Origin of the sequence: Sinomonas halotolerans (assembly GCF_039615075.1) — a bacterium.
GTDB classification, from domain to species: Bacteria; Actinomycetota; Actinomycetes; order Actinomycetales; family Micrococcaceae; genus Sinomonas; species Sinomonas halotolerans.
Window position 1 is genome coordinate 422,132 of record NZ_JBDFRB010000001.1, and the last position, 42,541, is coordinate 464,672.

Consider the following 42,541-nt stretch of genomic DNA (forward strand, 5'->3'; position numbering starts at 1 on the left):
CCCGGGCGGTAGCCCCCCCCGCCCCCACGCGGGGGGCGGGCCGCCTGCGGGGGGCCGGGCGCCCGCCCGCCGTCGTGCTTCAGCGGGTGACCCGCCGGAAGTGCGTCAGAGGTTCGACTCCGGGAGGTGCACCGGGTAGACCTCGCGGAGGAGGTGGGCGGTCTCGGACGGCGTCTTGCCGACCTTGACGCCGGCGGCCTCGAGGGCCTCCTTCTTCGCCTGGGCCGTGCCGGAGGAGCCGGAGACGATGGCGCCGGCGTGGCCCATCGTCTTGCCCTCGGGAGCGGTGAAGCCCGCGACGTAGCCGACGACCGGCTTCGTGACGTTGTTCTTGATGAACTCGGCCGCGCGCTCCTCGGCGTCGCCGCCGATCTCGCCGATCATGACGATCGCCTTCGTGTCCGGGTCCGCCTCGAACGCCGCAAGGGCGTCGATGTGGGTGGTACCGATGACGGGGTCGCCGCCGATGCCGATCGCGGTGGAGAAGCCGAGGTCACGGAGCTCGTACATCATCTGGTAGGTCAGGGTGCCGGACTTGGACACGAGGCCCACGCCGCCCTTGCCGGTGATGTTGGCCGGGGTGATGCCCACGAGGGCCTCGCCCGGGGTGATGATGCCGGGGCAGTTCGGGCCGATGATGCGGGTGGTCTGGTTGCCGTCGGCGTCCTTCTTGGACTGCGCGAGCGCCCAGAACTCGGCCGAGTCCTGGACCGGGACACCCTCGGTGATGACCACGACGAGGCCGATCTCGGCCTCGATGGCCTCGACCACGGCGTCCTTCGTGAAGGCCGGCGGGACGAACACGATCGACGTGTCCGCGCCGGTCTCGGCCATGGCCTCCTTGACGGAGCCGAAGACGGGGAGCTCGATCTCCGCGCCGTGCTGGTCCTGGTGCTTGACCGTGGTGCCGGCCTTGCGGGCGTTCACGCCGCCGACGATGTTGGTGCCGGCCGCGAGCATGCGGGCGGTGTGCTTGGAGCCCTCGCCGCCGGTGATGCCCTGGACGATGACCTTGTTGTCCTTGTTGAGGAAGATCGACATTTCTCTCGTCCCTTAGTTAGCAGCGTTCGCGAGCTCGGCAGCCTTGTCGGCGCCCTGGTCCATGTTCTCGGCGAGGGTCACCAGCGGGTGGTTGGCCTCGTGGAGGATGCGGCGGCCCTCGTCGACGTTGTTGCCGTCGAGGCGCACGACGAGCGGCTTGTTGGCCGAGTCGCCGAGCTTGTCCAGCGCGCCGACGATGCCGTTCGCCACGGCGTCGCATGCCGTGATGCCGCCGAAGACGTTCACGAAGACGCTCTTGACCTGGTCGTCGCCGAGGATGATCGAGAGGCCGTTCGCCATGACCTCGGCCGAGGCGCCGCCGCCGATGTCGAGGAAGTTGGCCGGCTTGACGTTGCCGTGGCGCTCGCCCGCGTAGGCCACGACGTCGAGCGTGGACATGACGAGCCCGGCGCCGTTGCCGATGATGCCGACCTCGCCGTCGAGCTTGACGTAGTTGAGGTCGAGGGCCTTGGCCTTGGCCTCGAGCGGGTCCTCGGAGTCCTTGTCGACGAGCTCCTCGTGCTCGGCGTGGCGGAAGCCGGCGTTCTCGTCGATCGAGACCTTGCCGTCGAGGGCGACGATGTCGCCGGCGCCGGTCTTGACGAGCGGGTTGACCTCGACGAGCGTGGCGTCCTCACCCTTGAAGACGTCCCACAGCTTCACGAGCACTGCGGCGACCTTCTCGCGCAGCTCCGGCGCGAAGCCGGCCTTCTCTACGATCTCTGCGGCCTTCTCGGCGTCGATGCCGACTGCCGGGTCCACGGGGACCTTCGCGAGGGCGTCGGGCCGCTCGACGGCGAGCTGCTCGATCTCCATGCCGCCCTCGACCGAGCACATGGCCAGGTAGTTGCGGTTGGAGCGGTCGAGGAGCACGGAGAAGTAGTACTCCTCTGCGATGTCCGCGCCCTGCGCGATCATGACCTTCTTGACCGTGTGGCCCTTGATGTCCATGCCGAGGATGTTCGAGGCGTGCTCGAAGGCCTCGTCAGCGGACTTCGCGACCTTGACACCGCCGGCCTTGCCGCGGCCGCCGATCTTCACCTGTGCCTTGACGACGGTCACGCCGCCGATCTTCTCGGCTGCAGCCTTGGCTTCCTCGGGGGTGTGCGCAACGATTCCGGCCAGCACGGGAACGCCGTGTGCCTCGAACAGATCGCGCGCCTGGTATTCAAACAGGTCCACGGTTCAGTGTCCTCTACGTCGAAGTAGTTCTGACTCGGAACACCCGTGGTTCGCCGGGAGGGAGCTTCCCTCCGGCGGGCCCAGTGCTCCAAGGGGCAACTCTAGTCCCTCGACCCCGGGGGCGGCGCCGGGCATGACGCTTTAGTGACGAAGCGCACAGCTCTACGAACCGTAGAAAAACCCCGGAATTCCGGGGTTCTCCGGCCCTCACCCCACCTTCGTGAGGGGCGCGTAGCGCAGGAGGAGCCGCTTCTCGCCGATGTCGAACCGCACCTTCGCCACGGTCTTGTCCCCCGCGCCCTCGACGCCGATGACGGTGCCCTCGCCGAACGCTGTGTGGTTCACCGTGTCCCCGGGCTCGACGGCGATCACCTCCTTCTGCGGCTGGACGCGGTTCGCCTTCTGGGCGGGAGAGATGGTCGCGAACTGGGCGTTCCGGCTCGTCCCGGAGCCCCACGACGACCCGCCGTAGCGGGAGTCGCCGCCGAACCGGGAGAACCGGTCGCCTGCGGTGCCCACCGCCGGCGGCCGCTTGGAGCCCTCGCGCTTCCAGTCGATGAGTTCGGCGGGGATCTCCCCGAGGAACTGGCTCGCCGGGTAGTACTCGCTCTGCCCCCAGAGGCTGCGCACCTCGGAGCGGGTGACGTAGAGCCGCTTGCGGGCACGGGTGAGGCCCACGTAGGCGAGCCGCCGCTCCTCGGCGAGCTCGTCGGGGTCCGTCGCCGAGCGGCGGTGCGGGAACACCCCGTGCTCCATGCCGGTGAGGAACACGACCGGGAACTCGAGGCCCTTGGCCGTGTGCAGGGTCATGAGGGTCACGACACCCTGCCGCTTCGCCTCCGCGACTGCAGCGTCCACCTCGGCCTGGGACGCGCCGTCGGGCGTGTCCGGGATCTGGTCGGCGTCCGCCACGAGGGAGACCTGCTCGAGGAACGCCTCGAGGCTCCCCTCGGGGTTCTCCCGTTCGTATTCGCGCACGACGGCGACGAGCTCGGCGAGGTTCTCGACCCTCGACTCGTCCTGGGGGTCCGTCGAAGTGCGCAGGGCTGCGAGGTAGCCCGTCTGCTCGAGCACGGCCTCGAGCGACGCGGCCGCACCGGATCCCTCCGCGACCGCCGTGAGGTCATCGAGCAGCTTGACGAAGGTCCGCACTGCATTGACTGAGCGGGTGGCCATGCCGGGGGCCTCGTCGGCTCGGCGCATGGCCGCCATGAACGGGATCCGGTCGCGCTCCGCGAGCGCGGCGATGGTCCCCTCGGCCCGCTCCCCGATCCCGCGCTTGGGCTCGTTGAGGATGCGCCGGAGGTTGACGTCGTCGTCCGGGTTGACCAGGACGCGAAGGTAGGCGAGCGCGTCCTTGACCTCCTTGCGCTCGTAGAAGCGCGTCCCGCCCACCACCTTGTAGGGCAGGCCCACGCGCATGAGGATCTCCTCGAGGCTGCGGGACTGCGCGTTGGTGCGGTAGAAGACGGCGACGTCGCCGGGCCGGAACGCGCCGGCGTCCGTGAGCCGGTCGATCTCGCCCGCGATGAAGCGGGCCTCCTCGTGCTCGTTCTCGCCGGCGTAGCCGATGATCCGCTCGCCGTCCCCCTCCGCAGTCCACAGCCGCTTCTCGGGGCGGTTGGGGTTGCGGGCGATCACCGCGTTCGCGGCGGAGAGGATGGTCTGTGTGGAGCGGTAGTTCTGCTCGAGCTTGATGGTGCGGGCGTCCGGGTAGTCCTTCTCGAACTCGACGATGTTGCGGATGTCCGCCCCGCGGAACGCGTAGATCGACTGGTCCGAGTCGCCCACCACGGTGAGCTCGGCCGGCTCCACGCCTGCGCCGGCCTCGGAGCCGTCTCCCGCGCCCACGATCTCCCGGACGAGCGCGTACTGGGCATGGTTGGTGTCCTGGTACTCGTCCACCAGCACGTGCCGGAAGCGGCGGCGATAGTTCTCGGCGACGGCGGGAAAGGCCCGGAACATGTACACCGTCTGGGCGATGAGGTCGTCGAAGTCCATCGCGTTCGCCTGGCGCAGGCGCTCGGCGTAGCCCTTGTACACCTCGGCCACGCCGGCTTCGAAGGGATCGTTGAAGTTGGCGCGCGCGGCGAAGTCCTCGGCGTCGATCAGCTCGTTCTTGAGCGCGGAGATCTTGTGCTGGACAGCCTTCGGCGCCACCTTCTTGGGATCGAGCTCGAGCCCCTTGTGCACGAGCGTGATGAGGCGCAGCGAGTCCGCAGAGTCGTAGATGGAGAAGTTCGAGTTCAGCCCGACGCTCGAGGCCTCCCTGCGCAGGATCCGGACGCACGAGGAGTGGAACGTGGAGATCCACATCCGCTGGGCCCGGTCCCCCACGAGCGCCTCGATGCGCTCGCGCATCTCTGCAGCGGCCTTGTTGGTGAAGGTGATGGCGAGGATCTCGCCGTGGTGCGCGCGGCGCGTGGCCAGCAGGTACGCGATCCGGTGGCTGAGCACGCGGGTCTTGCCGGATCCGGCGCCCGCGACGATGAGCAGCGGGCTGCCCGCGTGGGTTACGGCCTCGAGCTGCTGCGGGTTGAGCCCCTCGAGCAGGTGCGCGGCCTCGGCCTCCGCCTCGCGGCGGGCGTCCTCGGCGGGATCGGAGGCGGGGAGCCAGCCGGCGGGCAGCTCCTCCGGGGCGCCCTCCTCGTCGGGCGCAGGGGGCAGCTCCTCGGGATCCGGCTCGTGCGCGCCACCGGGCATGCCTGCCTTGGGCACGTGTGCATAGGGGTCGAAGAGCATGTCCATGGTCCTTCCATTTTAGGCCCGGCTCCCGACACTCCTCCTCCGGCAGCCCAGGCGCGCCTCCCTCACTCGGCCGCCCGGGCCTCCCCACCCGCATCCGTCCCCAGCCGGGCCTCACAGCTGTGAGGGGGCCCGCTCCAGCCCCTTCCCCTGTGGGCGCGAATGCCATATGATTCGAACATATTTTCGAATAGGCTGCTGGTTCATATCGACCACCGACCTGAATCGACGAGTGGCCTGAATCAACCCTGCGGCACCCGGCTGAAGGCGGGATGAGGACCCTGAGAGGAGGCGCGGCAATGCAGACGGAGCTGACCGCGCCCGAGGCCAACATGTTCGCCCCGCGGCACGGCAGCGGGTTCCGCGGCCGACTCTGGGCCACAGATCCCTCGCTCATGTCCCTTGAGGAGGCCGCCGCGATCGTCGCCGAGACCCCGCATCTGATGGCGTGGGCGTCGGCGGTCCAGGCTGCGGCGGTGGAGAGGGTCCGGGAGGGAATGTCCGAGGTGCCGGCGGCCACCCGGGAAGGCCAGCCGGAGAGGCTTGACGGAAACGTCGCCCACGCCCTCACAGTGACCGAGGTGGCGCTGCTCCAGGGAACGTCCGAGGCTGCGGCTGCGCGGCTCGTGAACACGGCGAGGGAACTGAGCAGTACCCACGTGGCGGTGATGGACGCCCTCGAATCCGGCGACATCACGGACCAGCATGCCCGCACCATCGTGGACCAGGCCGCGTCCCTTCCGGAATCTGCACGCGAGGCCTTCGGGATCGCGGCACTCGCGGCGGCGCGCACCCGAGCCGGCAGGCTCCGGACGCCGGGGGAATTCCGCCGCACCGCCCGGGACCTGAGGGAGAAGATGCACCCGGAGTCCATTCAGGTCCGGAAGCGCGCCGCCGCGCAGGAACGCGGCGTGTGGCTGCGTCCCGAGGATGACGGCATGGTCTCGCTGAGCGCCCTCCTGCCAGCCGAGACGGGCATGGCCTTCTACCGGCGCATCGATGCGCAGGCCCCGTCCGCGCACCGGGCCCCGGGGGAGCACCGTACGCTCCCCCAGCTCCGGGCGGACACGCTTGCACATCTGGGGCTGGGCGCGGCACTGCCGGGCGGTTCTGCGGACGGCTCCGCGGACAGTCCCGCGGACGGTTCTGCGCAGAGCCCCGCGGACGGTTCTGCGGACGGTCCCGCCGTCCCCGAAGACATGCTCGCATCTGTGCGGGCAGAGGTCGTGGTCCATGTGCCGGCTTCGGTGGTCCTCGGGTCCGATGAGGGCACCGCGTACCTCGACGGCTACGGGGTCGTCGACGCGGGCACGGCACGCCGGCTCGCCGCAGAGGCCCCCACATGGCACAGGATTTTCGACGACGTTGACGGCGCGCCGCTGCGGATCGGCCGCACCGCCTACCGTCCACCCGAGCCGCTGCGGCGGTTCCTCCGCTACAGGGACGGTACCTGCCGTTTCCCCGGGTGTACCCGGCCTGCAGAGTCGTCCGACATCGACCACACGAAGGAGTGGCAGGACGGCGGGGGCACCGACGCTGACAACCTCGCGCACCTGTGCGCCCGGCACCACGCGCTCAAGTCATTGGCGCTCATACAGGCGCGGCAGGAAGCGGCCCGCACCGCATCTGGCGGACAGTACGACGAGCCGACCGGAACGATCGTCTTCACCACCATGCTCACCTACGAACGGACCACCACCCCTGCCGATCGGGACCGGATGCTCGGTCAGAGGGACATGCCCGCGCAGCCATTCCCGCTGCTCCCCGGGGAGCCGGTGTCCGACGGGACCCCAGACGGGCGCGCACCTTGCCCAAGGCCACTCGATCGCGAGCAGCCACTCGATCGCGAGCAGCCACACGTTGAGGGGCAGCCCGAAGCGCCCTTCTGAAGCAGCACGCCCGGGTTCGGGGCGCGGTCAGTCCCCGCTGCCGTCCTTGCGGACGCCGTAGTGGTGGCCTTCGCTGTCGGTCTCGACTTCGATGCCGGCCAGCTCGTCCGCTTCCTTGGCATCCTCGGGATTGCTGCCGTAACGCTCGGGCTCGGACAGGTCCCTGCGGTTCGCGGGGCCGTAGACACCGCGCAGGCGGCTCATGGCCCGCATGAAGGCCTGGACACGGGTCTCGGGCTTGCCCGGCTCATGCCGTTCCATGCTTCCCTCCTCCATCTCTGGCCTCCTCCAAGTCCTGGCGCGCGTGCACGTCCTGGCGCGCGCCGGCGCCCTCAGGGCGTCTCGCGGCGCGTGGCCCGAACCGTCTCCGCGCTCGCGAACACCGCGTCCATGAGGGCCAGGACGCGGTTGCGGGACGCGAGCTGCTCGGTCAGGCAGGATTCGAGCTGCTCCGCGAGCCGCTCCCCGAGCCAGGCGCGTGCGTAAACGACGGCGGACTCGTAGACGGCGATGGCGGCATACTGGACTTCCAGCGCGATGGACAGGACCGCGAGGTCCGCGATCTCAGCGTCGGTCTTGCGCAGGAGCGCATGCGCCTCGCGGTCCAGACCGTCCGCGGCGTGGCAGACGGGCACGGCCACGTTGCGCCCCAGCTCGGCGAACACATCCTCGAGAACTGCGGCGTGGCGCCGAGCCTCCTCTGCGAGATCCAGGACCAGCGCGTTGACCTCGCGCCGCTGGGCACGCTGCTCGAGGGTCCCGAGCGTCACGATCCCGCGGCGGCTCGTCCCGCGCACTATGCCAAGGCGGTACACGAAGAGCTCGTGCGCCTCTGAGAAATGCTCGAACATGGCAGTCCTCGCCTCCCTGCTGGCGGGCGCTGCCGGACCACGGTGACGATCATCGTGCGGCGCGTCCGCCGCTCATGGTCCCTCCATTGTCCCGCGGCCGCCCGGCCCGGACAATGGAGCAGCCCCGGCAGGACAGCCTGCGGCCTCTACTCCTCGGCGCTGCGGTGCTGCTCTGCGAGGTCGGCCGGATCGGCCTCCACGACGATGTCCTCGGAATCGATGAGCCCGTCCTCCTCGTCCCAGACCGGCACATCCGGTTCGACGACGAAGTCCTCCGAGGGGTCCTCTTCGCGGCGCGCCTGCCCGTCATCGTCGATGGCTGCCATGTCCGTCCTCCTTCGCCGTCGCCTCACGCGCGGGTTGTCCGGCCGCGGGAGCCGATCCAGGCCCGGACCTGCGTCCAAGACATCGCTCCCGGCGCGCGTGGGTCCAGCACAGCACCGCCGCTGCGGAGGGTCAAGAGCCCCGGGGTGCTGCCGGCGGCCAACCCGCCTGACTCCCAGCCAGCCGGCCTGCCCGCCCCGCGCGGCCGACGCCAGCCAGCCCGCCACCCGCCGGCGCGTGGCGCGGTCCCCTCAGGTGAGGCGCGCGGAGGCGAGGGCGGCGATGATCTCGTGGACCGCCGTCGCGCCTCCCGCGGCGAACCACGTCAGCCCGTTCACCTCGACTGTCTCGGTGGCGCCGCCGGCGGCCGTGAGGATCGCCTTGCCCGGGAGCCAGTCCCACTGGGGGCACGAATGCTGGAACCAGGCGCCGATCTCGCCGCTCGCGACGCGCGCGAGGTCGCACGAGCCCGAGCCGAGGATGCGGATGGACGCGGAGCCCACCGCGGCGGCATGCCATGGCATCGCGGAGAGGGGCTGCTCGAGCCAGCGCGGCTGGATGGAGGTCGCCACGCCTGTCGCGGCGAGACGGTCCGTGCCCGGCCCCGCGAGCGGGGCCCCGTTGAGGGTCGCGGGCGTGTCCACCCCGCCGATCCAGAGCTTGTCCTCCTGGGGCTGGAAGATGGCGCCCAGGAGCGGGTTCGGATCCGGCTCGTCCGGCGCTGCCTCGCCCCGCAGCGCAATGGCCGAGCACCAGTAGCTCGAGCCGGTGAAGAAGTTCAGCGTCCCGTCCACGGGATCGATCACCCACGTGCGGCCCGAGGACGAGGGCACGGACGCGCCCTCCTCGCCGAACACCCCGTCGTCGGGACGGCAGCGCCGGAGCTGCTCGAGGACATACGCCTCCGCGGCCTTGTCCGCAGCCGTGACGATGTCAGAGACGGAGGTCTTGCGCTCCGCAGTCAGGCCATCCTTGCGCATCGCGAGGGCAAGGCCGCCAGCCGTTCGCACGAGCTGCTCGGCCAGCTCAGCGTCGGTGAGGGAGGGATCGAGGTCGGGCAGGTCCAGGGATGCGGGTGTCTCAGCCACCCCCTCAGCGTACCCGGGCGGCCCGCTCCTCCGGCGCCTTCCCCCAGGCGGCTGCACCCTGACGCAGCGGGATAATGGGGGCATGTCCAAGACCCCCGCCCAGCGCGCCCGCAAGCACGGAGACAGGGCCGCCCAGGCCCCCGGCCACCGCGGAGGGCAGCCGGGCCGGCCCCTCAACCCCACCACTGCGCGGACTCCCGAGCAGGCCGAGTGCAACGCGAAGCTCATCATCATCGCGGGACTCGTGGCGAGCGTGTTCATGTTCTGGTACCTGCACCTGCTCACGCTCCAGCAGATGACCCAGCTCTCGGGCGGTCTCGCGATGCCTGACTCGCTCGTGGGGGGCTTCTCACCCGACTACGTGGCCCAGCTGCGCTCGGCCATGGACGCCGACGCACTCGGGCAGCTGTCCTACGTGCACAGGACGGCCGGGACGATCTTCCCCCTCGTGGCCGGCTTCACCTTCCTCCTCGTCTTCGGCACCTGGCTCCGCGGTGCGGTGCTGCGGTGGGCGGCGTTCGGGCTCGTGGCGCTGTTCGTCGTGGTGCGCCTGTGGGGCAACGTTGCCGTGGACGGCGCCCTCGCAACCGGCGACGGCGGGCAGTCGGTCCTCGCGGCCGTTCTCGTCGTGGCGGGGTGGGTGCTCTTGGTCCTCATGCTCGCGGGTGCGGGGGCTGCTGTCCTCGCCGCGCGACGGCGGCGCCGGGCCTGAACCGGGGCCGGACCCCGAGCCGGTAGGCAATCACCGCGCCCGCGAGCGCGATTCCGGCCGTGATGGGGTAGCCCATCGCCCGCTCGAGGGTGCCCGGCTCGGGCACCTCCATGTGCAGGACCCCGCCGAGCGCCGTCGCTGCCGCAGCCACCCCTCCGCACAGGAGCACGGGCCACCCCGCCGCCGTCCGCCGCAGCCAGAGGACCCCCAGGACCACGAGCGCGAGCGAGCCTCCGCCGAAGTACCCCACCGCGCCCGTCAGGTGCAGGCCCTGCGCCACGTCCTGGGGGACGAGGCCCACCACGGCCACGCCCACGCCGGCGATCCCGAGCAGGACCCGAACCGCGAGCACACCCGCCCACGGGACGGCCGCCGCAGGGTGCCCGCCGCGCACCGCGGCGAGGATCGAGCGGATGCTGCCGGGCGGCGTCGTGCGCCTTCCCCCAGCGGCTGCGGCAGGGCGGGCGGACTCGGGCGCGGGGGAGGCACGCGCGGCGGGCCCACGCGCGCGGGCGGATGCCGCATGGAGGCTGCGGGGGGCGAGCGCGGCTGCGAGCCGGCGGTCGGCGAGCGCGGCCGGGGCATCTGCCGCCACGCGGAGCACCGCCGAGGTGATGAGCAGGGCCGCGATGACCATGCCCGCGCCCTGCAGCACGAACGAGATGTTCATGAGCAGGTGCAGCGGCGAGCACACGTCCCGCGCCCCGTGCGGGGCACACGTGGTCTGGCCGAGGTCGCTGATGAACCCGAGCCGTCGGCTGTACGGGGCCGGACCGGCCCACCACGCGATCGCGGCGGCCTCCGCGGCGAAGAACTGGAGGACGCTCACGGCGGACCACGCGCCGAGGTAGTGGCGCACGCCGTCCACGATCCCGGCAGCGGACGGCCGCCCCCCGGGCGCGCTGGCTCCGCCCGCCGCGCCGCCTCCTCTTGGCGCTTCGTCTCCTCTGGCCGCGTCGTCTCCTCTGGCTGCCATGCCGCCCAGCCTAGCCACGGGGTCCGACACTCCACGGCACGCCGGGCCCCGTGGCGGCGCCACGGTGGGCGGACGGGCGCGCAGGAGCACCCCGCGGATTCGGTATGCTGGAGCGTGCCCGCGTTGCGCGGGCGGGCCCCCGTAGCTCAGTAGGATAGAGCGGCCCTCTCCTAAAGGGCAGGCCATCGGTTCGATTCCGGTCGGGGGCACTTGTCGTATCCGGTGCCTGATCTGCGCACGTACCTTCGCGGGACGTGGGCCCTGCAGCGCCGCCTCACCGACCGCGCAAGCGGCACGGTGGGCACCTTCACCGGCACAGTCGCGTTCACGGACACGCCCGACGGCGGGCTCCTGCAGCGCGAGTCCGGCACCATGCGCTGGGGCTCGCATGAGGGCCCAGCCGCGCGCGAGTACGTCTGGTCGCAGACAGACGAGCCCTCCGCTATGGAGGTCTCCTTCCCCGACGGCCGCCCCTTCCATCGCGCGGACCTGGGCACCGGCTCGGCCGGCGCCGCCCATTGGTGCTCGCCGGACGACTACCGGGTCACCTACGAAGCCCTCGGGCCCGACTCCCTGCGCTGGGTCTGGGACGTCCACGGGCCCGCCAAGGACCTCCTGCTCGAGAGCGAGCTGCACCGCCGCTGAGGCTTCAGCGGGCCGGCCGGGGTCGGGCCCCTGCCACGCGGGGTCAGGCCCCTGCGACCCTCGGCGCCCTCAGGACCGGGAGGATGTGGTCGGTCAGGAGCGGTGCGAGGTCCGCCGCAGCATCGGCGGCGGGATCGATCCACCGGAGCTCGGCGATCTCGGCGGCAGGGTGCACTTCGTCCGGGTCATGCGCCCCGGGGGCACGGAACACCGTGGCCTCGATGTCAGTGCCCGCCTCGTTCGCGGCCCGTGCAACCCATACGCCCATGAGCGTGAGCTCCGAGGCGGGGACGCCGATCCCGACCTCCTCGGCGAGCTCGCGGCTCGCTGCATCGGCGGCGCTCTCGCCGGGCTCGGGCTTGCCGCCGGGGTGCATGAAGCGGTCCGTGCCCCGCTTCCGGACGGTCAGGAGTCGGCCGCCCGGCGAGAAGACGCAGACGGCGGAGACCACGATGCGGGAGGGCATGGTCCGAGCCTAGCTCGTGGGGAGCACGTAGGTCAGTCGAGGGTGTAGTCCCCCGCCACGGCGGAGGCCTCGGCGAACTGGGTGCTGTAGAGCTCGGCGTAGCGGCCGCCGGCGGCCAGCAGCTCGGAGTGGGTGCCCCGCTCCACGATCCGGCCGGCCTCCACCACCAGGATCTGGTCCGCCGCCCGAACGGTCGAGAGCCGGTGGGCGATCACGAGGGCGGTCCGGCCCTCGAGGGCCTCGGCGAGCGCTGCCTGGACGGCGGCCTCGTTGGTCGAGTCCAGCGCCGCCGTCGCCTCGTCGAGGATGACCACGCGGGGGGCCGCGAGCAGGAGCCGGGCGATGGTGAGCCTCTGCCGCTCGCCTCCGGAGAGCCGGTACCCGCGCTCGCCCACCACCGTCTCGAGCCCGTCCGGGAGCGAGCGCGCCATGGGCTCGAGGCGGGCCCTTCGCAGCACCTCCCACAGCTCGTCCTCGCTCGCGCCGGGCCGCGCCAGGCGGAGGTTCTCGGCGATCGAGGCGTGGAAGAGGTGGCCGTCCTGCGTCACCATGCCGACGGTGCCGCGCATCGAGGCGAACGTCGCGTCCCGCACGTCGACACCGCCGATCCGCACAGCACCGGAGTCCACGTCGTAGAGCCTCGCGACGAGCTGCGCCATGGTGGACTTGCCGGCCCCTGAGGAGCCGACGAGCGCGACCGTCTGCCCGGGCTCGATCCGGAAGCCCACCCCGTGGAGGACCTCCTCGCCGCCGCGGGAGTCGAGCACGGCGACTTCCTCGAGCGAGGCGAGCGAGACCTTCTCGGCGGAAGGGTAGGCGAAGCGGACGGAATCGAATTCGACCGCGACCGGGCCGGCGGGGAGCTCGCGCGCGCCGTCCTTCTCGCGGATGAGCGGCACGAGGTCCAGGACCTCGAAGACCCGCTCGAAGCTCACGAGCGCGCTCATGATCTCCACGCGTGCATTGGAGAGGTTGGTGATGGGCGCGTAGAGGCGCGTGAGCAGCAGCGCCAGCACGACGACGTCGCCCGCCGCGAGCTGCCCGTCCAGCGCGAGCGAGCCGCCCACCCCGTAGACGAGCGCGAGGGCGAGGGCGGAGACGAGGGTGAGCGCGGTGATGAAGGCGTGGGTGAGCATCGAGGACCGGATGCCGATGTCCCGCACGCGGCGGGCGCGGACGGCGAACTCCCTCGACTCCTCGTCGGGCCGGCCGAAGAGCTTGATGAGGGTGGCCCCGGGAGCGGAGAACCGCTCGGTCATCTGCGTGCTCATCGCGGAGTTGTGGGCGGCGGCCTCGCGGCGGAGGCCGGCCACGCGCGTGCCCATGCGGCGCGCGGGCAGGAGGAAGACGGGGAGCAGCACGAGGGCCAGGGCGGTGACGAGCCACGAGGTCTGCACCATCACCGCGACCGTGAGGATCAGCGCCACCGAGTTGCTCACCACGCCGGAGAGCGTCCCCGCGAACGCCGCCTGCGCGCCGATCACGTCATTGTTGAGGCGGCTCACGAGCGCGCCGGTGCGGGTGCGGGTGAAGAAGGCGATCGGCATCTTCTGGACATGGTCGAAGACGGCTCGGCGCAGGTCGAGGATCACGCCCTCGCCGATGGTCGCCGAGAGCCAGCGTGTGAGCATGCCGAAGGCGGCGTCAGCGAGCGCGACGCCGGCAATGAGCACCGCGAGCCAGGTCACCGTGGCGGGCGGTTCCGCCGCGACGATCGCGTCCACCACCCGGCCCGCGAGGACGGGCGTCGCGACGGCGAGGAAGGCCGTGATGACGGAGGATGCCACGAAGGCCGCGAGGCGCGCACGGTGCGGGCGCGCGAAGGCGAGGACGCGCCGGAGGGTCACCCGGTTGAACGGGTTCTGCCCGTCCTTGGCCTGGGAGATCTGGTGCAGCGAGCTCCACGCTGCGCTGTACATGCTGCTCATGTGTGCTGTGCCGCCTTCCGCCCCACGTGAAAGACCCGCCGGCTCGCGATTGGGGGGTGCGCGAGCCGGCGGGCCGGGCACCAGCATAAGACACCTTCTTCGAGCGCGTAAAATCGACCCAGTTGGCCTGTGGGGGGGCCCGACGTGGAGAGGGGGATCCTTGCCAGTCTCAGCTCTGGACTTCCGCCATTGGATGCAGGAGCTCGCACCGGGCTCGAGCGCCGCGGACGTCTGCCGCCAGTCCGGCGTCAAGCGCAGCACGCTCGCGCAGCAGCTCGTCCGGGGGAAGGTCGCGGAGACCACGGTGGTCGCGATCGCGCGTGCGTTCGGGCAGAACCCGGTCCTCGGCCTCGCGCGCTTCGAGCCGTACCAGGACCTCGCCGCAAGCACCGCACCGCCCACCGATGCCGAGCTCTTGAGCCAGGTGCCCACCGCCCGATTCCTCCAGGAGCTCCTCATGCGCGGTGGCGACACCTCGGCGCCGGCGGCCGTGCAGGGCGAGTGCCTGCCCGGCGCTGGCGAGCCCACGGTCCGGCAGTGGGTCGATGCAATCGACGACGGCGAGCTGCGGCACCGCGTGAGCGAGGCCGCAGGCATCCTCCCCCAGAACCTCTCGGCGCAGCTGCGTGCGAACCGCCTGAGCCCCGAGCTCGCTGTGAGCACCGCGCGGCAGGCCGGGGTCGGCCTCCGCAATGGCCTCGTGGTGACGGGCCTCGTGACGCCCGGCGAGGCCGGGTGGGACCCTTCCGCATGCGAGGACGCCATGCACCGGCTCAAGGATGCGGACCTCGCGCTCATGGCCGCGGACCGGCTCGCGGCGCTGGGCCGTGCTCTCCGCCGCGACGACCGAGACGCGCACGCCACGCGGCGAGTATGGGAGCACCTCGGATGACCTGGCTCGCCTGGACCACGTTCGCCGTGGCGCTGCTGCTCGCTGCCGTCCGGATCCCCGCCGCCCGGCGCGGCGAGAACCGGCTCATGCTCGTGCTCTTCCTGCTGTTCGCCGCCGCGATCCTGCTGAGCATCAAAGGCCCCTATCTGGCCATCGACGCCGTGATCGGCGGGATCAACCTCACCAACCTCGTGCTGCGGTTCATCATCTATGCCGTGTGCCTGCTCCTCGCCGTGCGGATCGCGCGGGCCTTCGGCGCCTACAGGGCCGAGCGCGCACTCTTGGGCCCGTTCGGATTGGCCGCCCTCGGCCTCGTGGGCGCTGGGACAGTCGCGTCGTTCCTGCTCATGGACCAGGCCGCCTCGAGCGTGGGCCTCCGCGCCCTCGACGGGGACCCCTGGCTGGACGTCTACGGGGCGTTGGGACGGCTCTACCCGACCTTCACCGGGATCGTGCTCCTTCCGGCGCTCGTGGGAGCTGCCCGGACCCGCGGACGGGCGGTGCTGCGCACCGCTGCCGCGCTGCTCGCCGGCGGCTATGCGCTCCTGGCCCTGACCAACACCTTCATCCTCATGCCGCCAGGCTGGACGCCCGTCATGCAGACCATGAACTACGGCACCCTCCTGCTGCTCTTCGGCGGGCTGGGGGTCATCTGGCTCGCGAGCCTGCAGGACCGGCGGGCCCGCACGGCGAAAGCCTGACTAGGCGGCGCCGGGGCGGGCGCGCCGCCTTGCGTGCCCCCGCCCAAGGTGAACGTTGCGTAAAAAATCCACTCGGCGGAGGAACTGGGTTCACATTTTCATTAGTCCGTGCCAGAATCATGATTGTGTGAACGTCACCTGTTCAGGGGGACAGGATGGTTCTCATTGGGGGGATGAGTGGCGGCGGCCCGGGGGGGCCGCCTCCACTCAGCCATTTAAGGCGCCGGATCCCTCCGAGGAGCCCAGACCCCGCCGGAATCTCAGCGTGACGAGCTCGAACGGCCGCAGCCGCAGGTCCATGGCCCCGGCGGCGACGGCGGGACGCCCGCCCTCCGAAAGGGACCGCTCGAGAAGGTCCACCTGCTCGACCCCGGAGCACGGGAACCCGGCCGCGACGCGCGCCACCGCCCTCGCCCCGAGGGCCTCGTAGAGACGCACCACCACGTCCCCGGAGCCGTCGTCCGCGAGCTTGACCGCCTCCACCACTGCCGCGTGGTTGTCCACGACGACGATGGGCTCGACAGGGCGTCCGCCCCGAACCGTGCGCTCGGGCAGGTTGACGCGGTAGCCCTCGCGGACCGCCTCGGCGATCCCCGCCCCGGGCGAGACCGTGACCGCGAAGGAGTGCACCCCGGCGTCGGCCCCCGGATCCGGGTACTGCGGCGACTTCAGGAGCGAGAGCCGGACGGTCGTCGTCGTGCCCCCGTCGGCGCGGACCGCATGGGTGACCTCGTGCCCGTAGACGGAGTCGTTGGCGATCGCGACCCCGTACGGCCCCTCCCCCACGTGGATCCAGCGGTGCGCGCACACCTCGAACCGCGCGGCGTCCCACGAGGTGTTCGTGTGGACAGGGCGCAGGACGTGCCCGAACTGCGTCTCGGAGGCGCTGTGCGCCGCGCGCAGGTCAAGCGGGAAGCCGAGCTTGAGCAGCTTCTGCCGCTCGTGCCAGTCCACCTCCGTCTCGATCCGCAGCGAAGCGGCGCCGGGCGCGAGGACGATCCGCTGGCGCACCCGCGAGGCGCCGATGGCGCGCTCGACCGTCAGGGCCGCTGCACCCCCCGCTTCGGCTGCGCCGCCGCCGGCGGCGATGCCGACGCTCGCCTCCCCGGCGCCCTCGACCGTGTTCCGGTAGAACCCGTCCAGGTCCCACGCGTCCCATTCGTTGGGCGTGTCCCGGTGCAGCTCGAGCCGGTTCCCGCCGTCCCCCGGCGCCACCGCCTCGCGCCCCGTGGCCGCGTCCACGAGGGAGACGAGGAGGCCGCGCCCGTCCACCTCGGCGCGGAGCACTCCGTTGTCCAGCACCCAGCGGCGCCCGCCCTCGGCAGTGCGCTCCGCCCTCGCCTCCGCGTTCGCCCGGCCCGCGGGAGGCACGACGGCGCCCGCGGCCAGGGCGGGCACGCCACCGCGGCTGTGGGGTGCGGCATTGAGGAGGAAATCGGTCTCGCCGGGGCCGACGAGCGCTGCGGCGGCGTCCGCGATGAGCCGCTCGGCGTCGTGCTCGATCCCCGCGTGCACCGCCTCCGTCTCGCGGTGCACCCACGCGATCGAGCTGCCCGGGAGGATGTCGTGGAACTGGTGCAGGAGCGTGAGCCGCCACAGGCGGCGCAGCTCCTGCACCGGGTAGGGCGCCCCCTGGCGGACGGCCGCCGCCGTGCACCAGAGCTCGGCCTCCCGCAGCACATGCTCGGCACGCCGGTTCCCCCGCTTGGTCCGGGCCTGGGCCGTGAAGGTGCCCCGGTGCTTCTCGAGGTACATCTCCCCCACCCACACCGGAGCCGAGGAGTACTCGGCCTCGGCCTCGGCGAAGAACCGGCGCGGGCTGGCGATCTCCAGCCGGGGCGAGCCCTCGAGGTCCGCCCAGCGTCGCGCGGCGGCCATCATCTCCCGCGTGGGCCCGCCGCCGCCGTCGCCGTAGCCGAACGGGATGAGGGACACCGAGGCGCGGCCGTGCTCGCTGAAGTTCCGCTCGGCGTGGGCGAGGTGCGAGGCGCGCAGATCGGAGTTGTACATGTCCGCGGGCGGGAAGTGGGTGAAGACGCGGGTCCCGTCGATCCCCTCCCACCAGAAGGTGTGGTGCGGGAAGCGGTCGGTCTGGTTCCACGAGATCTTCTGGGTGAGGAACCAGCGGTTCCCCGCCGCCCGCACGATCTGCGGGAGGGCCGCGGAGTACCCGAACGAGTCGGGCAGCCACGTCTCCTCGCAGTCCACTCCGAGCTCCTCGAGGAAGAACCGCTTCCCCTCCGCGAACTGGCGTGCCATCGCCTCCCCGCCGGGCATGTTGGTGTCCGACTCGACCCACATCCCGCCCACCGGGATGAACCGCCCCTCGGCCACGCGCTCCTTGATCCGCTCGAACAGCGCGGGGTACTCGGCCTGGACCCACGCGAACTGCTGCGCCGAGGAGCACGCGAACATGAAGTCGGGGTCCTCGTCCATGAGGGCGATCGCGTTCGAGAAGGTGCGGGCGCACTTGCGCACAGTCTCCCGGAGGGGCCACAGCCACGCGGTGTCGAGGTGGGCGTGGCCGACGCCGACGAGCCGGTGCGCGCTCGCCGGCGCCGGGTCGGCGAGCACGCCCGCGAGGGCCTCCCTCCCGGCGGGAGCGGTGCCGGCGACATCGTGCGGGTCGACGGCGTCCGCCATGTCCTCGAGCGCGCGTAGGATGCGGTGGCGGCGGGGACGGTCCTCGGGAAGCTCGCGCATGAGCCCGACCAGGCAGGTGACGTCCTGGACGAGCTCCCACACCGCGAGGTCCCTCTCGGCGAGCACCATGGGCCCGAGGCGGTAGCACGGCTCGCTCCCCGCCGTCTCGGGGTCCCCTAGCGGCGTGGGGGCGAACGTCCAGCCCCGGACGAGGTCCGGGTTCGCGGCCGCCTCGACCCAGAAGTCCACGTGCGGGCCCCCGCCGAGGGCACGGAGCGGGACGTGGTGGTTGCGGGCGTTGAGCGCCTTGACGGTCGTGCCGTCACCGCGCCACACGAGACCCTCGCACTGGAAGCCCGGCTCCTCGTGGATGAATCCGAGGTCGACGACAGCCTCCACGTCCGTGCCGGGCCCACCCCAGCCGTCGGGCACCTCGCCCGCGAGGCGCAGCCAGGTCGTGCCCCACGGGCGGCCCCAGGCCTCGCCCTCGGCCGCTCGCACGAACTCCTGCGCGAAGGCCTCCCGCGCCGGGACGGGCTCGCCCGGGGCGTCCCAGCGCGAGGCGCGCAGCGGCGTCGTGCGCCGGTGGACGGCGGGCACGAGCCGCTCGCGCAGGAGCCGGTCGATCCGGGCCTCGGTGATGCGGCGGTCGTCGTGCACGCTGCCCCCTCAGGTGATGCGGGAATGCCCCGCGTAGACGTTGAAGCTCGTCCCACGGCTGAAGCCCACGAGGGTCACGCCGGAGGTCTCTGCGAGGTCCGCGGCGAGGGACGAGGGCGCACTCACCGCCGCGAGCACGGGGATCCCGGCCATGGCCGCCTTCTGGACGAGCTCGAACGAGGCCCGGCCGGAGACCTGGAGCACCGTCCCGCGCAGCGGCAGCCGGCCCTCGCGCAGCGCCCATCCCACGACCTTGTCCACGGCGTTGTGCCGGCCCACGTCCTCCCGCAGGCACACGAGCTCGGCGTCCGCGCCGTCCTCCGTGACCCGGAACAGGCCCGCCGCGTGGACGCCGCCGGTCTTCGAGAAGAGGGCCTGGCCCTCGCGGAGGCGGTCGGGAAGGGAGGCGACGAGCTCGGGCGTGAGCCGCACGTCGTCGTCGGCCGGGCTGTGGTGCCCGGACCGGCGCACCGACTCGATCGAGTCGGTGCCGCAGATGCCGCACGAGCTCGAGGTGTACACGTTCCGGCCGGTCTCGGGGAGCGCGACGCCGGGGTGGAGCTGCGCCTCGACGACGTTGAAGGTCTGCCGCCCGTCCTCGTCCTCGCCCGCGCAGAACCGCTCGGCGAGGATCTGGCCCTTTTCCCACACGACGCCCTCGGAGACGAGGAATCCGGCCACGAGGTCGAAGTCGTCCCCGGGCGTGCGCATGGTCACGCTGTAGGACATCGCGCCGCCCGCAGCCGCGCCGGCCCCTCCGCCCAGGCGGATCTCGAGGGGCTCCTCGACCACGAGCACGTCCTCCCGGGTGCGGACGGGGTGCTCGCTGCCCAGGACGTGCTTGACGACCTTGCGGCGCTGCGTCAGCCGGCCCATGGCCCTCCTAGCTCAGCTGCCCGGCGAGCGCTTCGGCGCCTTCCGGGGTGTGGCGCTCGAACCGGACAGTGATGGCCTTGAAGCCCGGGGTGTTCGACTCCCGCGCCACGAGATCGCGGTGCACGAGTCCGTTCGCCTCGGGGAAGTAGGCGGCCGCGCAGCCCCTCGCCGTCGGGTAGGCGACGAGCCGGAAGCGCTCCGCCCGGCGCTTCTCGCCCCGGAACACGCTCACGACGTCGACGAGCTCCCGGTCCTCGAAGCCGAGCTCCGCGAGATCCTCGGGGTGGACGAGGATGACCCGGCGGCCGTCGCGGATCCCCCGGTAGCGGTCGTCGAGCCCGTAGAACGTGGTGTTGTACTGGTCGTGGCTGCGCACCGTCTGGAGGATGAGGTGGCCCTCCGGCGCCTCGAGGTACTCGAGGGGGGCCACGGTGAACCGGCCCTTGCCGATGTCGGTCGCGAAGGTGCGCGTGTCCCGCGGCGGGTTCGGCAGGACGAACCCGTTCTTGGTGCGGATCCGGGTGTTGAAGTCCTCGAAGCCCGGGAGCACACGGGAGATGTGGTCGCGGACCACGTCGTAGTCCTCGGCCATGGCCCGCCAGTCCACCGGGTGGTCGTCGCCCAGCGCCGCCACGGCCATGCGTGCGACGATGACCGGCTCGGCCAGGAGGTGCTCCGAGATCGGCTCGAGGCGGCCCTGGGTCGCGTGGACCATCGACATCGAGTCCTCGACGGAGAGGAACTGGCGGCCCTTGGGATGCTTGTCGTCCCGGTCGGTGCGCCCGAGCGTGGGGAGGATGAGCGAGGTCTTCCCGTGCACCACGTGCGAGCGGTTGGGCTTGGTCGAGATGTGGACCGTGAGCCCAGCGCGGCGCATCCCCGCTTCGAGGGCGAGCGTGTCCGAGTTGGCCTGTGCGAAGTTGCCGCCAAGGGCGACGAAGACGTCCACGTCGTCGTTCTCGAAAGCGTGCAGCGTCTCGGTCGAGTCGAAGCCGTGCTCGCGCGGCGAGTGGATGCCGAACTCCTTGTCCAGGGCCGCGAGGAGCCATTCCTTGGGCTTCTCCCAGATGCCCATGGTGCGGTCGCCCTGGACGTTGGAGTGCCCGCGCACGGGGCACGCGCCGGCACCCGGCTTGCCGAAGTTGCCCTGGAGCAGGAGGAGGTTGATGATCTCGCGGATCGTGTCCACGGAGTGCGGCTGCTGCGTCAGGCCGAGCGCCCAGCACATGATGGTGGCCTTCGACTTCGCCATGAGGTCCGCGATCGTCGCGATCTCGAGGCGGGACAGTCCCGTGGCGCGCTCGGTCTCCTCCCAGTCGATCGTGGCGCGCGCGGCCTCGTAGGCCTCGAAGCCCTCCGTCTGGGCCTCGATGAAGGCGCGGTCGACGACGGTGCCCGGCGCGCGCTTCTCCTCCTCCAGGAGGAGGTGGCCGAGTGCCTGGAAGAGCGCGAGGTCGCCGCCGACCCTGATCTGCAGGAAGTGGTCCGAGATGGTCGATCCCTCGCCCACGTAGCCGGACACCGTCTGCGGGTCCTTGAAGTGCAGGAGGCCCGCCTCGGGGAGCGGGTTGACGGCGACGACCCGGCCGCCGTTGTCGCGGCACTCCTTGAGGGCGGAGAGCATGCGCGGGTGGTTCGTGCCCGGATTCTGCCCCACGACGAACACGAGCTCGGCGTGGTGGATGTCGTCGAGGGAGACGGTTCCCTTGCCGATCCCGATGGTGGGGTTGAGCGCCGAGCCGGAGGACTCGTGGCACATGTTCGAGCAGTCCGGGAGGTTGTTGGTGCCAAGGCTGCGCGCAAACAGCTGGTACATGAACGCGGTCTCGTTCGCGGTGCGCCCGGACGTGTAGAAGACGCAGCGGTCCGGGGTCGTCGCGCGGATGTGCTCCCCGACAAGCTCGAACGCCTCGCTCCAGGAGATGCGGTGGTAGCGGTCGTCCCCGGGACGGAGCACCACGGGCTCGGTGATGCGGCCCTGCTTGGACAGCCAGTAGTCGGTCTTGTCCTCGAGCTCGGCGATGGGGTGCGCCTCCCACCATTCGGGGGTCACGGCGGAGACAGATGCCTCTTCGGCAACGGCCTTGGCACCGTTCTCGCAGAACTCTGCGGTCTTGCGCCTGCCGTCGGATTCGGGCCACGCGCAGCCGGGGCAGTCGAAACCGCCGCGCTGGTTGATCCGCAGGAGGGAGCGGGCGGTGCGGAGTGGCCCCGCCTGCTCCAGGCTGCGCTGCAGAGCGACCGTGACAGCCTTGATGCCGGCGGCCGAAGTCTCGGGTGCCTCGACGTGCAGGGAATCCTCGTTGATGTCCGTGACCGGGGACTTGTGCGTCATGGACCCATCGTGCTCCCCCTCACACCGAAAACGCGAACTGCGGCCCAGTATGTGGTCAGCAATGTGGCGAGCATCACACGTCGAGCGCGCTCCAGTCCACCGGATCCTTGGATCCGCTGGATCCGCGCGAGCCGCCCCTGCTCTGGCCCCGGCCCTTGCGGGCGCCTCCCGCCCCGGGCTCCACGAGGGGACGCCCCCACGGCAGCGGCAGGCAGGCAACCGGCTCGCCGAGCTCCACACCGTGGGGCGGGACCACCATGAGCCCGTCCGCCGCGGCCAGGCCGCGCAGCATCCCCGAGCCGGTCCCGGAGCGCGGCGAGGCCATCCCGTAGACCCGCCGGAACGGCACAATGCGCGTGCGGCGGGGGTCCGCCTCGAACGCCTCACCGCTCGGAAGCTCGACCGCGGTGAGCGGCTCGCGCCCCGACAGCGCCGCCAGCAGCGGCTCCCCTACAGCCACGAGGCCGACGATCGCGGCAAGGGGGTTGCCCGGGAGCCCGAGCACGAACCGCCCGTCGGGCAGCTCGGCGAGCACCGTGGGGTGGCCGGGCCGCATTGCGACCCCGTCCACGAGGATCCGCCCGCCCATGTCCGCCACGATGCCGCGGAGGTGGTCGCTCCCGCCCCGGCCCGTTCCGCCCGTGGTGACCACGACGTCCGCCGGCGCGCCCACCGCAGCGCCATGCCCGGCGTCGTCCGCCCCGGCGCTCTCCGGCCCCTGCGGCACGTCGGCGAGCGCGGCGGCCCACTCACCGGCGTCGTCGCCGATCCGATCGTGGCCGGCGAGGATGCCGCCGTAGGCCGCGAGCAGCGGCGGGACGAGGTGGCTGAACACGTCGCGCACGAGCCCCGGCCCCGGCAGCCCCGACTCGACGACTTCCCCGCCCGTGCGCACGAGCCGCACGAGCGGCCGGCCGGTCACCGTGAGTCCGTCGTAGCCGGCCAGCGCGGCGAGCGCGACGTGTGCGGGCGTGAGCACGGTCCCGGCGGGGACGAGGACCTCGCCGGCACGTGCCTCCTCCCCCGCGGGGCGGATGTCCGCGCCACCGCGGGGCGAGCCGGGGGGCGCGCCGGCGGCGAGGCGGAGGTGCGGGAGGCCATCCTCGTCCGGGGCCACCTCGCCGTGCTCGCGGCGCAGGACCGCGGAGGTGCCGGGCGGAAGGTCGCCGCCGGTCACGATCGTGCTGGCCTCGTGCGCGGCGAGCCGCTCGCCCGTCTCCGCGAGCACCCACGGCCCCGTGCCCCTCACGGCCCATCCGTCCATGGCGCTCGAGGCGTAATGGGGCATGTCGCGCAGCGCGGTGACGTCCTCGGCCAGGGTGCGGCCCACCGAAGCGGCGAGCGGCACGTCCGACGGCGGGATGGGGCCGGCCGCGCGGGCCGCGGTCTCGCGGGCCTCGGTCCAGGTCAGGTGGAGCGCGTGGTGGTCAGCCTCGGGCGCGTCGCCGGGGGTCATCCCTCGGTGCCGGCGGCGCGCCGGGCCCGGGTGATGCGGAGCGCGGCGCTGACCGCCGCGCCCGAGGCCTCTCCAGGCTCGGCCTGGCCGCGGCCCACGGCGAGGCCGGCGGCGTATGCGGCGAGGAACGTGGTCAGGGGCGCGGCGGGTCGAAGCACTGTGTGCGCGGCGACGCCGGCGAGGCCCAGGACGGCGTCGACGTCCACTTCGAGGCCCGAGAGCCCGAGCCCTTCGGCGAGCTCGTCGCACCACGCATGCAGGACCGCATCCTGCTCGGGCCCATCTGTGGGCCGCTGGCCCGGAGTCGACGGCTCGCTCATGCTCGGATCCTCCCCGTGTGCCGCGGCACCCGGTGCGTCCGGGCGCCTGATGCCCCAGCGCGCCGCGGCCTCCCAGGTGTCGACGTCGTCGGCCAGGCCCGGCGGGAGCTGCAGGGGCAGCAGGTCCAGCCTAGCAACGAGGTGCCTGAGCGGGCGGTCTGCGAGGCCTCCCTGCGCGGCGAGCGCTTCGAGGGCGCGGGCGAGCTCGTCGCTGCGGTAGAGCGCCAGGAGGGGCTGGAGGCGGCCGGTCTCGTCCTGCGCGGCGATCCCCGCGCACGCCGGCTCGCCGGCGGCCGCCACGGCAAGAGGGGCGAACGCCTCGGCGGCGCGCGGCAGGTCCGCAGCCAGGACGGCCGTCCAGGGTGCTCTCGTGCCCGCACGGCCGGCCAGCGCCCGGACCCCCGAGCCCACCGCCGCGAGCGGGCCCCCGAAGCGCGGCTCTTCGAGGGTGTACAGCACCGTGGGCCCTGGGTCCTCGTGCGCCGGGGCCTCCGCTGGGTCGGGAGCGGGGCCCACGACGACGACCGTCCCCGCCGCGCTGACGGCCCGCAGAGCACGCTCGAGGAGGGTCTGGCCCCCGATCCGCAGCAAGGGCTTGGGGAAGCCGCCGAGCCGGGAGGCCCTGCCGCCGGCGACCACGACGGCGTCGAACAGCGGCGCGGCGTCGAACAGCGGCACAGTGTCGAACGGTGGCACAGGGTCGAACGGTGGCAGAGTGGCGTTCAGGCTGCAGACTCCGGGGCGAGGAACGGGCTCCACTGCTCAGCGGGCTTCTCGAGCTCCTTGATCTGCCACACCGTGCCCACGGGGGGCGCGGGTGTGAAACGGAGCTTCCAGCCCATCTCGGCCGGCGTGTGGTCGCCCTTGACGTTGTTGCACCGCAGGCAGCAGGCCACGAGGTTCTCCCATGAGTCGGAACCGCCGCGCGAGCGTGGGAGCACGTGGTCCACGGTGTGCGCCGGCTTCCCGCAGTACGCGCAGGTGTGCGCGTCCCGGCGGAGCACTCCCCGCCGCGTCACCGCGCTTGCGTGCGTGCGGCGCGGGCGGATGTACCTGTTGAGCAGGATCACGGACGGACGGCTCAGCACGTCTCGCGGGCCGACGACTGGTTCGCCGTCTTCCGCCACGATGCTCGCCTTCCCGGCGAGCACGAGCACGAGCGCCCTGCGGAAGGTGACCACCGCGAGCGGTTCATAACCGGCATTCAGAACGAGTGTGCGCATGCGCGTTCCTCTTAACGGCCGCATCCGGTCAGGGGCAACAGGGCCGGCTGCCCTGTGCTTGGCCGGACTGATCGACTCTCCCAGCGTACTGAACGCGTCAACCGTCTTGCCCGGTTCGGGGCGCCCGGCGCCGAGGTGTCCGCCAACGTTCACGCGAAGGCAACCTCCCCCGGAACCCCATCCGGACCGGCTCCCGGAAGCCTCCGCCTTGGGAATTGCCGCCCTTGGGAAGCGCCGCCCGTGGAAGCGCCGCCTCCGGACAGCGCCAGACGCAGAACGCCCCCTCCCAGACGGGAGGGGGCGTTCTGAGCCTGGCCGGGCCGTTCGCTGCCGGAGCCGGGTCTGGTGTCAGCGGGTTCAGCCGCCCACGCGGATGAACACGGGGCCGGAGCCCACGTTGACCGAGAACAGGGAGGTGGTGCCGCCGTTCCAGCCGCCGTGGACGGCCTGGCCGTTGCCGACGTAGACAGCGATGTGGGCCAGACCCATGCCGCCGTCCTCGTAGTACGCGAGGTCGCCGGGCTGGGCCTCCGCGGCGCTCACCGTGCGGCCGAGCGAGAGGTAGCCGGCGGGCCAGCCGTGGTAGTTGATGCCGACGGCCGCGAGCGAGTTCGTGACCAGCATGGTGCAGTCCTGGGCCACGCCGAGCTGGGCGTAGGCGGCGGCCGCGATCGACGCGCCCATGCCGCTCTTGACAGCCGGGGCGGGTGCCACGGGCTCGACCGGAGCCGAGGAGGCGACGGCGAGCGTCGTCTCGGCGGCAGCCTCGACCGGTGCGGCCTCCACGGGTGCGGCCTCCTCGACGACCGGGGCGGGCTCCTCGATCACGGGCGCGGCGACGGACTCGACGACCGGGCGCTCGAACGTGAGGTCCGCGGTGGCCTCGGCCGAGACGGCGGCCTGGACGGCCTGCGTCGTCTCGAGGGCGACCGGCGCCGAAGCCTCCCGCTGGACGGGCGCCTCGGCGGCGTTGGCGGCGACGCCGCTGGTGAGGACGAGGCCTCCCGCGGCGGCGATGACGGCAGCCTGGCGGCCCACGCCGCCGGCGTTGTCCGAAACGGCCTTGGCGATGACGGAGAGCGAGGACGGGGCCTCGGCGCGATGGCGGGCGATGCCTGCACGAGTGGTCATGTGGTTCTCTCTTTCGTGTCCCCCGGGCCGCAGGGGGTGGCGCGGCACAGGGCGGGGCGCTGCGGCGTTCAGGGGGACCGCAGGACCCGAAGCGGTTGGTCTCAGGAAAGGGTGTAGAACACCGAGGAGCCGGTCGCGTTGACCGCGTGGAGGAGGGTTCCCTGCGAGGGGTTGAGGGCGCTGACCATCATCCCGTTGCCGACGTAGATGCCGACGTGGGCCCCGCCGTTCTGGACCACGAGGTCGCCGGGGGCCGGCGTCGCGGTCGGCGTCATGATGGACCAGGCCTGGACGCGCGGGATGCTGATTCCGGCCTGGGCGTAGACCCACTGGGTGAAGCCGGAGCAGTCCCAGCCGGCCGGGCTGTTGCCGCCCCAGACGTACGGGCTTCCGATGCCCGTGTAGGCGATCGCGGCGAGGGTCGAGCCGGCAGCGCTCGAGGCGTCGATGACGGCGACGTCCGACGACTGCGCCGCAAGCGTGGGCTCGGGCTCCTCGACGGTCTCGACGACGGGCGCGGCGACCGAGGCGACGGCAGGGCGCTCGAAGTCGACCTTCGCCTCCTGCGGGGCGACAACCGTGGGCGCGGCGGCGCTGGCCACGTCCGAGAGGGCAGATGCCTCGCGCTGGGACTCAGCGGCCTGAGCGGGAAGCCCGGCAGAGATGATCAGGCCCGAGGCAGCCGCGATGACGGCAGCCTGACGGCCGAGGGTGCCTGCGTTGTCGTTCACGGCCTGCGTGACAGCCTCGAACGGGCTGGTGCGGACCGGAACGGCGCGGTGGCGCGCAGTCATGGTGCGTGACGACACAGAAGTAGCCTCTCCCAGTGCCTACGAGGTGAGCTGTCGGGTTCGGATTGGAAGTATCCGGCCTCCCGGCTCGCGCCGGGCTGCTTGACCCCAAGGCCCCCGGAAGGGCCGCAAGTGGTTCCCCCGCCCCTGCCAGACGAAGTGTGCGAACGGACTCTGGGACGTGGCAGAGCTAGGCATTCATCCCAGATGTTCCGACTTGGTGGGAGCCGGAACAGAAACGACCTTACCGGACGACAACGCAAATGTCACATTCGGATCACGGGCCGTGATCGTGTCGTCACGAAAGGGACACGCCGGTTTCCCAGCACCCGTTTCCGCACCCAGTTCTGCGCGGCAGGTTTTGCCGGGCTGGGGCATGGGTAGGACCGATGGTGGTGGGAGCACGTGGACGGCGGAGCGGGGAGAACGGCCCGCATCGGCTAGGCCCGGCTGGCGAGGACGATCTGGTGGGGATCAGAGCCAGCCGTTGGGGTCGACGACCTCTCCGTTGACCATGACCTCGAAGTGGAGGTGGCAGCCGGTGGATGCACCTGTTGTGCCTGCAAGCGCGACGATCGCGCCGCGCTCGACTCGGTCGCCGACCGCGACAGAGAACGCGGAAAGGTGGTTGTAGGTGGTCTCGAGCCCGTTCCCGTGGTCCACCACGACGCGCATGCCGCCGCCATAGGGATGCCATCCGGCGAAGGTCACAGTGCCGCCTGCTGCGGCCTTGACGGCCGTGCCGCACTGGGCAACGAAGTCCTGGCCCCGGTGGAACTCGCCCGCCCAGCCGCTCAGCGGGCTCACGCGGTAGCCGAATGCCGAACTGGCGACCATCGAGTCGAGGGGATCCCCGAGGCTGCTCTTGGCCTGGGCGGGAGTGAGGCCGCCGGCGGACTGGACGCTCAGGAGGTGCTGGAGGCGGCCGTCCGGGTCGATCTGCGTGCCCACAGAAGTCCGGGAGAAGGCGACAACGGCTTCGCCGGAGGCGGTGACCTGGGGCTGCGGAGCAGTCTCCGCGGCGGTTGCGAGCCCGGCATCGACGGCGTCGGCTCCGGCCGTGGTCGGGATGGTGGCTGTCAGCACGAGGCCCGTGGCGGCCAGTGCCATGCCGGCCTTCTGGCCGACGCCGGCGGCCGAGGCGATCTCGGCGAACTGGCGGACAGCCCCGGGGCGGGCGGCTGCGCGGCGCCCTCGGCGTGCGGCGTCGCGCGGCCTGAGGCCCGATTCCGAGGCAGATGCAGTCTCAGCGCGGCGGCGGCCGCTGACAGCTTGCTGGGTCAAGCGATTCCCTCTCTGGTTTCGATCGCCTGCGAAGTTAGCTGTCGGGTTCGAGCCAGAGAGTCCGACTCGGCCCAGCTGCCGGAGGCCCTTCGGCACGCGGGTGCCCACAGGGGGCGGTGCAAGGGCTTCCGAGCATGCTGCGGCTTCACCCCAAGGCGGCCTGGGCCGCCAACGGTGGTTCCCCCGCCTCTGCCTTGGTGGTGCATCTCGATCCGCTGGCAGAGCTCGGCGGGCGGAGCGAGGTCACGTCGATGTCTCGGCGTGCGCTCACCATCATAGGGGAAGAACGAGGTGGCGTAACACTTTCGTGATGTTTAGTGAGACAAGGCTCACATCCGGGAGCCCGTCCCCTATTCCTCCAGAGAATGGAGATTCCGACCCCTTATGTTCGGATCTGTTCGGCCCCGACCGCCTCGTGCGGGCGGGTGGGATCAGCCGAGCGATACGAAGACGTGCGCAGCCACCTCGAGGGGCAGCTCCAGCGCCCCGTCCACGGTAGGAGTGCGCACGGCGATGTAGTCCCCGACGCGCTCGAGGGCGACCTTCGCCCCAGGCCGGATCCCGCCCTCCTCGAGCTGCACGAGGAGCTCGGGGTCCACCTGGATCGGCTCCGCGAGCCGGCACACCACCACACGGGAGCCGGGCGCGTAGCCCTCCATCGCCTCCACGAGGCTCATCACGCCCTCGCCGAAGCCTTCCGCCGCCGCGCCGCCGAGCGCCTCGAGTCCGGGGATCGGATTGCCGTACGGGGATTCGGTCGGCCGGCCGAGGAGCTCGTAGAGGCGCCGCTCGACCCGCTCGCTCATGACGTGCTCCCAGCGGCACGCCTCGTCATGGACATATGCCCAGTCGAGGCCGATCACATCCGAGAGGAGGCGCTCGGCCAGACGGTGCTTGCGCATGACCTCGACCGCGCGCCTGCGGCCGGTCTCGGTGAGCTCGAGATGGCGGTCGCCCGAGACGACCACGAGGCCGTCACGCTCCATGCGGCCCACTGTCTGCGACACCGTGGGGCCCGAGTGGCGGAGCCGCTCGGCGATGCGGGCACGCAGCGGCACGATCCCCTCCTCCTCGAGCTCGAGGATGGTGCGCAGGTACATCTCGGTGGTGTCGATGAGGTCGGACATGCGAGGCTTCATGCTCCTGGGTGCGAGGGGTCGGCGCGGCCGGCGGACGCACAGCCAGTCTAGCTTATTTTGAGCTGCTCAGATTAGCCGTGATGTCATGCTCACTCGCGGATTCGCCGCCGTCCAACGGCGTGCGGCAGACTGATGGCGTGCTGAGCCCGCGCGTTCCGCGAGGGTCCCGAACGTCAGGAGGCTTCGCCCGTGGGCGCCACAGAAACCGTCCAGCTCCAGATCCCCGCCGGGCTCCTGCCCGCCGACGGCCGGTTCGGCGCCGGCCCCTCCAAGGTCCGTCAGGCCCAGGTGGACGCCATCGCGGCTGCGGGCAGCAGCCTGCTCGGCACGTCGCACCGCCAGGCGCCCGTCAAGAACCTCGTGGGCAGCGTCCGCGAGGGCCTCATGGAGTTCTTCAACGCCCCCGAGGGCTACGAGGTGATCCTCGGCGTCGGCGGCTCGACCGCCTTCTGGGACATCGCCTCGTTCGGGCTCGTCCGCTCGAAGGCGCAGCACCTCTCCTTCGGGGAGTTCGGTTCGAAGTTCGCCAAGGCCACCGACAAGGCACCCTTCCTCGAGGCGTCCTCAATCCTCACGGCACAGCCGGGCACGCGGCCGCAGCCGGTGGCGGAGGCCGGGGTCGACGTGTACGCGTGGCCCCAGAACGAGACCTCGACCGGCGTCGCCGCCCCCGTCCAGCGCGTCGCGGGCGCGGACGAGGGATCGCTCGTGGTCATCGACGCGACGAGCGCCGCGGGCGGCCTCGCGGTCGACGTTGCCGAGAGCGACGTCTACTACTTCGCCCCCCAGAAGAACTTCGCGTCCGACGGCGGGCTGTGGCTCGCGCTGTTCTCCCCCGCCGCGCTCGAGAGGGCTGAGGAGATCAAGGCCTCCGGCCGCTGGATCCCGGACTTCCTCGACCTCAAGACCGCGATCGACAACTCGAAGCTCAACCAGACGTACAACACCCCGAGCCTCACGACACTCGTGGGGCTGAACGCCCAGGTCGAGTGGCTCAACGCCTCGGGCGGCCTCGAGTGGGCGGCGGCCCGCACGGCCGACTCGGCCGGCCGGGTCTACGCGTGGGCCGAGTCCTCCGACTACGCCACCCCGTTCGTTGCCGAGCCCGCGGACCGTTCGAACGTGATCGTCACCGTGGACTTCGACGACTCCGTCGACGCCGCCCGGGTCGCCAAGGTCCTGCGCGCCAACGGCGTGGTGGACACCGAGCCTTACCGCAAGCTCGGCCGCAACCAGCTGCGCATCGCCACGTTCGTCGCGATCGAGCCGGAAGACGTCACCAAGCTGACCGAGAGCATCGACTGGGTCGTGGGCCAGCTCAGGGGCTGATCCACGCTCACTGCAGAACACGACGACGGCGGGCCCACCTCGAGGAGGTGGGCCCGCCGTCGTCGTCTGGCCTGGTCGGCTCCGTCGTGCCTGGCCTATTCGGCCTCGCCCTGCTCTGGCTCACCGGCGCCGGGGGCGGCATCGGCCTCGGGGACGGCATCGGACCCGGGTGCGTCGACCGGCTCGTCCGACGCCGCCCGGGCCGGCTCGTTCTCAGCCTCCTGCGCCGTGTCCTCGGGGCGCACGCGCTCGGACCACGGGACCCATTCGGGTGCGAGGAGGGCGTCCTCGCCGGGCAGGAGGCCGATCTCGCTCACGGTCACGTCCTTCGAGCGGGAGGTCCGGGCGAGGGCCACGAACCAGAGCCACCCGCGGTAGCCGCCCAGCCGGGACTCGAAGAGGTGGGTGACGGTGCGCTCGCCCTCGCTCTTGGCGGCCACGTGCTCTCCGACGTCGGCCGGACGCGCAATGGGCGCAAGGGCCTCGCGCGCGGCGTCGACCGCCGAGGCGAGGTAGGCGTCCGGACGGCCGACGCGCCACGCGGGGATGCCGGCGTCCGTCAGCGGGATCCCCCGCGGCCCGGAGGCCGCAGGGTTCCGCTGCGCCGATGTGGTCTTGGCCGAGGTGGTCTTGACGGAGGGCATGGCTACGCTTCGAGCTGGTCGGCCACCCGGCGGAGGGCTGCTGCGATGGCCGCGCCCTTCTCCGGGTAGGTCCCCTTGGCCAGCTGGCCGGAGAGGTTGTCGAGGACGCTCACGAGGTCCTGCACGATCGGGGCGAGCTCACGGGCGGGCACCCGCTTGGCCCGCGCCACGGACGGGAGCCGGTCCAGGACCCGGACGCTCAGGGCCTGGGGGCCGCGGCGGCCGTCCGCCACCCCGTACTCGAGCCGCATGCCGGTCCTGACCTCGGCGTCCGCGGGCACGGCCGAGCCGGGCAGGAACACTTCCTGCCCGTCGTCGCCAGCGATGAAGCCGAAGCCTTTCGCCTTGTCGAAGAACTTGACCTTGCCAGTGGGCACTGACACAACCCCCATCTGTGAGGAATATGCGCTCACTGCAGTCGGGCGGTCCCGGGGCAGGGGACGGCCCGCGGCGGGCGTGCGCGAGCTTGCTGTAGTCCTTCTAGGTTACTGGCTTGCACCATGCATGACGGCATGGTGCGGGCCAGCGGTCCCGCACGCTGTTAGGTTGTAGCCATGGTGCCTTCCCTTCCCCAGCAGGGATCCGCAGAGCAGCCGGGCCGCGCGCAGCGGCCGGACGGCACAGGGCCGGGCCGCGCAGAAGCGGTCGGACGCGAGGGTGCGCACGCCTGGCGGCGCGCGGCCACCGTTGGCGGGGCGGCCCTTGCGGCGGTCTCGCTCGCGGCCTGGGGGGCAGTCCTCGGGCTCGCGGCCGCGGGCTGGACGGCCCCGCCATGGGTCACCGTCCTCGCCCTCTGGGGCCTTCCCCTCGCCTTCGTCCTCATGGCTGCGGCGATCGCGGCAGCGGTCTTCGAGAGGAGGCGCGGCTGAGATGTCGTCGATCCGCGCGCTCGCCGAGGAGCTCTCCGCCCGGGGCAATGACGCCCTGCGCCGCCTGTTCGCGGCGCGCCCCGACCTCATCATGCCGAGCGTTCCGGACTTCGCCGCGCTCGCGGCGCGGGCCTGCGCGAGGGCGAGCCTCCAGCGCGCGCTCGAGGCCCTCTCGAAACCCGAGCTGCAGGTGCTCGAGGCCCTCGTCCTCACGACCAACGAGGACGAAGGCCGCAGCGGCAGCAGCGTGGAGCTGCGCCACGCCGTCGGCGGCGCCACCCTGGGCAACCTCGAGGCGCTGCTCGGGACCCTGTCCCAGCTCGCGCTCGTGTACCGGACCGACCCGCCGGACACCATCCACTCCGCCTCGGGCAGCAGGCGCCGCTACTACCTCCCGGTGGCCCGGGTGCGCGAGGCCCTCGGGAGCTACCCGGCCGGGCTGGGCCGCACGTACACCGAGCTCGCGGCGGCGTCCCCCGTCTTCGCGGAGCGGGCCGCAGCCATAGCCAACGCGATCACCGCCGCGGTCCAGCAGCAGCCGGTGGAGCACCACATCGCCGCCGCGTACGCCCTCGAACGCTGGGCGTGCCTCCCGGAGGCGCTCGACGGCGCACCGCCCCGCACGCGCGAGATGCTCGCGAAGTTCGCACACTGGCCGGTCGGAGCGGTTCCCCACGCCGTGGCGCGCGTCCATCCCGGCCGCAAGACGGACAACCCTGTTGACTGGCTCCTCTCCCACGGCCTCCTGGTCCCGCTCGACGACGAGCACGTGGAACTCCCGCGCGCGGTGGGCCTCGCCCTGCGCGGAGGCCGGATCGTGCCCGAGCTCACCCTCGCTCCCCCGGCGGCCGGGACCACGGCCACGAGTTCGGCGCTCAGCGCGAACGCGGCGCTCGGGGCCGTGGCGGACATCCTCCGGCTCGTGAGCGCCCTCGCGGTCGAGGCCGCCGAGCGGCCCGTCGAGACGCTGCGGGCCGGCGGCGTGGGGACCAGGGAGCTGCGCCGGCTCACGGCGGCGCTGCGCGCCGAGCCGGACCAGACGGTGTTCGCGCTCGAGCTCGCGGCGGAGGCCGGCGTGCTCTCGCTGGACCCGGACACGTCCTCGTGGCGCGCCACGGGCGGCGAGGACTGGCTCGCGCTCTCCCGGCCCGAGCAGTGGCTCCTGCTCGCCACGGCATGGCTCGACACAGTCCGGGTGCCGTACCTCGCGATGGCCTCCGAGGGCAGCGACCAGCTCGCGGCCCTCTCCGGGGAGGGCCAGCGGCCGGACGCCCCCGCCGTGCGCCGCCGCGTCCTCGAGGTGGCAGGCCTGCTCGCGGACGAGGCCGGGCAGCCGGAGGGCAAGTGCGCCGTGGCGGACGCCGAGGCCATCCGCCGCCGCATCGACTGGCTCCAGCCCCGGCTCTGCCGGCGACTGCGGGGCCTGCTCGAGGGCGTGCTCACCGAGGCCGCGATGCTCGGGTTCACGGGCTCCGGCGCGCTCACGCGGATCGGGGCCATGGTCCTCGCCGACGACTTCGAGGGCGCGCAGCGGCGGCTCGCCGAGCACCTTCCGCCCGCAGTGGACAAGGTCCTCCTGCAGGCGGACCTCACGGCGGTGGCGCCGGGCTACCTGGACCCGGCCCTCGCGCGGCGGCTCGCGCTCCTGGCCGACCCTGAGGGCCGCGGCCCCGCCACGGTCTACCGGTTCTCGCCCGCGAGCCTGCGGCGCGCGCTCGACGCGGGCGAGGACGCCGCATCGATCCACGCCTTCCTCGCCGAGAGCTCCTCGACTCCCGTCCCCCAGCCCCTCGCCTACCTCGTGGACGACACGGCGGCCCGCCACGGCCGCATCCGGGTGGGCCGTGCGGGCAGCTTCGTGACGGCCGACGACGAGACCGCCATCGCGGGGATCCTCGCCGACCCCGCGTCCCGGCAGCTCGGGCTGACCCAGATCGCTCCGACAGTCCTCGTGAGCAACGCGTCACCCGCCGAGGTCGCGGCGGTGCTGCGCGAGCTCGGGCACTCCCCCGCCGTGGACGCCTCGCTGGACCCGGTGATCCGGCTCCGCCGCCGGAGCGGCACGCGCGGCCTCGTCCCGCCCGAGCCGCGGAACGCCCTGCCGGATGCGGAATCGGTCGAGGCGCAGCTCGCCGTCCTGCGCACCCAGTCCCCCTTGGGCAGTGCGGTGGACGAGGCCGCGCCGCTCATGGGGATCGAGACCCTGCAGAAGGCCATCCGGCTCAAGCGGGCTGTACGCTTGAACATCGTCGATGCGCTGGGCAACTCGAGTGTCGAGGAGCTGCGGCCCGTCTCCATCTCGGCGGGGCGCGTGCGCGTGTTCGACCCGGAGCGCGAGACCGAACGGGTGCTCAGCGTGCACCGGATCATCGACGTCGAGCTTGCCTGACGGGAGGGGCACATGGGCGACGGCCCCCTGATCGTCCAGAGCGACAAGACCATCCTTCTCGAGGTCGACCACCCCGATGCCGACGAGGCGCGCCACGAGATCGCCGCGTTCGCCGAGCTCGAGCGCGCCCCCGAGCACGTGCACACCTACCGGCTCACGCCGCTCGGTCTGTGGAACGCGCGCGCTGCCGGGCTCGACGCCGAGAAGGTCCTCGACGCGCTCCTGCGGCATTCGCGCTTCCCGGTCCCGCACTCGCTCCTCATCGACGTCGAGGAGACCATGTCCCGGTACGGTCGCCTGCGGCTCGAGAAGGACCCCGTGCACGGGCTCGTGCTGCGCTCGGAGGACTTCCCCGTGCTCGAGGAGGTGCACCGGGCCCGCAAGATCGCGCCGATGCTCGGCCCGCGGATCGATCCGCAGACCACGGTGGTCCATGCCTCGCAGCGCGGCGCCCTCAAGCAGGCGCTGCTGAAGATCGGCTGGCCGGCCGAGGACCTCGCCGGCTACGTGGACGGCACGCCGCATCCCATCGCGCTCGAGGAGCAGGGCTGGTCCCTCCGCCCGTACCAGCGGGTGGCGGCGGAGAACTTCTGGGCCGGCGGCAGCGGCGTCGTCGTGCTCCCCTGCGGCGCAGGGAAGACGCTCGTCGGGGCCGCCGCCATGGCCCAGTCCTCCACGACCACGCTCATCCTCGTCACGAACACCGTCTCCGCCCGGCAGTGGCGGGATGAGCTCCTGCGGCGCACGACCCTGACGGAGGACGAGATCGGCGAGTACTCGGGCTCGGTCAAGGAGGTCCGGCCCGTCACGATCGCCACGTACCAGGTGCTCACGTCCAAGCGGGGCGGGCTGTACCCGCACCTCGAGCTCCTGGACCGGAACGACTGGGGGCTCATCGTGTACGACGAGGTGCACCTCCTGCCCGCGCCGATCTTCCGCATGACTGCCGACCTGCAGGCCCGGCGCAGGCTGGGCCTCACCGCGACCCTCGTGCGCGAGGACGGGCGCGAGGGCGAGGTGTTCTCGCTCATCGGGCCCAAGCGCTACGACGCGCCGTGGAAGGACATCGAGTCGCAGGGCTACATCGCGCCCGCGGACTGCGTCGAGGTCCGGGTGGACCTGCCGCGGGACGAGCGCATGGCCTACGCAATGGCGGACGAGGCGGACAAGTACCGCCTGTGCGCGGCGAGCGAGACGAAGACCGCGGTGGTCGAGCGGCTCGTGGAGCGGCACGCGGACGAGCAGCTGCTCGTGATCGGGCAGTACCTCGACCAGCTCACCGAGATCGGCGAGCGCATCGGCGCGCCGGTGATCATGGGCTCGACGAGCGTCAAGGAGCGGCAGCGGCTCTTCGATGCCTTCCGGGCCGGCGAGGAGAAGCGGCTCGTGGTCTCGAAGGTCGCGAACTTCTCGATCGACCTGCCGGAGGCGTCCGTCGCCATCCAGGTCTCGGGCTCGTTCGGCTCGCGGCAGGAGGAGGCGCAGCGGCTCGGGCGGCTCCTGCGGCCCAAGGCGGACGGGCGCGCCGCGCGGTTCTACGCACTCGTGGCCCGGGACACGCTGGACCAGGACTTCGCCGCGAAGCGCCAGCGGTTCCTCGCCGAGCAGGGGTACGCGTACCGGATTCTCGACGCCGCAGACCTCACCTGACGCGTCCGGGCGTCAGCGGGACGCAGGACCCGACCTCACCCGGACGGGTGGGCCCGGGCGGGGCCTCCAACTCGGGTCGAATTTTTATAGCGCGCGTTATGGAAATTTGCCGCCTCCGCTCCTAGACTCTGGGTGCTGGGTTAGCGCTCGTTCCGCTTCGGCGGACCGTCGCCGGACGCTGGGGGCCGTGCTGACTTTGGATTCGCGTCACATGCGAAAGCAGCACTCCATGAAAATCAACCATCGCACCCGCTGGGGTGCCTGTCTCGCCGTGGCCGCTCTCGTCATGGCAGGGGCAACATCCGCACAGGCCACACTGGCCGGCGGAACCATCGATGCCTCTGATGGCAATCTGATAGTCGACGGCGCACCCGACTGGGCCAACGCAGGCGTCGACTGTACGGTCCCGACGTACTGCGGGCTGGACCAGCCCACTGGCCAGACCGACGACTCCTTCACGCAGGGCACGAGCGAGGACACGCCCGTCCCGGTTCTCGACCAAGGATCGATCCCGCCCAACAAGAGCGACCTCACGCGGTTCTACGCGAAGATCGTCACCGAGGCCAACGGCAAGGACTATGCCTACCTCGCGTGGGAGCGCGTCCAGGCGCCCACTGGCACCACCAACATGGACTTCGAGCTGAACCAGTCCACGCAGAAGTCCGCCAACAATGTCACGCCCGTCAGGACGGACGGCGACATCCTGGTGAAGTACGACCTCTCCAAGGGCGGAACCCACCCGGACATCTCCTACTCGTTCTGGCTGACGTCCCTCGACTCCCCCAAGCTGCCCAGCGGCGCGACCTCCGCCAGTACGGCCTGCGAGAAGAACAACTCGTTCCCCTGCTGGGGCAAGTCGATCGCTCTCACGGGGGCGGGAATCGTCGAAGCGTCGATCAACGAGCAGACCGTCACCGATCCGATTCCGCCGAGCAACCCCCGCGACCTGGACCCGCTGACGTTCGGCGAGGCCGCGATCAACCTCACCGATTCGGGCATCATCCCCGCAGGCGTGTGCGCGAGCATCGGCCAGGCGTACCTCAAGAGCCGTTCGTCGGACTCGTTCACCGCAGCCCTCAAGGACTTCGTCGCCCCGATCTCGGTGAACTTCAACAAGTGCGGTTCTATCAAGATCGTCAAGAACACCGTCGGCGGCAACGGGACATTCGGCTACGGGACGAGCGCCAACCTCGGCCTGACGGGCAACACGTTCTCGCTCACCACTGTGGGCAACACGGCGAACCGCACCTTCGCGGACCTCTTCGCCGGGGCCTACTCGTTCGACGAGACGAGCATGCCGACGGGCTGGCAGTTCACCTCGTTGACCTGCGCGAACGATTCCGGCAAACCGGCCAGCACGTGGACGGTCACCGGTGACCAGGTAACAGTCAACCTGGTCGCACAAGGCGCAGTGACGTGTACCTACACCAACACTGCCCAAGCGAGTCTGACTGTCGCGAAGGTCACCAACCCCACCCCGAATACAACGGCCTCCTTCGGCTTCACGGGCCCAGGCGGGGACACGGGGACGCTCAAGGACGGGCAGTCGTTCACCCGGTCGAGCCTCTCGCCCGGACAGTACGTCTGGACCGAGAACGACCCGACGCCGACCTTCGACCTGACCAACGTGGTCTGCAATGACGCGAACAGCGTGGGCAGCGTGACCGCACGGACAGCGACGTTCAACCTCGAGCCGGGCGAGAACGTCACCTGCACGTTCACCAACCGGCAGCGTGGCAAGATCGACGTGCTCAAGGTCGACGACGACGATCCGGCTGTTCCTCTCGCCGGGGCGGTCTTCACGCTCTACACGGACGCCACTCCTGTCGGCGGAACGCGTGGCGCAGAGGACACCTCGACGGGCGTGACCTGCACGACGAGCGCTGCAGGAACCTGCTCCTTCACGAATGTCGTACCCGGTACCTACTGGGTCGTGGAGACGACGACGCCCGCCGGCCACTCGACCGCCGCTGACCAGCAGGCCACGGTCGGCGCGGGAGGCACGGTGTCGCTGACCTTCACCAACCCGCGCGAGTTCAAGATCATCGTCCTCGTGTGCAAGAACGCGGACAACTCGCTCTACCCGAGCACCGTGACGATCGACGGCCAGAACAAGACGTCGCTCGCCACCGCTCCGACCGGGTTCACCTCCGCAGACCTCTGCGGTCTGGGCGGCGCGTCCTACAGCCCGAAGGGCAAGGGCAACCATCCGGGCAATGTGAACATCCCCCAGTGACAGGCCAGCTCTGACCCTCACTGACACTCCAGGAGGCCCTGCTCCGGCGGGGCCTCCCCTGCGCCAGGGCCAGCTGCCGCATAGAACCGCCGCCCACCCAGCACCGGGACACGGGCTCCGCCTCACAGCTCGCGTCCAGACGATTCCCAGACAGGGGCCCCACCATAGGAGGGTGAAGAAGCCAGCACCCGAGGCCCGTCTCCTCGTCGTCGACGACGAGCCGAACATCCGCGAACTGCTCTCGACCTCCCTGCGCTTCGCCGGGTTCGAGGTCATCGCCGCAGGCAACGGCCGCGACGCCCTCACCGCGGCGCAGGAGCAGGCGCCGGACCTCGTGGTCCTGGACGTCATGCTCCCGGACATGGACGGCTTCACGGTCACCCGCAAGCTGCGCGCGGCCGGCCGGCACGTCCCCGTCCTCTTCCTCACCGCCAAGGACGAGACCGAGGACAAGGTCCAAGGGCTCACCGTGGGCGGCGACGACTACGTCACCAAGCCCTTCAGCCTCGACGAGGTGGTGGCCCGCATCCGCGCCGTCCTGCGCCGCACCCAGCCCGTGCTCGACGACGACGCCGTGATCCGCGTGGACGACCTCGAACTCGACGACGACGCCCACGAGGTGCGCCGCGGCGGCACCACGATCGACCTCTCCCCCACGGAGTTCAAGCTGCTGCGCTACCTCATGCTCAACCCCAACCGGGTCCTCTCCAAGTCCCAGATCCTCGACCACGTGTGGGAGTACGACTTCAACGGCGACGCTTCGATCGTCGAGTCCTACATCTCGTACCTGAGGAGGAAGGTCGATGCGGACGGGCCGAGCCTGATCCAGACCAAGCGCGGGGTCGGCTACGTCCTGCGGACCGCAGAGAAGCGCTGAGCATGCTGGCCCTCTGGAAGGGCGCGTCGCTGCGCACGCAGCTGGTCGTCATCATGATGGTCCTGCTCACCGGGGCCATCCTCGTGACTGCCGGGGCCACCCTCGCCCAGCTGCGCACGACGCTCGTGGAGCAGCTCGACGAGAAGCTCCTGACGGCGTCGGACTTCGCGAAGAAGAACCAGGACATCGGGCTCCTGACCGACCCGAACCCGCTCCTGCCGACCGAGTACCACCTCATCCTCTACACGCCCGGCGAAACCCCCCGCACCTACCCGGGACTCGACCCGGCCGCGAGCCGGCCCGACATCGAGACGATGACGCCGGAGGAGGCGCGCGTCCTGCAGGACCGGCAGATCGTGCGGCAGGCCAAGGGGACGGACCGCTCGGTGGACTGGCGCTACATCGCCATCCCCGTGCGCATCACGGACACCGACGAGCTCGCGGCCATGGTCATCGCGCTGCCGCTCACGCCGGTCGAGCAGGCCATGGCGAAGCTGCTCGCGATCGTCGCCGGGATCGGCGCCCTCACCGCCAGTGCCGTCTTCGTCATCGCCACCTGGACGGTGACCCGCGCCTTCCGGCCGCTGCGGCGGGTCGAGAAGACCGCCGCAGCGATCGCGGCCGGCGACCTCTCGCTGCGTGTGGACAGCGAGGCGCCGGGCACCGAGCTCGGCCGGCTCTCGGCCTCGCTCAACGCGATGCTCTCCCACATCGAGGTGGCATTCCGGGCGCGCACCGAGTCCGAGGCCCGCATGCGGCGGTTCATCTCCGACGCCTCGCACGAGCTCCGGACCCCTCTCGTGACCATCCGCGGCTTCTCCGAGCTCTACCGGCACGGCGCCCTCACCACGGGCGAGGACGTCGGGACCGCCATGGGGCGGATCGAGAGCGAGGCCAAGCGCATGGGGACCATGGTCGAGGACCTCCTGACCCTGGCCCGGCTCGACGAGCAGCGGCCGCTCCAGCTGCGCCCACTGGACCTGCTCCCCCTCGCGAACGACGCGGTCGTGGACGCCCAGGCCGCCGCCCCCGAGCGAACTGTGCGGCTCGTAGGCCTCGAGGAGGGGCTCCTGCCCGCCAAGGCGCCGACCCTCGGCGACGAGGCGCGGCTGCGGCAGGTGGTCGGCAATCTCGTCAGCAACGCCCTCCGGTACACTCCCGCCGGGTCCCCCCTCGAAGTGGCTGTGGGCACGCGGCACCATGCCTCGCACCAGGCCGCCGTGATCGAGCTGCGCGACCACGGCCCGGGGATCGCCGCCGAGGACACCGCCAAGATCTTCGAGCGCTTCTACCGCGCTGACACCTCCCGGACCCGGGAGACCGGCGGGACAGGGCTCGGCCTCGCGATCGTCGCGGCGATCGTCGGGTCCCACGGCGGCACCGTGCGGCACGAGGCGACCCCCGGCGGAGGTGCGACGTTCGTCGTCGAGCTGCCGCACGTCGTCGTGCCCGAGAGGCCGGCCGGGTCGCCTGCCGTGCAGGCGGCTGCGGACGACGCTGGGAGCGAGGCGGGCGGTCGCGGCACCAGCGGGCGCGGTGCCAGCGGGCGAAGCACCGGGGGCCAGGCCCAGCCCGCCGGACGGCGGGGGCGCAGCCTCGGAGGCTGACTTGTCCTCCACAGGCACCCGGATTCGTCCGGTTTTTCCACAGAATGCCCTCACGGCCGGGGAGGGTACACGCTGCCTGCCTAGGCTCGAACGTGATGGCGCGGCACCGGCCGCGGCACGGACGGAAGGGCACAGTGGCATGGCGATCATGAAGGTGGACACCGAGGCGATCGGCGTCGGCGCGCAGCAGGTCATGGCGACGGGAGAGCGCGTGCGGGCCGAGGTCCAGACGATGCGGGCCGGCCTCGAGAACCTGCGCGGGAGCTGGCAGGGGCAGGCCTCGAACAACTTCCAGGTGCTCGTCGCCGAGTGGGCGCGCACCCAGGCGCAGGTCGAGGCCTCGCTCAACCAGATCGGGGCGGCCCTGCAGTCCGCCGGCGCCGCCTACGGCGAGATCGAGACAGCGAACGCGGGCCGCTTCGCGCGGTGAGGGCTGAGCGTCCGCTGCCCGGCCGCCCTGCGCGCAGCTGGCGCAGGGCGGCCGGGCACGCCTTGTGAGCACGCGTGCTCTGGCAGGATGGGACCCATGACGATCACCGCCGCCGCAGACGGCTCTGCCCTCGGAAACCCCGGCCCCGCAGGCTGGGCCTGGTACGTGGACGAGACCTGCTGGCACGCTGGCGGGTGGCCGCACGGCACCAACAACCAAGGCGAGCTCATGGCCGTGCTGGACCTCTTCCGGAGCACCGCCCACCTTCCCGAGGAGCCCCTGCGGATCCTGTGCGACAGCCAGTACGTGATCAACTGCGTCACCAAATGGATGCCGAACTGGAAGCGGCGGGGCTGGAAGAAGGCAGACGGCAAGCCCGTGCTCAACGTCGACCTGCTCTCGCAGATCGACGCGGAGCTTGCTGGGAGGACCTACGAGTTCGAGTGGGTCAAGGGCCATGCCGGACACGAGCTGAACGAGGCCGCCGACGAGCGCGCCCGCGCCGTGGCCCTCGCCTTCCAGTCCGGACGCGAGCCCGCCGAGGGGCCGGGCTTCGGGGCCGCACCTGTCCACGCCCCGCGCCGGGAGGCCAGCGCGCCCGTCCCCCGCCGCGACGAGCCCGAGCAGCCGGACCTGTTCTGGGACCTCGAGGCCACTGCCGAGTCGGGGACCGCGCAGGAGGCGGAAGCCGTCCTCGCCCTCGAGCAGGAGCTCCTCGATCCGGCTGTACGCGGGGACTTCGGGCAGCTCGCCTACCTCCTGCATCCGGAGTACCAGGAGATCGGGGCGTCGGGACGCCTCTGGGGGCGCGGAGAGGTCATTGCCGCTCTCGTCGACGAGCCGGTCCTCCACGCGGAGTTCCAGGTCCTGGACACCGCGCGGCTCGGTGACGACCTCATCCAGATCGTCTACCGGACGGTCGCCTCGGACCGCTCCGCGCTGCGCAGCTCGCTCTGGCAGCGCACGGAGGGCCGCTGGCGACTGCGCTTCCACCAGGCCACCGCAGAATCCTGACGTTTCGGGTACACATAAAGACGTCCAGGCGCGTTCCGGGTACACATATCCCCGCCCTAGGGCGTTTCGGGTACACATATCCCCTCCCTAGGGCGTTTCGGGTACAGGCCCTCCCAGTCGACGGCGGGGGGGGGGGGCCCCCCCGCGGGGGGGGGGGGGGGCGCGGGGGGGGGGGGCGGGCGGGCGGCCCCGCCGGGG

At 71.8% G+C, this 42,541-nt stretch carries 36 protein-coding genes, 1 tRNA gene and 2 riboswitches; of the genes, 15 read left to right on the forward strand and 22 right to left on the reverse strand.

The genetic code is table 11. The features are described 5' to 3' along the window. Positions 1-105 precede the first annotated feature (105 nt). From sucD to pcrA, 3 genes are all read right to left on the reverse strand, one after another. Positions 106-1,041, reverse strand: coding sequence for a succinate--CoA ligase subunit alpha (gene sucD / locus ABCQ75_RS01875; RefSeq protein WP_345882771.1), 936 nt, complete (start codon positions 1,039-1,041; stop codon positions 106-108). A gap of 12 nt (positions 1,042-1,053) precedes the next feature. Then, on the reverse strand, positions 1,054-2,223 hold the full coding sequence (gene sucC / locus ABCQ75_RS01880; RefSeq protein WP_345882772.1) for an ADP-forming succinate--CoA ligase subunit beta: 1,170 nt from the start codon (positions 2,221-2,223) through the stop codon (positions 1,054-1,056). Between the two features lie 207 nt (positions 2,224-2,430). After that, positions 2,431-4,971 (reverse strand): DNA helicase PcrA, encoded by a 2,541-nt coding sequence (gene pcrA / locus ABCQ75_RS01885; RefSeq protein ID WP_345882773.1) that lies wholly within the window; start codon positions 4,969-4,971, stop codon positions 2,431-2,433. 296 nt (positions 4,972-5,267) lie between these two features. Between pcrA and ABCQ75_RS01890 the strand changes: the two genes are divergently transcribed. Continuing rightward, positions 5,268-6,857, forward strand: a complete 1,590-nt coding sequence (locus tag ABCQ75_RS01890; RefSeq protein WP_345882774.1) for an HNH endonuclease — start codon at positions 5,268-5,270, stop codon at positions 6,855-6,857. Positions 6,858-6,884: 27 nt separating this feature from the next. Here ABCQ75_RS01890 and ABCQ75_RS01895 read toward each other — a convergent pair whose 3' ends face one another. From ABCQ75_RS01895 to ABCQ75_RS01910, 4 genes are all read right to left on the reverse strand, one after another. Then, positions 6,885-7,118: a hypothetical protein gene (locus tag ABCQ75_RS01895; RefSeq protein ID WP_345882775.1), complete on the reverse strand. Its 234-nt coding sequence runs from the start codon at positions 7,116-7,118 to the stop codon at positions 6,885-6,887. 71 nt (positions 7,119-7,189) lie between these two features. Next, the gene (locus ABCQ75_RS01900; protein WP_345882776.1) at positions 7,190-7,708 is read right to left on the reverse strand and encodes a DUF892 family protein; all 519 of its coding nucleotides are present in this window, start codon (positions 7,706-7,708) and stop codon (positions 7,190-7,192) included. A 146-nt stretch (positions 7,709-7,854) separates the two neighbouring features. Next, positions 7,855-8,034 carry a hypothetical protein gene (locus ABCQ75_RS01905; protein ID WP_345882778.1) on the reverse strand — a complete coding sequence of 60 codons (180 nt, stop codon included), beginning with the start codon at positions 8,032-8,034 and terminating at the stop codon, positions 7,855-7,857. A gap of 249 nt (positions 8,035-8,283) precedes the next feature. Beyond that, positions 8,284-9,120: an inositol monophosphatase family protein gene (locus ABCQ75_RS01910; RefSeq protein ID WP_345882779.1), complete on the reverse strand. Its 837-nt coding sequence runs from the start codon at positions 9,118-9,120 to the stop codon at positions 8,284-8,286. An 82-nt stretch (positions 9,121-9,202) separates the two neighbouring features. Here ABCQ75_RS01910 and ABCQ75_RS01915 point away from each other — a divergent pair, with 82 nt between their 5' ends. Then, on the forward strand, positions 9,203-9,832 hold the full coding sequence (locus ABCQ75_RS01915) for a hypothetical protein (protein WP_345882780.1): 630 nt from the start codon (positions 9,203-9,205) through the stop codon (positions 9,830-9,832). Here ABCQ75_RS01915 and ABCQ75_RS01920 read toward each other — a convergent pair. Then, positions 9,774-10,808 carry a hypothetical protein gene (locus tag ABCQ75_RS01920; protein WP_345882781.1) on the reverse strand — a complete coding sequence of 345 codons (1,035 nt, stop codon included), beginning with the start codon at positions 10,806-10,808 and terminating at the stop codon, positions 9,774-9,776. The two genes, ABCQ75_RS01915 and ABCQ75_RS01920, sit on opposite strands and share 59 nt — an antisense overlap. Before the next feature lie 135 nt (positions 10,809-10,943). Here ABCQ75_RS01920 and ABCQ75_RS01925 point away from each other — a divergent pair. Then, a tRNA-Arg gene (locus tag ABCQ75_RS01925) sits at positions 10,944-11,017 on the forward strand. 13 nt (positions 11,018-11,030) lie between these two features. Next, a complete protein-coding gene (locus tag ABCQ75_RS01930) occupies positions 11,031-11,453 on the forward strand; it encodes a DUF6314 family protein (protein ID WP_345882782.1) in 423 nt (140 codons plus the stop codon). Between the two features lie 43 nt (positions 11,454-11,496). Here ABCQ75_RS01930 and ABCQ75_RS01935 read toward each other — a convergent pair whose 3' ends face one another. Continuing rightward, positions 11,497-11,919: an NUDIX hydrolase gene (locus ABCQ75_RS01935; RefSeq protein ID WP_345882783.1), complete on the reverse strand. Its 423-nt coding sequence runs from the start codon at positions 11,917-11,919 to the stop codon at positions 11,497-11,499. Between the two features lie 32 nt (positions 11,920-11,951). Next, complete coding sequence (locus ABCQ75_RS01940; RefSeq protein WP_345882784.1) at positions 11,952-13,847, reverse strand: ABC transporter ATP-binding protein; 1,896 nt, start codon at positions 13,845-13,847, stop codon at positions 11,952-11,954. A 160-nt stretch (positions 13,848-14,007) separates the two neighbouring features. On the opposite strand from ABCQ75_RS01940, the gene ABCQ75_RS01945 reads away from it, so the two are divergent. Then, the gene (locus ABCQ75_RS01945) at positions 14,008-14,739 is read left to right on the forward strand and encodes a hypothetical protein (protein WP_345882785.1); all 732 of its coding nucleotides are present in this window, start codon (positions 14,008-14,010) and stop codon (positions 14,737-14,739) included. Further along, positions 14,736-15,440, forward strand: coding sequence for a hypothetical protein (locus ABCQ75_RS01950; protein WP_345882786.1), 705 nt, complete (start codon positions 14,736-14,738; stop codon positions 15,438-15,440). Before ABCQ75_RS01945 ends, ABCQ75_RS01950 begins: the two co-directional genes overlap by 4 nt. Before the next feature lie 207 nt (positions 15,441-15,647). On the opposite strand, the gene ABCQ75_RS01955 is transcribed toward ABCQ75_RS01950, so the two are convergent. The 10 genes from ABCQ75_RS01955 to ABCQ75_RS02000 form a co-directional block, all read right to left on the reverse strand. After that, positions 15,648-18,743 (reverse strand): alpha-mannosidase, encoded by a 3,096-nt coding sequence (locus ABCQ75_RS01955; RefSeq protein ID WP_345882788.1) that lies wholly within the window; start codon positions 18,741-18,743, stop codon positions 15,648-15,650. A gap of 9 nt (positions 18,744-18,752) precedes the next feature. Continuing rightward, positions 18,753-19,619 (reverse strand): formate dehydrogenase accessory sulfurtransferase FdhD, encoded by an 867-nt coding sequence (gene fdhD, locus ABCQ75_RS01960; RefSeq protein ID WP_345882789.1) that lies wholly within the window; start codon positions 19,617-19,619, stop codon positions 18,753-18,755. A gap of 7 nt (positions 19,620-19,626) precedes the next feature. Then, positions 19,627-21,954, reverse strand: coding sequence for an FdhF/YdeP family oxidoreductase (locus ABCQ75_RS01965; protein WP_345882790.1), 2,328 nt, complete (start codon positions 21,952-21,954; stop codon positions 19,627-19,629). A gap of 73 nt (positions 21,955-22,027) precedes the next feature. Further along, complete coding sequence (locus ABCQ75_RS01970; RefSeq protein ID WP_345882792.1) at positions 22,028-23,410, reverse strand: molybdopterin molybdotransferase MoeA; 1,383 nt, start codon at positions 23,408-23,410, stop codon at positions 22,028-22,030. Next, a complete protein-coding gene (locus tag ABCQ75_RS01975) occupies positions 23,407-24,426 on the reverse strand; it encodes an NTP transferase domain-containing protein (RefSeq protein WP_345882793.1) in 1,020 nt (339 codons plus the stop codon). Before ABCQ75_RS01975 ends, ABCQ75_RS01970 begins: the two co-directional genes overlap by 4 nt. 26 nt (positions 24,427-24,452) lie before the next feature. Then, positions 24,453-24,953 (reverse strand): HNH endonuclease, encoded by a 501-nt coding sequence (locus ABCQ75_RS01980; RefSeq protein ID WP_345882794.1) that lies wholly within the window; start codon positions 24,951-24,953, stop codon positions 24,453-24,455. A 357-nt stretch (positions 24,954-25,310) separates the two neighbouring features. Continuing rightward, positions 25,311-26,084, reverse strand: coding sequence for an NlpC/P60 family protein (locus tag ABCQ75_RS01985; protein ID WP_345882795.1), 774 nt, complete (start codon positions 26,082-26,084; stop codon positions 25,311-25,313). Between the two features lie 101 nt (positions 26,085-26,185). Beyond that, positions 26,186-26,878, reverse strand: coding sequence for a C40 family peptidase (locus tag ABCQ75_RS01990; protein ID WP_345882796.1), 693 nt, complete (start codon positions 26,876-26,878; stop codon positions 26,186-26,188). 19 nt (positions 26,879-26,897) lie between these two features. Further along, positions 26,898-27,051: riboswitch (cyclic di-AMP (ydaO/yuaA leader) on the reverse strand. Between the two features lie 298 nt (positions 27,052-27,349). Continuing rightward, complete coding sequence (locus tag ABCQ75_RS01995; RefSeq protein WP_345882797.1) at positions 27,350-28,159, reverse strand: M23 family metallopeptidase; 810 nt, start codon at positions 28,157-28,159, stop codon at positions 27,350-27,352. An 8-nt stretch (positions 28,160-28,167) separates the two neighbouring features. Then, positions 28,168-28,372, reverse strand: a riboswitch (cyclic di-AMP (ydaO/yuaA leader). 218 nt (positions 28,373-28,590) lie between these two features. Beyond that, positions 28,591-29,286, reverse strand: coding sequence for an iron-dependent transcriptional repressor DtxR (locus tag ABCQ75_RS02000; protein WP_345882799.1), 696 nt, complete (start codon positions 29,284-29,286; stop codon positions 28,591-28,593). A 201-nt stretch (positions 29,287-29,487) separates the two neighbouring features. On the opposite strand from ABCQ75_RS02000, the gene serC reads away from it, so the two are divergent. After that, complete coding sequence (serC, locus tag ABCQ75_RS02005; protein ID WP_345882800.1) at positions 29,488-30,627, forward strand: phosphoserine transaminase; 1,140 nt, start codon at positions 29,488-29,490, stop codon at positions 30,625-30,627. A gap of 95 nt (positions 30,628-30,722) precedes the next feature. Here the strand turns inward: serC and ABCQ75_RS02010 are convergent, their stop codons facing one another. Together ABCQ75_RS02010 and ABCQ75_RS02015 are read right to left on the reverse strand one after the other, a co-directional pair. Continuing rightward, positions 30,723-31,271, reverse strand: a complete 549-nt coding sequence (locus tag ABCQ75_RS02010; protein ID WP_345882802.1) for a DUF3027 domain-containing protein — start codon at positions 31,269-31,271, stop codon at positions 30,723-30,725. A gap of 2 nt (positions 31,272-31,273) precedes the next feature. Continuing rightward, on the reverse strand, positions 31,274-31,648 hold the full coding sequence (locus ABCQ75_RS02015) for a cold-shock protein (protein WP_345882937.1): 375 nt from the start codon (positions 31,646-31,648) through the stop codon (positions 31,274-31,276). A gap of 177 nt (positions 31,649-31,825) precedes the next feature. Between ABCQ75_RS02015 and ABCQ75_RS02020 the strand changes: the two genes are divergently transcribed. The 8 genes from ABCQ75_RS02020 (at position 31,826) to ABCQ75_RS02055 (ending at position 42,343) form a co-directional block, all read left to right on the forward strand. Then, the gene (locus ABCQ75_RS02020) at positions 31,826-32,140 is read left to right on the forward strand and encodes a hypothetical protein (RefSeq protein ID WP_345882804.1); all 315 of its coding nucleotides are present in this window, start codon (positions 31,826-31,828) and stop codon (positions 32,138-32,140) included. Position 32,141: 1 nt separating this feature from the next. Further along, on the forward strand, positions 32,142-34,529 hold the full coding sequence (locus ABCQ75_RS02025; RefSeq protein ID WP_345882806.1) for a helicase-associated domain-containing protein: 2,388 nt from the start codon (positions 32,142-32,144) through the stop codon (positions 34,527-34,529). A 12-nt stretch (positions 34,530-34,541) separates the two neighbouring features. Next, positions 34,542-36,179, forward strand: a complete 1,638-nt coding sequence (locus ABCQ75_RS02030; protein ID WP_345882807.1) for a DNA repair helicase XPB — start codon at positions 34,542-34,544, stop codon at positions 36,177-36,179. Positions 36,180-36,408: 229 nt separating this feature from the next. After that, positions 36,409-38,415 carry an MSCRAMM family protein gene (locus ABCQ75_RS02035; RefSeq protein ID WP_345882808.1) on the forward strand — a complete coding sequence of 669 codons (2,007 nt, stop codon included), beginning with the start codon at positions 36,409-36,411 and terminating at the stop codon, positions 38,413-38,415. Between the two features lie 172 nt (positions 38,416-38,587). Continuing rightward, a complete protein-coding gene (locus tag ABCQ75_RS02040) occupies positions 38,588-39,292 on the forward strand; it encodes a response regulator transcription factor (protein WP_345882809.1) in 705 nt (234 codons plus the stop codon). A gap of 2 nt (positions 39,293-39,294) precedes the next feature. After that, positions 39,295-40,899: a sensor histidine kinase gene (locus tag ABCQ75_RS02045; RefSeq protein ID WP_345882810.1), complete on the forward strand. Its 1,605-nt coding sequence runs from the start codon at positions 39,295-39,297 to the stop codon at positions 40,897-40,899. 139 nt (positions 40,900-41,038) lie between these two features. Next, positions 41,039-41,329 (forward strand): WXG100 family type VII secretion target, encoded by a 291-nt coding sequence (locus ABCQ75_RS02050; RefSeq protein ID WP_345882811.1) that lies wholly within the window; start codon positions 41,039-41,041, stop codon positions 41,327-41,329. Positions 41,330-41,425: 96 nt separating this feature from the next. Continuing rightward, positions 41,426-42,343: an RNase H family protein gene (locus tag ABCQ75_RS02055; RefSeq protein WP_345882812.1), complete on the forward strand. Its 918-nt coding sequence runs from the start codon at positions 41,426-41,428 to the stop codon at positions 42,341-42,343. Positions 42,344-42,541: the final 198 nt, after the last annotated feature.

Excerpts from the sequence above, each read along its gene's own strand:
- pcrA (WP_345882773.1), bottom strand. The coding sequence starts at position 4,971 with ATGGACATGCTCTTCGACCCCTATGCACACGTGCCCAAGGCAGGCATG.
- sucD (WP_345882771.1), bottom strand. The coding sequence starts at position 1,041 with ATGTCGATCTTCCTCAACAAGGACAACAAGGTCATCGTCCAGGGCATC.
- ABCQ75_RS02045 (WP_345882810.1), top strand. The coding sequence starts at position 39,295 with ATGCTGGCCCTCTGGAAGGGCGCGTCGCTGCGCACGCAGCTGGTCGTC.
- ABCQ75_RS01970 (WP_345882792.1), bottom strand. The coding sequence starts at position 23,410 with ATGACCCCCGGCGACGCGCCCGAGGCTGACCACCACGCGCTCCACCTG.
- ABCQ75_RS01985 (WP_345882795.1), bottom strand. The coding sequence starts at position 26,084 with ATGACCACTCGTGCAGGCATCGCCCGCCATCGCGCCGAGGCCCCGTCC.
- ABCQ75_RS01950 (WP_345882786.1), top strand. The coding sequence starts at position 14,736 with ATGACCTGGCTCGCCTGGACCACGTTCGCCGTGGCGCTGCTGCTCGCT.
- ABCQ75_RS01890 (WP_345882774.1), top strand. The coding sequence starts at position 5,268 with ATGCAGACGGAGCTGACCGCGCCCGAGGCCAACATGTTCGCCCCGCGG.
- ABCQ75_RS01980 (WP_345882794.1), bottom strand. The coding sequence starts at position 24,953 with ATGCGCACACTCGTTCTGAATGCCGGTTATGAACCGCTCGCGGTGGTC.
- ABCQ75_RS01915 (WP_345882780.1), top strand. The coding sequence starts at position 9,203 with ATGTCCAAGACCCCCGCCCAGCGCGCCCGCAAGCACGGAGACAGGGCC.
- ABCQ75_RS01900 (WP_345882776.1), bottom strand. The coding sequence starts at position 7,708 with ATGTTCGAGCATTTCTCAGAGGCGCACGAGCTCTTCGTGTACCGCCTT.
- ABCQ75_RS01940 (WP_345882784.1), bottom strand. The coding sequence starts at position 13,847 with ATGAGCAGCATGTACAGCGCAGCGTGGAGCTCGCTGCACCAGATCTCC.
- ABCQ75_RS02030 (WP_345882807.1), top strand. The coding sequence starts at position 34,542 with ATGGGCGACGGCCCCCTGATCGTCCAGAGCGACAAGACCATCCTTCTC.
- ABCQ75_RS02050 (WP_345882811.1), top strand. The coding sequence starts at position 41,039 with ATGGCGATCATGAAGGTGGACACCGAGGCGATCGGCGTCGGCGCGCAG.
- ABCQ75_RS02020 (WP_345882804.1), top strand. The coding sequence starts at position 31,826 with ATGGTGCCTTCCCTTCCCCAGCAGGGATCCGCAGAGCAGCCGGGCCGC.
- ABCQ75_RS01935 (WP_345882783.1), bottom strand. The coding sequence starts at position 11,919 with ATGCCCTCCCGCATCGTGGTCTCCGCCGTCTGCGTCTTCTCGCCGGGC.
- ABCQ75_RS01965 (WP_345882790.1), bottom strand. The coding sequence starts at position 21,954 with ATGACGCACAAGTCCCCGGTCACGGACATCAACGAGGATTCCCTGCAC.
- ABCQ75_RS02025 (WP_345882806.1), top strand. The coding sequence starts at position 32,142 with ATGTCGTCGATCCGCGCGCTCGCCGAGGAGCTCTCCGCCCGGGGCAAT.
- ABCQ75_RS01990 (WP_345882796.1), bottom strand. The coding sequence starts at position 26,878 with ATGACTGCGCGCCACCGCGCCGTTCCGGTCCGCACCAGCCCGTTCGAG.
- ABCQ75_RS02010 (WP_345882802.1), bottom strand. The coding sequence starts at position 31,271 with ATGCCCTCCGTCAAGACCACCTCGGCCAAGACCACATCGGCGCAGCGG.
- ABCQ75_RS02000 (WP_345882799.1), bottom strand. The coding sequence starts at position 29,286 with ATGTCCGACCTCATCGACACCACCGAGATGTACCTGCGCACCATCCTC.
- ABCQ75_RS02035 (WP_345882808.1), top strand. The coding sequence starts at position 36,409 with ATGAAAATCAACCATCGCACCCGCTGGGGTGCCTGTCTCGCCGTGGCC.
- fdhD (WP_345882789.1), bottom strand. The coding sequence starts at position 19,619 with ATGGGCCGGCTGACGCAGCGCCGCAAGGTCGTCAAGCACGTCCTGGGC.
- ABCQ75_RS01920 (WP_345882781.1), bottom strand. The coding sequence starts at position 10,808 with ATGGCAGCCAGAGGAGACGACGCGGCCAGAGGAGACGAAGCGCCAAGA.
- ABCQ75_RS02055 (WP_345882812.1), top strand. The coding sequence starts at position 41,426 with ATGACGATCACCGCCGCCGCAGACGGCTCTGCCCTCGGAAACCCCGGC.
- ABCQ75_RS01905 (WP_345882778.1), bottom strand. The coding sequence starts at position 8,034 with ATGGCAGCCATCGACGATGACGGGCAGGCGCGCCGCGAAGAGGACCCC.
- ABCQ75_RS01895 (WP_345882775.1), bottom strand. The coding sequence starts at position 7,118 with ATGGAACGGCATGAGCCGGGCAAGCCCGAGACCCGTGTCCAGGCCTTC.